51 protein-coding genes and 1 riboswitch (2 of these 52 running past the window's edge) are annotated in these 57,671 nt (G+C 72.6%); of the genes, 9 read left to right on the top strand and 42 right to left on the bottom strand.

Going from position 1 to position 57,671, the window contains the following annotated elements; all coding sequences use genetic code 11:
* From dinB to P3X83_RS29985, 5 genes are all read right to left on the bottom strand, one after another.
* On the bottom strand, positions 1–1,147 hold the 5' portion of the coding sequence (gene dinB, locus P3X83_RS30005; RefSeq protein WP_277308628.1) for a DNA polymerase IV. 92 nt of this gene lie to the left of the window's left edge; 1,147 of the gene's 1,239 nt are visible here — the first part of the coding sequence; its start codon is at positions 1,145–1,147; its stop codon lies off the left edge, out of view.
* A gap of 51 nt (positions 1,148–1,198) precedes the next feature.
* Positions 1,199–1,960: a methyltransferase domain-containing protein gene (locus tag P3X83_RS30000; RefSeq protein WP_277308668.1), complete on the bottom strand. Its 762-nt coding sequence runs from the start codon at positions 1,958–1,960 to the stop codon at positions 1,199–1,201.
* Between the two features lie 91 nt (positions 1,961–2,051).
* On the bottom strand, positions 2,052–2,462 hold the full coding sequence (gene nusB, locus P3X83_RS29995) for a transcription antitermination factor NusB (protein WP_277308627.1): 411 nt from the start codon (positions 2,460–2,462) through the stop codon (positions 2,052–2,054).
* On the bottom strand, positions 2,462–3,022 hold the full coding sequence (gene efp / locus P3X83_RS29990) for an elongation factor P (protein WP_277308626.1): 561 nt from the start codon (positions 3,020–3,022) through the stop codon (positions 2,462–2,464). The genes nusB and efp overlap by 1 nt, the downstream gene beginning before the upstream one ends.
* A gap of 37 nt (positions 3,023–3,059) precedes the next feature.
* Positions 3,060–4,139 carry a Xaa-Pro peptidase family protein gene (locus P3X83_RS29985; protein ID WP_277308625.1) on the bottom strand — a complete coding sequence of 360 codons (1,080 nt, stop codon included), beginning with the start codon at positions 4,137–4,139 and terminating at the stop codon, positions 3,060–3,062.
* 166 nt (positions 4,140–4,305) lie between these two features.
* On the opposite strand from P3X83_RS29985, the gene P3X83_RS29980 reads away from it, so the two are divergent.
* Positions 4,306–6,195, top strand: coding sequence for a glycoside hydrolase family 9 protein (locus P3X83_RS29980; RefSeq protein WP_277308624.1), 1,890 nt, complete (start codon positions 4,306–4,308; stop codon positions 6,193–6,195).
* A gap of 153 nt (positions 6,196–6,348) precedes the next feature.
* On the opposite strand, the gene P3X83_RS29975 is transcribed toward P3X83_RS29980, so the two are convergent.
* Positions 6,349–7,389, bottom strand: a complete 1,041-nt coding sequence (locus P3X83_RS29975) for an LLM class F420-dependent oxidoreductase (protein ID WP_277308623.1) — start codon at positions 7,387–7,389, stop codon at positions 6,349–6,351.
* A 144-nt stretch (positions 7,390–7,533) separates the two neighbouring features.
* Here P3X83_RS29975 and P3X83_RS29970 point away from each other — a divergent pair, with 144 nt between their 5' ends.
* The gene (locus P3X83_RS29970) at positions 7,534–8,448 is read left to right on the top strand and encodes an endonuclease/exonuclease/phosphatase family protein (RefSeq protein ID WP_277308622.1); all 915 of its coding nucleotides are present in this window, start codon (positions 7,534–7,536) and stop codon (positions 8,446–8,448) included.
* On the opposite strand, the gene P3X83_RS29965 is transcribed toward P3X83_RS29970, so the two are convergent.
* The 11 genes from P3X83_RS29965 to P3X83_RS29915 all read right to left on the bottom strand — a co-directional run bounded on the left by P3X83_RS29965 (position 8,424) and on the right by P3X83_RS29915 (position 18,001).
* Complete coding sequence (locus tag P3X83_RS29965) at positions 8,424–9,056, bottom strand: nucleotidyltransferase family protein (protein WP_277308621.1); 633 nt, start codon at positions 9,054–9,056, stop codon at positions 8,424–8,426. The genes P3X83_RS29970 and P3X83_RS29965 overlap by 25 nt on opposite strands.
* The gene (locus tag P3X83_RS29960) at positions 9,049–10,185 is read right to left on the bottom strand and encodes an XdhC family protein (protein WP_277308667.1); all 1,137 of its coding nucleotides are present in this window, start codon (positions 10,183–10,185) and stop codon (positions 9,049–9,051) included. The genes P3X83_RS29965 and P3X83_RS29960 overlap by 8 nt, the downstream gene beginning before the upstream one ends.
* Positions 10,178–11,251: a VWA domain-containing protein gene (locus P3X83_RS29955; protein ID WP_277308620.1), complete on the bottom strand. Its 1,074-nt coding sequence runs from the start codon at positions 11,249–11,251 to the stop codon at positions 10,178–10,180. The genes P3X83_RS29960 and P3X83_RS29955 overlap by 8 nt, the downstream gene beginning before the upstream one ends.
* A 152-nt stretch (positions 11,252–11,403) precedes the next feature.
* Positions 11,404–12,294: a MoxR family ATPase gene (locus P3X83_RS29950; RefSeq protein ID WP_277308619.1), complete on the bottom strand. Its 891-nt coding sequence runs from the start codon at positions 12,292–12,294 to the stop codon at positions 11,404–11,406.
* 109 nt (positions 12,295–12,403) lie between these two features.
* On the bottom strand, positions 12,404–12,856 hold the full coding sequence (locus tag P3X83_RS29945; protein WP_277308618.1) for a PH domain-containing protein: 453 nt from the start codon (positions 12,854–12,856) through the stop codon (positions 12,404–12,406).
* A 185-nt stretch (positions 12,857–13,041) separates the two neighbouring features.
* The gene (gene ribH / locus P3X83_RS29940) at positions 13,042–13,509 is read right to left on the bottom strand and encodes a 6,7-dimethyl-8-ribityllumazine synthase (RefSeq protein WP_277308617.1); all 468 of its coding nucleotides are present in this window, start codon (positions 13,507–13,509) and stop codon (positions 13,042–13,044) included.
* Entirely contained in the window at positions 13,506–14,726 is a 1,221-nt protein-coding gene (locus tag P3X83_RS29935) for a bifunctional 3,4-dihydroxy-2-butanone-4-phosphate synthase/GTP cyclohydrolase II (protein ID WP_277308616.1), read from the bottom strand. Before P3X83_RS29935 ends, ribH begins: the two co-directional genes overlap by 4 nt.
* The gene (locus tag P3X83_RS29930; protein WP_277308615.1) at positions 14,723–15,373 is read right to left on the bottom strand and encodes a nicotinamide mononucleotide transporter family protein; all 651 of its coding nucleotides are present in this window, start codon (positions 15,371–15,373) and stop codon (positions 14,723–14,725) included. The genes P3X83_RS29935 and P3X83_RS29930 overlap by 4 nt, the downstream gene beginning before the upstream one ends.
* Positions 15,370–15,978, bottom strand: coding sequence for a riboflavin synthase (locus tag P3X83_RS29925; protein ID WP_277308614.1), 609 nt, complete (start codon positions 15,976–15,978; stop codon positions 15,370–15,372). Before P3X83_RS29925 ends, P3X83_RS29930 begins: the two co-directional genes overlap by 4 nt.
* A 5-nt stretch (positions 15,979–15,983) precedes the next feature.
* A complete protein-coding gene (gene ribD / locus P3X83_RS29920; protein WP_277308613.1) occupies positions 15,984–17,072 on the bottom strand; it encodes a bifunctional diaminohydroxyphosphoribosylaminopyrimidine deaminase/5-amino-6-(5-phosphoribosylamino)uracil reductase RibD in 1,089 nt (362 codons plus the stop codon).
* A 114-nt stretch (positions 17,073–17,186) separates the two neighbouring features.
* Positions 17,187–17,317: riboswitch (FMN riboswitch) on the bottom strand.
* A gap of 69 nt (positions 17,318–17,386) precedes the next feature.
* Complete coding sequence (locus P3X83_RS29915) at positions 17,387–18,001, bottom strand: response regulator (RefSeq protein WP_277308612.1); 615 nt, start codon at positions 17,999–18,001, stop codon at positions 17,387–17,389.
* 233 nt (positions 18,002–18,234) lie between these two features.
* Between P3X83_RS29915 and P3X83_RS29910 the strand changes: the two genes are divergently transcribed.
* The 6 genes from P3X83_RS29910 to P3X83_RS29885 all read left to right on the top strand — a co-directional run bounded on the left by P3X83_RS29910 (position 18,235) and on the right by P3X83_RS29885 (position 26,673).
* Positions 18,235–20,352: a SpoIIE family protein phosphatase gene (locus P3X83_RS29910; protein ID WP_277308611.1), complete on the top strand. Its 2,118-nt coding sequence runs from the start codon at positions 18,235–18,237 to the stop codon at positions 20,350–20,352.
* A gap of 274 nt (positions 20,353–20,626) precedes the next feature.
* Positions 20,627–21,634, top strand: coding sequence for an ABC transporter permease (locus P3X83_RS29905; RefSeq protein ID WP_277308610.1), 1,008 nt, complete (start codon positions 20,627–20,629; stop codon positions 21,632–21,634).
* A 50-nt stretch (positions 21,635–21,684) separates the two neighbouring features.
* Positions 21,685–23,469: an ABC transporter substrate-binding protein gene (locus P3X83_RS29900; protein ID WP_277308609.1), complete on the top strand. Its 1,785-nt coding sequence runs from the start codon at positions 21,685–21,687 to the stop codon at positions 23,467–23,469.
* A 165-nt stretch (positions 23,470–23,634) separates the two neighbouring features.
* Positions 23,635–24,612 (top strand): ABC transporter permease, encoded by a 978-nt coding sequence (locus P3X83_RS29895; RefSeq protein WP_277308608.1) that lies wholly within the window; start codon positions 23,635–23,637, stop codon positions 24,610–24,612.
* Between the two features lie 10 nt (positions 24,613–24,622).
* Positions 24,623–25,645 (top strand): ABC transporter ATP-binding protein, encoded by a 1,023-nt coding sequence (locus tag P3X83_RS29890; RefSeq protein ID WP_277308607.1) that lies wholly within the window; start codon positions 24,623–24,625, stop codon positions 25,643–25,645.
* Entirely contained in the window at positions 25,642–26,673 is a 1,032-nt protein-coding gene (locus P3X83_RS29885; protein WP_346742760.1) for an oligopeptide/dipeptide ABC transporter ATP-binding protein, read from the top strand. The genes P3X83_RS29890 and P3X83_RS29885 overlap by 4 nt, the downstream gene beginning before the upstream one ends.
* On the opposite strand, the gene rpe is transcribed toward P3X83_RS29885, so the two are convergent.
* From rpe to pyrR, 25 genes are all read right to left on the bottom strand, one after another.
* Positions 26,666–27,331: a ribulose-phosphate 3-epimerase gene (rpe, locus tag P3X83_RS29880; RefSeq protein ID WP_277308606.1), complete on the bottom strand. Its 666-nt coding sequence runs from the start codon at positions 27,329–27,331 to the stop codon at positions 26,666–26,668. The genes P3X83_RS29885 and rpe overlap by 8 nt on opposite strands.
* Before the next feature lie 38 nt (positions 27,332–27,369).
* The gene (locus P3X83_RS29875; protein WP_277308605.1) at positions 27,370–28,353 is read right to left on the bottom strand and encodes a phosphatase PAP2 family protein; all 984 of its coding nucleotides are present in this window, start codon (positions 28,351–28,353) and stop codon (positions 27,370–27,372) included.
* 60 nt (positions 28,354–28,413) lie between these two features.
* Complete coding sequence (locus tag P3X83_RS29870) at positions 28,414–29,007, bottom strand: TetR family transcriptional regulator (protein ID WP_277308604.1); 594 nt, start codon at positions 29,005–29,007, stop codon at positions 28,414–28,416.
* Positions 29,008–29,009: 2 nt separating this feature from the next.
* The gene (locus tag P3X83_RS29865; protein ID WP_277308603.1) at positions 29,010–30,458 is read right to left on the bottom strand and encodes a transcription antitermination factor NusB; all 1,449 of its coding nucleotides are present in this window, start codon (positions 30,456–30,458) and stop codon (positions 29,010–29,012) included.
* A 69-nt stretch (positions 30,459–30,527) separates the two neighbouring features.
* Positions 30,528–31,457 (bottom strand): methionyl-tRNA formyltransferase, encoded by a 930-nt coding sequence (gene fmt, locus P3X83_RS29860; protein WP_277308602.1) that lies wholly within the window; start codon positions 31,455–31,457, stop codon positions 30,528–30,530.
* Between the two features lie 4 nt (positions 31,458–31,461).
* Positions 31,462–32,010, bottom strand: coding sequence for a peptide deformylase (gene def, locus P3X83_RS29855; RefSeq protein ID WP_277308601.1), 549 nt, complete (start codon positions 32,008–32,010; stop codon positions 31,462–31,464).
* 98 nt (positions 32,011–32,108) lie between these two features.
* Positions 32,109–33,566 (bottom strand): hypothetical protein, encoded by a 1,458-nt coding sequence (locus tag P3X83_RS29850; protein ID WP_277308600.1) that lies wholly within the window; start codon positions 33,564–33,566, stop codon positions 32,109–32,111.
* A gap of 38 nt (positions 33,567–33,604) precedes the next feature.
* On the bottom strand, positions 33,605–35,239 hold the full coding sequence (locus tag P3X83_RS29845) for a hypothetical protein (protein ID WP_277308599.1): 1,635 nt from the start codon (positions 35,237–35,239) through the stop codon (positions 33,605–33,607).
* 141 nt (positions 35,240–35,380) lie between these two features.
* A complete protein-coding gene (locus P3X83_RS29840) occupies positions 35,381–37,852 on the bottom strand; it encodes a primosomal protein N' (RefSeq protein ID WP_277308665.1) in 2,472 nt (823 codons plus the stop codon).
* Positions 37,853–38,135: 283 nt separating this feature from the next.
* Entirely contained in the window at positions 38,136–39,719 is a 1,584-nt protein-coding gene (locus P3X83_RS29835; protein ID WP_277308598.1) for a LuxR C-terminal-related transcriptional regulator, read from the bottom strand.
* Positions 39,680–42,049, bottom strand: coding sequence for a LuxR C-terminal-related transcriptional regulator (locus tag P3X83_RS29830; protein ID WP_277308597.1), 2,370 nt, complete (start codon positions 42,047–42,049; stop codon positions 39,680–39,682). Before P3X83_RS29830 ends, P3X83_RS29835 begins: the two co-directional genes overlap by 40 nt.
* 138 nt (positions 42,050–42,187) lie before the next feature.
* Positions 42,188–43,381 (bottom strand): methionine adenosyltransferase, encoded by a 1,194-nt coding sequence (gene metK / locus P3X83_RS29825; RefSeq protein ID WP_277308596.1) that lies wholly within the window; start codon positions 43,379–43,381, stop codon positions 42,188–42,190.
* A gap of 229 nt (positions 43,382–43,610) precedes the next feature.
* On the bottom strand, positions 43,611–43,979 hold the full coding sequence (locus tag P3X83_RS29820) for a hypothetical protein (RefSeq protein WP_277308595.1): 369 nt from the start codon (positions 43,977–43,979) through the stop codon (positions 43,611–43,613).
* Positions 43,980–44,179: 200 nt separating this feature from the next.
* A complete protein-coding gene (coaBC, locus tag P3X83_RS29815) occupies positions 44,180–45,379 on the bottom strand; it encodes a bifunctional phosphopantothenoylcysteine decarboxylase/phosphopantothenate--cysteine ligase CoaBC (RefSeq protein ID WP_277308594.1) in 1,200 nt (399 codons plus the stop codon).
* 10 nt (positions 45,380–45,389) lie between these two features.
* Positions 45,390–45,653 carry a DNA-directed RNA polymerase subunit omega gene (rpoZ, locus tag P3X83_RS29810; protein WP_277308593.1) on the bottom strand — a complete coding sequence of 88 codons (264 nt, stop codon included), beginning with the start codon at positions 45,651–45,653 and terminating at the stop codon, positions 45,390–45,392.
* 29 nt (positions 45,654–45,682) lie between these two features.
* Positions 45,683–46,282, bottom strand: a complete 600-nt coding sequence (gmk, locus tag P3X83_RS29805; RefSeq protein ID WP_277308592.1) for a guanylate kinase — start codon at positions 46,280–46,282, stop codon at positions 45,683–45,685.
* Between the two features lie 126 nt (positions 46,283–46,408).
* Positions 46,409–46,732 carry an integration host factor, actinobacterial type gene (gene mihF, locus P3X83_RS29800; protein WP_277308591.1) on the bottom strand — a complete coding sequence of 108 codons (324 nt, stop codon included), beginning with the start codon at positions 46,730–46,732 and terminating at the stop codon, positions 46,409–46,411.
* Between the two features lie 172 nt (positions 46,733–46,904).
* Positions 46,905–47,606 (bottom strand): orotidine-5'-phosphate decarboxylase, encoded by a 702-nt coding sequence (gene pyrF / locus P3X83_RS29795; protein ID WP_277308590.1) that lies wholly within the window; start codon positions 47,604–47,606, stop codon positions 46,905–46,907.
* Positions 47,603–48,634: a dihydroorotate dehydrogenase gene (locus tag P3X83_RS29790; RefSeq protein ID WP_277308589.1), complete on the bottom strand. Its 1,032-nt coding sequence runs from the start codon at positions 48,632–48,634 to the stop codon at positions 47,603–47,605. Before P3X83_RS29790 ends, pyrF begins: the two co-directional genes overlap by 4 nt.
* Positions 48,624–49,511, bottom strand: coding sequence for a dihydroorotate dehydrogenase electron transfer subunit (locus tag P3X83_RS29785; RefSeq protein ID WP_277308588.1), 888 nt, complete (start codon positions 49,509–49,511; stop codon positions 48,624–48,626). Before P3X83_RS29785 ends, P3X83_RS29790 begins: the two co-directional genes overlap by 11 nt.
* Before the next feature lie 49 nt (positions 49,512–49,560).
* Positions 49,561–52,863, bottom strand: coding sequence for a carbamoyl-phosphate synthase large subunit (gene carB / locus P3X83_RS29780; RefSeq protein ID WP_277308587.1), 3,303 nt, complete (start codon positions 52,861–52,863; stop codon positions 49,561–49,563).
* Positions 52,856–53,971, bottom strand: coding sequence for a glutamine-hydrolyzing carbamoyl-phosphate synthase small subunit (gene carA / locus P3X83_RS29775; protein WP_277308586.1), 1,116 nt, complete (start codon positions 53,969–53,971; stop codon positions 52,856–52,858). The genes carB and carA overlap by 8 nt, the downstream gene beginning before the upstream one ends.
* Positions 53,971–55,269: a dihydroorotase gene (locus tag P3X83_RS29770; RefSeq protein WP_277308585.1), complete on the bottom strand. Its 1,299-nt coding sequence runs from the start codon at positions 55,267–55,269 to the stop codon at positions 53,971–53,973. Before P3X83_RS29770 ends, carA begins: the two co-directional genes overlap by 1 nt.
* Positions 55,266–56,183 carry an aspartate carbamoyltransferase catalytic subunit gene (locus P3X83_RS29765; RefSeq protein ID WP_277308584.1) on the bottom strand — a complete coding sequence of 306 codons (918 nt, stop codon included), beginning with the start codon at positions 56,181–56,183 and terminating at the stop codon, positions 55,266–55,268. The genes P3X83_RS29770 and P3X83_RS29765 overlap by 4 nt, the downstream gene beginning before the upstream one ends.
* Complete coding sequence (gene pyrR / locus P3X83_RS29760; protein WP_277308583.1) at positions 56,180–56,770, bottom strand: bifunctional pyr operon transcriptional regulator/uracil phosphoribosyltransferase PyrR; 591 nt, start codon at positions 56,768–56,770, stop codon at positions 56,180–56,182. The genes P3X83_RS29765 and pyrR overlap by 4 nt, the downstream gene beginning before the upstream one ends.
* Positions 56,771–56,968: 198 nt before the next feature.
* Here pyrR and P3X83_RS29755 point away from each other — a divergent pair, with 198 nt between their 5' ends.
* Positions 56,969–57,671: the 5' portion of an arginine deiminase gene (locus P3X83_RS29755; RefSeq protein ID WP_277308582.1), read on the top strand. It continues 530 nt past the right edge of the window; the window shows 703 of its 1,233 coding nt (coding positions 1–703); its start codon is at positions 56,969–56,971; the stop codon falls past the right edge of the window.

Raw genomic sequence — 57,671 nt, 5'->3', positions numbered from 1 at the left:
GTTCCGCCTCCCTCCAGCCGGACTCTCGTTCTCCAAGGGTAAGCTGACGCGCGGCCGCCTCGGCCGCCAGGAGGTTCTCCATCCGCACTCCGACGAGCCGGAGGCGCACCCGGTCGAGCCCCGCCGCGGCGTACAATCCGCAGGCTGTGACGTAAATCTCCTGCGCGACATCGGTCGCCTCACGCAGCGTGCGGGAGCGTGTGATCGTGGTGAAATCGGCCCGGCGGAGCTTGACGCTCACCGTGCGGCCCACATGACCGCCCGCGCGCAGCCGCGCGGCGACCTTCTCCGACAGGCGCAGCAGCTCGCGCCGGATCGCCTCGGGGTCGTCCACGTCGGCCTGGAAGGTCTCCTCGGCGCCGATGCTCTTGTCGGGGACGTGCGGGGTGACCTCGCGCTCGTCGCGCCCCCAGGCGAGGGCCGCCAGATGACCGCCCGCCGCGTGGCCCAGCTCGCGCCGCAGCGTGGCCACCGGCACCCGGGCCAGGTCGCCGACGGTTCTGATGCCCAGGCGGAGCAGCGCCTCCTCGGTGCGGTCGCCGACCCCCCACAGCGCGCCCACGGGCAGCGGGTGCAGGAACTCGACCACGCCGTCGGCCGGGATCACCAGCATGCCGTCCGGCTTGCACTGGCGGGACGCCAGCTTGGCGACGAATTTACTGCTCGCCACCCCGACCGAGCAGGTGATGCCGAAACGCTCGGCCACCTGGGCGCGGATCAGCGCGGCCACCCCGGCCGGGGAGCCCAGCCTGCGCCGGGCGCCGCCGACGTCGAGGAACGCCTCGTCGGAGGCGATGGGCTCCACCTGGGGGGTGACCGAATGGAAGATCTCCATCACGCCCCTGGACACCTCGGAGTACTTACCGTGGCTGGGCGGGATGATCGTGGCGTGCGGGCACAGGCGCATCGCGCGTGTCATCGGCATCGCCGAGTGCACGCCGTATCTCCTGGCCTCATAGGTGGCGCTGAGCACCACGCCGCGGGCCCCGGCGGCGCCGACGATCACCGGGGTGCCCGTCAGCTCGGGGCGTTCGAGCAGCTCGACGCTCGCGTAGAAGGCGTCCATGTCGACGTGCAGGATGGGGCAGCCGGTGTCGTCGGCCGGCCGGATCGCGGCGACCCTGGGAACCTGCTGCTTCCGGGACACGGCACCATCCTAGGCGAACGGGTGTTCGAGTCTACTCACGCCGTGCCGGGTTCACCCCCGGGTCGCCAGCAGGTGGGTCTGGGTGGCGATCTCGCGCAGCACCGGATGGGCGGCGGCGGCCTCCTCCAGGGCGACCAGGGCCTCGGCGGCGCCGGGCTCGCCGTCCACCAGACGGCTCGGGACCAGGTCGGCGAACACCCGGACGCCGTGCACGTCGCCCACGGTGAACCCGGAGGCGGCGAGCAGGGCGCCCAGCTCCTCACGGGTGAACCGGCGCGGAGTGGGGTCGCGGTCGCCCCAGCGCCCCTGCGTGTCGCCCAGGACCTGCCTGGCCTCGTCGAACCGCCCGGTCAGCGCCCGGTGCAGCGCCGTGGCGACCGGGTTGGCGGCCAGCAGGCTCACCACGCCGCCAGGCCGCAGCAGCCGGGCCACCGCGCGCAGCGCGGCCGACGGATCGTCCACGTACTCCAGCACGCTGTGGCACAGCACCAAATCGGCGGCGCCCTCGGGGAGCAGGTCGCCGAGGTCGGCGGCGTCGCCCTGCAGCGCGCGCACCGCCACGCCCGCCTCGGCCGCGCGGCGCTCCAGCGCGGCCAGCGAGTCGGGGCTCGGATCGACCACGGTGACCGCGTGACCCAGACCGGCCAGCGGTACGGCGAAGCCGCCCGTGCCGCCCCCGGCGTCGATGATGTCGAGCCGTTCCCGCCCGGTGGCCGAGGTCCGCTCCGCCAGCACCGCGCGCAACGCGCCCCACAGCACGGCGGTCCGCGCCGCCGGCGTCGCCGGCTGCCGGGTGACACCATCCGTCCGCAACGTCACAGTCCTCCCTTGACCGCGCCCCCGCACCGGGAACGTCCAGTCAGGCCAGCCTACGCCGGGGAGCGCCCTTCCCGTCGCATCGGGCTCACAGGCTGAGGCTCGGCTTGAGCTCCTTGAACCTGGCCAGGATGCCGTTGATGAACTGCGGAGACTCGTCGGTCGACAGCTCGGAGGCCAGATGGACCCACTCGCTGATCACGACTCCCTCGGGGACGCCGGGCATCCACAGCAGTTCGTAGGACCCGCCGCGCAGCACGTTGCGGTCGACCGCCGGCATGCGGTCCAGGCTCCAGCCCTCGGAGTAGGTCGAGATCAGCTCGTCGATCCGGGCGCGGTGCCGCACCACGCCCTCGACCAGCGTGGCGGTGTACTCGTTGACGGGCGGCTCGGCCCGCTCCAGCCGCTCGGCGAGGATCTTGCCGGGATCCTCACCGCGCAGCTCGGCCTCGAAGAGGATGTCAAGTGCTCGGCGCCGGGCCTTGCCCCGAGCTGTCATCAGGCGCGGCCGAGGTAGTCGCCGGTGCGGGTGTCGACCTTGACCTTCTCGCCGGTGGTGATGAACAGCGGCACCTTGATCTCCGCGCCGGTCTCCAGGGTGGCCGGCTTGGTGCCGCCGGTGGAGCGGTCGCCCTGCAGGCCCGGCTCGGTGTGCGAGACGGTCAGCTCGACGGCGGCGGGCATGTCTACGTAGAGCGCCACGCCCTCGTTGAACGCCACCGTGGCCAGCATGTTCTCCAGCAGGTAGTCGGCGGCCGAGCCGACGGTCGCCCTCGGCACCTGGACCATGTCGTAGGTCTCGGTGTCCATGAACACGAAGTCGTCGCCGTCCGGGTAGGAGTACTGCATCTCACGCTTGTCGACGTTGGCCACTTCCACCTTCACGCCGGCGTTGAAGGTCTTGTCGACGACTTTGCCGGACAGGACGTGCTTGAGCTTGGTGCGCACGAACGCGCCACCCTTACCGGGCTTGACGTGCTGGAACTCCACGACCGTCCACAGCTCGCCGCCGTCCAGCCGAAGCACAATGCCGTTCTTGAGGTCGTTGGTCGTCGCCACTCGCTTGTCTCCTGCGTACGGCTGCCGCCCCCGCTTGTCACAGGATCAGCAGCTCTCTGGTCGTGTGGGTGAGGAGCTCCGGTCGGTCGACGCGTGCCACGAGCGTGTCCTCGATGCGAACCCCGCCCTTGCCGGGAAGGTAAACCCCCGGCTCGACGGTGATCGGAACTCGATCCTCTATCCTACCGGGCTTGCCAGGGCCCAGAAACGGCACCTCGTGGATCTCCAGGCCGACGCCGTGCCCGAGACCGTGGCCGAAGTGCTCGCCCCGCCCTGCCGTTTCGATGACCTCGCGGGCGCTCGCGTCCACGTCGTGGACGGTCGCGCCGGGCTTCACGGCGTCACGTCCCGCGCGCTGCGCGGCGCGCACCAGGTCGTACAGCTCGCGCTGCCAGCCGGCGGGCGCGCCGACGGCGACCGTCCTGGTCATGTCGGCGTGATACCCGGCGTGCAGGGCGCCGAAATCCATGGTGACCAGCTCCCCGGCGGCCACCGGCCGGTCGGTGGGCGTGTGGTGCGGCACGGCGCCGTTCGGACCGGCGGCGACGATCGAGTCGAAGGCGGGCCGGTCGGCGCCCAGCTCCAGCATCCGCCCCTCCAGCATGCGGGCGATCTCGCGCTCGGTGACGCCGGGCCTGATCGCGCCGAGCACGTCGGCGAACGCCTGGTCGGTGATCGCGCAGGCGGTGCGGATCAAGTCGATCTCCTCCTCGTCCTTCACCACCCGCAGGCCCTCCACCAGGCCGGAGACCGGCTCGGGAGCGCCCGCTCCGGCACTCGCCCCCTCCTCGGCGATCCTGAGGAACTCGGCGACCGGCATGTGGTGGCCCTCGACGGCCAGCCGCGCCGGGTCGGCGAGCCGGGCGAGGGCGCCTGAGGTGTCCCGCTCCAGGACGACCCGGATGTCCGCGCAGACCCGCCGTGCGGTCTCGATGTAGCGCAGGTCGGTGGCCAGCGCCGCCGTGCCGTCGGCGTGCAGCAGCAGTGCGGCGTTCGTGCTGACCAGCCCGGTGAGGTAGCGGACGTTGACCGGCTTGGTGACCAGGAGCGCGTCGGCGTTCACCGCCGGGAGCAGCGCTGCCGCGCGCTCGCGTCGTTCGGCATGGTTGGCGGGCATGCGCCGAATGTACGGCACGTCACCCTGGTAGGGGCAGGCACCCTTCCGTACCTGGTATCACGATGGGGGATGACAGGGGGTTTGACCCTGCTCCCCCGGCCCGACTAGCGTCCCCGTGCAGCACAGAGCAGGTATCACACCCCGAGATCGATCCGATGGAGCGCCGATGAGTCGCCGCCTGCCCGCCGTCGCCGCGCTGTCGGCGCTGATGCTGTGCGGCCCGGGGGTCCAGCCGGTGGCCGCGAGGGCGCAGGCCGCGCCCGCCGGGCACCTGCGGGTGAGCCGGGCGGGGTTCGCGCCCGCCGAGTCCAAGCACGCGTATCTGATGACCGGGAAGCCGGGAGCCGGGCCGTTCACCGTCCAGGACCGGAACGGCCGGGTGGTGCTCGCCGGGCGTACCGGCCGTGACCGGGGCGCCTGGAACTCCAGATATCGCCACGTGTACGACCTCGACCTGTCGGGGGTCCGCACGCCCGGCGACTACCTGATCAAGGCGGGCCCGGCCCGGGCACGGTTCCAGGTGGCCCCGGCGCCGGGCGTCCTGCCGGCCGGGCGGATCCTCACGTTCTTCACCGGCCAGCGCGACGGGGCGAACGTCCCCGCGGGGCCGCTCGGCCGCCGTCCCGCCCACTTGCGCGACCGCTCCGCCGCGGTCTACGAATGGCCGCGTTTCGCCGGACGGGAGAGCGACCAGATCAAGGGCGCCCTGCGCCCCGCCGGCGGCCCCCGGGTGGACGTCGAGGGCGGCTGGTTCGACGCGGGCGACTACCTGAAGTTCACCCACATCATGGCGTACGTGGACACGCTGATGTGGGCGGCCAAGCGAGACGGCGGAGCCGCCGCCGACGCGCGGCTGGGCGCGGAGGCCGCGCACGGGCTCGCCTGGCTGGACAAGATGTGGGACGAACGGACCCGCACGCTCTACATCCAGGTGGGCATCGGCGCGGGCGACAAGGCCGGGACCTTCGTCGGCGACCACGACGTCTGGCGGCTCCCCCAGGCCGACGACGCCGACACCGGCGAGGACCGGCGCTTCATCCGCGACCGCCCGGTCTTCCGCGCCGCACCGCCGGGAAAGCCGATCAGCCCGAACCTCGCCGGGCGCACGGCCGCCGCCTTCGCCCTGGCCTCCCAGACCGAGCCGGACCCGGCACGGGCTCGCGACCTGCTCTCCAAGGCCGCCTCGGTGTACGCGTCGGCCCGCACCACGCGGGTGGGACGGCTCGTCACGTCCCTGCCGTACGCGTTCTACCCCGAGAGCGCCTGGCGCGACGACATGGAACTCGGCGCGGCCGAACTGTCCCTCGCCGCGCTGCGCCTCGGCGACCTCCGCGCCGGCGAGTGGCTCGCGCAGGCCGTCCGCTGGTCCGAGGAGTACCGCGAACACGAGTCCGGCGGCGACACCCTCAACCTCTACGACGTCAGCGCCCTGGCCCACGCCGACCTGATCCGCGCCCTCCGCCTCAACGGCCCGTCCCCCTCCTCCCCCGAGGTGGTGCGGGGGCTGGTGGCGGACCTGCGGGGGCAGGTGGAGCGCGGGGCCCGGCGAGCGGCGCGGGATCCGTTCGGGGGCGGGGCGCGGTACGACGACTTCGACGCGGTGCCGCACGCGTTCGGGCTGGCCGCGACGGCGCGGCTCTACCGGGCGGTCACCGGCGACGAGCGGTACGACGGCTTCGCCGGGCGGCAGCGGGACTGGGCGCTGGGAGCCAATCCCTGGGGGGTCTCGTTCGTGGTCGGCGTCGGCGGTGACGGCGAGCGCTGCCCGCACCACCAGGTGGCGAATCTGACCGGGCGCACGGCCGTGGGCGCGGTGGTCAACGGGCCGAACGCCACCGAGCAGTTCGCCGACGGCCTGGATGAGCCCTTCGAGGAGATGAAGCCGTGCCCGGCCTCCGGCGTGGACGCGAACCGGGAGTTCACCGGCCACGGCGCCCGCTACGTGGACGACGTCCGCGCCTGGCAGACATCGGAACCGGCGGCCGATTTCGCCGCCGTGGGACTCTACGCTCTGACCGTAATGTCCAACGATTCACTGACTTTTGAAGATGACTGAAAGTCAAGTGCCCGGTGGGATATGTTGGGCACCGCCCCGGTGGCCGGACCCCGCCCTTCCTCCCTGACGGGTGTGCCGCCGTGGACCCCCGTGCCCCCACGCACGGCGGCCCCCGCCCCCGCACTTCCGGGGGCGGGGTTCCCGGTCGCCGGCTCAGCCGGCCAGTTCCTTCACCCGCTCGATCAGCTTGACCCGCTCGGCGCGGGTGTCGGCGATGGGCGTGACGTTGATCGTGGTGACGCCCGACTCGCGCATCGCCGCGATCCGGTCGCGGACGAACCCCTCGGGGCCGATCAGCGAGATCCTCTCCAGCAGGTCGTCCGGCACCAGCGCGGCGGCCTCGTCCTTCTTGCCCTCCAGGTAGAGGTCCTGGATCCGCTCGGCCTCCCGCTCGTAGCCGTAGCGGCGGGCCAGGTCGTTGTAGAAGTTGCGGCCCCGCGCCCCCATCCCGCCGATGTAGAGGGCCAGCGTCGGCCGCACGAGGTCGCGCAGGCCGGTCACGTCCTCGCCGATCGCGAGCGGGGCCTGCGCCACGACGTCGAGCGTCCCCAGCTCGGGGTCGCGCCGCGCGGCGCCCTCGGCGAGCGACGCCCCCCACACGTCGGCGGCCTTCTCGGGCAGGTAGAAGATCGGCTCCCAGCCCTCGGCCAGTTCGGCGGCCATCGCCACGTTCTTCGGGCCGATCGCGGCCACCACGATCGGGATCCGCGCCCGGAGCGGATGGTTGATCAGCTTGAGCGGCTTGCCGAGCCCGGTGCCCATCCCCTCCGGCAGCGGCAGCGTGTAGTACCGCCCGTCGTACTCCAGGCGCTCGCGCCGCCAGACCTTGCGACAGATCTCGATGACCTCGCGGGTGCGGGCGATCGGGGCGGTGTACGGCACGCCGTGGAACCCCTCGATGACCTGCGGCCCCGAGGTGCCGATGCCCAGCACGAACCTGCCGTCGGACACGGAGTCGAGGCCGGCCGCCGTCATCGCCAGCAGCGCGGGCGTGCGCGTGTAGATCGGCAGGATGCCGGAGGCGATCAACAGCCGTTCGGTCTTGGCGGCGATGTAGCCCATTTGGCTGACGGCGTCGAAGCTGTACGCCTCGGCCACGAAAACGATGTCGAGCCCGGCCCTCTCATGATCCGCGAGTTCTGCCACCGTCTCCTTGAATCCCTTGGAATACCCGAGGGCCATACCGATGCGCATGCCGGCGATCCTCCTGAAGCACAGAATCATGTTCGGTTCTGTGTCAGGGTATCCGTCGTGTGTCGGCCTGACGACGGCAGCACCCACCTCATAGCCTTACCCATTCCGGGTAGAGACGGCGCGGGCCGGGCGGACGGGGAAGGTGTGCTGCTGAAGAGGACGATCATGGTGGTCGCCGGTGTCGTCGCGCTGTTGCTGGGCGGTCACCGGCTGTTCCCGGACCTCGGCGGTGTCATGCCCGTCGTGGAGAGCCTGCTGCCCTGGCTGGGCGCCGCGGTGCCCGTGCTGCTGCTGGCGGCCTGCTGCACCCGCTGCTGGCGGCCCATGGCGGCGTCGCTGGTCCCGGCGGCCGTGTGGGGCGTGATGTTCGGCCCGGCCCTGCTGCGCAGCCCGCCGGGCGGGCCCAGCGACCTTTCCGTCGCGACGCTCAACGTGGGCGCGTCCAACGGCAGGCCCGGCGCGACCGTGCGGGCGGTGGCCGGCGGGCGCGACCTCGTGGGCCTGCAAGAGATGACCCGGCCGGCGCTGCGGAAGGTCAGGGCCGCGCTCGGCGCGGACTACCCGAGCAGCTACACGGTGGGCACGGTCGGGCTGTGGAGCCGCCATCCCATCGCCTCGGCCCGCCCCATCGACGTCGGCCTCGGCTGGGATCGCGGGCTGCGCGCGGTGGTGCGCGCCCCCGGCGGCGACGTGACGGTCTACGTCATGCACCTGGCCTCGGCCAGACCGGGCCACACCGTGCGCCGCGACCAGACCCTCGACGCCGCCAGGCGGCTGGTGGAGGGCGACCGCAGCGAGCACCTGCTGCTCCTCGGCGACCTCAACACCGCGACCACCGACCGGCGGCGCAGCGGCCTGGTCCCCCCGCTGGAGGACGCCCAACTGGAGGCGGGCACCGGCTTCGGCTTCACCTGGCCCGCCGGCTTCCCCATCACCCGCCCCGACCACATCCTCTACCGCGGCCTCGCCGCAACAGAGGCCTCGGTCGAACCCGCCCCCGGCAGCGACCACCGAGCGGCCACCGCAGGCCTACGCTATGACCCGGTGTCCGGCGGCTGAGCGGCGCGCCTGGCCGTGCCGCCGGTGAGGGCGGCGAGGTCTTCGGGGGTGTCGATGTCGGCGGGGTCGGCGATGTCGTCGCAGGGCACGCGGGTCACCAGGGTGGCGTTGGCGCGCAGGTAGCCCCGCGCCCCGGCGTCGCCGGTGGCAGACCGCGCGACGGCGGCCATGTGCTCGCGGGTGATCAGGACGGGGTTGCGGGGCGCGCCGCCGTATGTGGCGACGGCCAGGACGGCTCCCGCCCGCGCCGCCTCGACCAGCCGCGTGACCGCCTCGGGGCCGATCCCGGGCTGGTCGACCAGTGTGATCACGACCCGTCCGGCCTCGGACGGGAGCGCGTCCAGACCGGCCCGCAGCGAGGAGCCCATGCCGGTGCTCCAGTCTGGGTTGTGCACCACGACCGCCCCCTCGACCGGGACCCGCGCCGCGCCCAGCACGACCACCACGGGATGGCACCCGGCCTCCCGCAGCACCCGCACACCCCGATCGACCAGCCGCTCCCCCGCGAACTCGACCCGCGCCTTGGGCACGCCGAGCCGCGAGCCCGCGCCGGCCGCCAGCAGCAGCCCCGCCGTCGGATCGCCGGTCGGCACCGGCCGCTCAGCCATCGCCGTGGGCATCGTGGGCATCGAGGGCATCGAGGGCGTCGCCGTGGATGCGGCCGGTGGTGTCGGTGAGCGGACGGCCAGAGCCGCCCCAGCGGAGTTGGATCAGCTCGGCGGCGATGGCCACCGCGGTCTCCTCCGGGGTGCGGGCGCCGAGGTCGAGGCCGATCGGTGAGCGCAGCCGGGCCAGCTCCGCCTCGGTCATGCCCGCCTCGCGCAGCCGCGTGAGACGGTCTTCGTGGGTGCGGCGCGAGCCCATCGCGCCCACGTACCCGGCGTTGGTGCGCAGGGCCACCTCCAGCAGCGGCACGTCGAACTTGGGGTCGTGGGTCAGCACGCAGATCACCGTTCGCTCGTCGACCGCGACCGTGGTGAGGTAGTCGTGCGGCCACTTCACCACGACCTCGTCGGCCTCGGGGAAGCGCTTGGTGGTGGCGAACACCGGCCGGGCGTCACAGACCACGACGTGGTAGCCGAGGAACTTACCGACCCTGGCCACGGCGGCGGCGAAGTCGATGGCGCCGAAGACGAGCATTCTGGGGGCCGGGGCGAAGGACTGCACGAACACCGACAGGTCGTCGAGCCTGCGCTCGCCCTGCCCGCCGTACCTGCGGACGCCGGTCAGGCCCTGGGCCAGCATGCCCCGGGCGTCGTCGTCGATGGCGGCGTCGAGACGGTCGAGGCCGAGCGACCCGGACGCGCGGCCCGGCCAGATCACCCGGCGGGCGCCCACCCGGCCCGGCCCGGAAAGCACCGTGGCGACGGCCACCGGCTCGCGCGCGGCGATGGACTCGGCGACCGCCCCCAGCTCTGGGTAGGTGTCGCGGGAGACCGGCTCGACCAGGATGTCGATGATGCCGCCACAGGTCAGGCCCACGGAGAAGGCGTCGTCGTCGCTCACGCCGTAGCGGCGCAGCACCGGCTCGCCGGAGGCGGTGACCTCCTCGGCCAGCTCATAGACCGCGCCCTCCACGCAGCCGCCCGAGACGCTGCCGACCGCCTCGCCGCCGAGCACGGCCATCGCCGCACCGGCCGGGCGCGGGGCGCTCCGGAACGTTCCCACCACGGTGGCGAGGCCGAACTTCTGCCCCTCGGACCACCATCTGACTATTTGAGTGAGCACGTCACGCATCCGCGAGCCTTCCTGCGAGTTCCTCATACGCGGCGAGGCTGTGGCCTGCCACGAAGTCGTCCAGATACGGCAGCGCCGCGCGCATCCCCGCGGTGAGCGGTTCGTAGCCCGCGTGCCCCTTGTGCGGATTGACCCAGATCACCCGGTGGGCCAGCCGGGACAGGCGGGCCATCTGGGCGCCCAGCAGCGTCGCGTCGCCGCGTTCCCAGCCGTCGGAGGCGATCACCACGATGGCGCCGCGTCCGTGGTGCGAGGCCAGGAACTCCTTCAGCTCCTCGCCCAACCGGGTGCCGCCGCTCCAGTCGGGGATGGCGGCGGACACCGCGGCCATGGCGAGGCCGGCGTCGCGGTGGCGCATCTCGGCGGTCAGGCGGGTCAGCCGGGTGCCGACGCTGAAGACCTCGGTGGCGCGCGGCTCGGATCGGACCATGGCGTGCGCGAAGCGCAGCAGGGTGTCGGCGTAGGGGGCCATGGAGCCGCTGACGTCGATCAGCAGCGCGACGGCCCGGGGGCGCTCGCGGTGGGCACGGCGGCGCAGCAGCGCGATCTCCCCGCCCCGGCGCAGCGCCTCCCTGACGGTGCGGCGCTCGTCGAGCGCGCCCCGGTGGGAGGGGGCGAACCTGCGGAAGGTCCGGCGGGCGCGGCCGGCGCGCAGCAGCGCGAGCATCCGGTGCACCTCGGCCCGCTCGGCGGCGCTGAGCGCGGCCACGTCGCGCCTGCGCAGGTACTCGGCGTCGGTCGCGGCGACGGCCATCGGCTCGGCCTCGCCCGCCTCGCGGCCCTGGGAGCCGTCGGCGGAGACGGTGTGCCGGGTGATCGTAACGGTCGGCGGGACGGCGGGCGCCCGCCCGGGCCACGCCCCGCCGAAGTAGGCGGCGAAGCACCGGTCGTATCGGGCGAGGTCGTCCGGCGAGGCACAGAGCGTGAGCCGACCGGCCCAGTAGAGGTCGCCCGGCTCGGCCGCCCCAAGGACGGCGGCGGCCCGCACCATGTTCTGCGCCCGCTCATGATCGGCCCCCACCCCGGCCGCCCGCAGAGTCCTGACGAACCCAACGAGCGCCCCCACAACCCGCCCCCCGTCTCCATCGGAGACGCCGCCACCGTGAGAGTGAATGGAGCGGTCACTCATGACCCGCCACCCCGCGCCGATCGGCCGGCCGCCGCCTCCCGGCTCCGAAGGTCGGCGCGCCGGTCGCCGTCGCGGTGCGGACGGTGGGGTCACTCATGGCGCAGGAGTCCGGTGCGAAGGACCGTGGACTGGTCGTCGCGGTGTTTGAGGAGAGCGCCGAGGGTGGCGGCGGCGAGGTCGGGGTCTAGGTCGCGGGCGCCCAGGGTGAGGAGGGCCTCGGCCCAGTCGAGGGTCTCGGCGACGCCGGGGGGCTTGACGAGGTCGGCCGTGCGCAGGCGGCCCGCCGCCGCGGCGACCTGGGCGGCCAGGGCGGGGCCGCAGGCGGGGAGGCGGCGCAGGAGGATGGCGACCTCGCGGTCGTAGGAGGGGTGTTCGAGCCAGTGGTAGAGGCAGCGGCGCTTCAGCGCGTCGTGGACCTCGCGGGTGCGGTTGGAGGTGACGACGACGACCGGTGGGGTCTCGGCGCGGATCGTGCCCAGTTCGGGCACGGAGATCGTGTAGTCGGAGAGGATCTCCAGCAGGAACGCCTCGAACTCGTCGTCGCCCCGGTCGATCTCGTCGACCAGCAGCACACTGGGCTGGGTCTCCAGCGCGGCCAGCAGCGGCCTGGCGATCAGGAAGCGGCGGTCGTAGAGCTCGCCCTCCAGCGCGGCCGGATCGGTGGCCCCTGCCGCCTCGGCGGCCTTGAGGTGCAGGAGCTGGCGCGGGAAGTCCCAGTCGTAGAGGGCCTGGGCGGCGTCGAGGCCCTCGTAGCACTGCAGCCGGATCAGCGGGGCGCCCAGCACGGCCGCGAGGGTCTTCGCCAGCTCGGTCTTGCCGACCCCGGCCTCGCCCTCCAGGAACAGCGGCCTGCGCATCCGCAGCGCCAGGAAGCAGGCGGTGGCCAGGCCCTCGTCGGCGAGGTAGGCGTGGGCGTCGAGGAGTTCGGCGAGCCCGGCGGGGGACTCGATGGCGGAGACGGTGGTGGTCGCGCGCGGCACCTTCTCAGGCTACGCGCGCTCGCGCGGAGCGGGGCGAAGCCCGCCGTACCTGTGGATCTCGGCGCGCTCAAACGCGAAACCCTGTGGACGAACACCTGCAAGTTGCAGATCAGGGCTCTCCGGCCTCGCCGCGCTCGTGGATGAGCGCGGTCAGCTCGGCCACCTGCCGCCGCGCGCGCTCCTTCTCCGACCCCTGGATGCCCATCGCGCCCACGGTGGAGCCGTCCGCGAAGTCGATCTTCGCCCACGGCTCGCCGTCCACGAGCGTGACGTCGAGGACCTCCGGCCAGGTGTAACTGTGCGTGCGCAGCGCGTTGACCAGGGTGACCCCCCTGTCGTCGGCCTCGACGCGGCATCGCCCGAGCAGGTGCAGGACCCCCGCGAACACGCACCCCAGGATGACCATGAACGCCTTGTCCGCGAGACCGAAGGGCGCGGGCAGCGCGATCGCGAGGACCACCGATCCGATGATCGCCGCCGCCGCGAAGCCGTACGCCACCAGCCGCCCTCTGCGCGGCCGCCACGTGACGGGCAGGCTGGGCGGGGTGACGATCTCAGACATCTGCGGCGCTCCGTCGTCGCGGGAAGCCGTCGCACGGGCGCGCGGGCCCGTGCGACGGCAAAGACGCAAGGCAACCTACCGCACACCCTCGGCGGTCTCGCGGATCACCTGGGCTTTCGCGCCGGCCGTGTTCCCCCGCGTGACCTCCGGGCCGGAGCCTCGGCCGTCACGCCGGGCACGGACGCCTATCCGCGCAGGTCACGCAGGATCAGCGCGGTCTCCAGCGCGGCGACGGTCGCCTCGTAGCCCTTGTCCTCCCGGCCGCCCGGCCCGGACCGGTCCGTGGCCTGGTCAAGGTCGTCACAAGTCAGCACCCCGTTGCCGACGGGCGTCTCCTCGTCCAGCGCGATCCTGGTCAGCCCGGAGGTCACCGAGTCGCAGACGTAGTCGAAATGCGCCGTCTCCCCGCGGATCACCGCGCCCAGCGCGACCACCGCGTCGTGGGTGCGCGCGAGGGTCTGGGCGACCACGGGGATCTCCAGCGTGCCCGCCACCCGCACCACCGTGGGGCGCGCGTCGCTGTCGTGCGCCGCCTGCACGGCCCGCTCCACCAGCCGGTCGGTGACCTTCTCGTGCCACCGGGCGGCCACGATGCCCACGCTCAGCCCGCCCGCGCGCACGGCGTGGGCGTCAGGGCGTCCACCGGAACTCATCGGATCTCCATGGGAATGTCGTGGCCGAGGCGGTCGCGCTTGGCCATCAGGTACTTCCTGTTGAACGGCGTGACGGCGGGCGGCATCGGCTCGCGGCCCAGCACCTTGATGCCGTAGCCGTCCATGCCCCGCGTCTTGGCCGGGTTGTTGGTGAGCAGCCGCGCCGACTTCACGCCCAGGTCGGCCAGGATCTGCGCGGCGTTGGAGAACTCCCTGGCGTCCACCGGCAGGCCCAGTTCCACGTTGGCCGAGACGGTGTCGCTCCCGGCGTCCTGCAGGCTGTAGGCGCGGAGCTTGGCCAGCAGGCCGATCCCCCGCCCCTCGTGCCCGCGCAGGTAGACGATGACGCCGCGCCCCTCGGTCGCGATGGCGTCCATGGCGGCGTCGAGCTGCACGCCGCAGTCGCAGCGCAGCGAGCCGAGCACGTCGCCGGTCAGGCACTCCGAATGCGCCCGGACCAGGACGTTCTCGCCTCCGGCCAGGTCGCCGTAGACGAGCGCGAGGTGCTCGCCGCCGTCCAGCGCGCTGGCGTAGCCGTAGGCCCGCCACTCGCCGTGCCGGTTGGGCAGCGCGGTCTCGGCGACCCTGGTCACCATCCGCTCGGTGCGGCGGCGGTGGTCGGCGAGGTCCTCGATGGAGATCAGCGCGAGGTCGTGCTCGTCGGCGAAGGCGCGCAGCTCGGGCAGGCGCTTCATGGTGCCGTCGTCGTTGACCACCTCGCAGATCACCCCGGCGGCGGGCAGGCCCGCCATGACCGCGAGATCGACCGCGGCCTCGGTGTGGCCGCGCCGCGCGAGGACGCCGCCCTCGGTGTAGCGCAGCGGGAAGATGTGCCCGGGGCGGATCAGTTCGTAGGGCTCGGTCGCGGAGTCGCACAGGGTGCGGATGGTCTTGGCCCGGTCGGCCGCCGAGATGCCGGTGGTCACCCCGTCGCGGGCGTCCACGCTGACGGTGTAGGCGGTCCGCATCGGCTCGCGGTTGTCGAGGACCATCTGCGGCAGCCCGAGCCGGTCGAGCTCGGTGCCGCGCATCGGCACGCAGATCACGCCGCTGCCGTACCTGATCGTGAAGGCGACCAGCTCGGGGGTCGCCTTGGCGGCGGCGAAGACGATGTCGCCCTCGTTCTCACGGTTCTCGTCGTCCACGACCACGACGGGACGGCCGTCCCTGATGTCGGCCACCGCCCGCTCGACCCGGTCCAGTTCGATGCCTCTCATGCGCTTACCACCTTGTCCACCGGCGCCGCCGTACCGGCCCGGTACTCCCGCATCCAGGTAATGAATCCCACGGCGACGAGCACGAGGAAGACCCCGTAGACGATGCCGGATACCACCAGTCCGCCGCCGAACGCCAGCGGCACGCCCACCACGTCCACGAGCACCCAGATCCACCAGAAGTCGATCAGGGCCCGTCCTTGGGCGAAGGTCGCCACCGCGCTGCCCACGAAGATGTAGGCGTCCGGCAGCGGGTTCCAAGAGATCTCGAACAGGTTCTCGTTCACCAGGTGGAAGACCAGCGCGACCACGAAGGTGGCGGCGACCATGACGCCGATCAGCGCGGTGCGCTCCCGGGTCGTGCCCGGGCGGACGGCCAGCGTGCGCCGTTCCCGCATGCCGCGTGACCACTTCCACCAGCCGTACACGGCCAGCGCGCCGAACATCACCTGCTTTAGTGCGTTTCCGGTGATGTGGGCGCTGATCGAGGCGGCGAACAGCAGCACCGCCCCGGTGAGCTGGACCGGCCAGGTCCAGATGGTGCGCCGGATGGCCAGCACCACCGTCGCCAGGGCGCACAGGTTGCCCGCCAGGTCGGCCCACACCACGTGCTGGCCGAACAGGTCGAAGCCCGCCGTGGCCCAGGTCATGCCCGGACCTCCGGGCGGTGCGCGACGGTCAGGCTCTCGACGTACTTGGCGATCACGTCGACCTCCAGGTTGACCGGGTCGCCCGGTTCCCGCAGGCCGAGGGTGGTCAGGTCCAGGGTCGTGGGGATGAGCGCGACGGCGAACTCGCCGGGCCCCAGGGCGGCCACGGTTAGGCTCACGCCGTCCACCGCGATCGACCCTTTTTCCACCACATAGCGTGCGATGTCGTCGGGGAGGGAGACGCGGACGTCGTGCCAGTGCTCCCCCGGTTCCCTGGACAGCACCACGCCCGTGCCGTCCACGTGGCCCTGCACGATGTGGCCGCCGAGCCGCGCGTCGGCGCGCACCGCGCGCTCCAGGTTCACCCTGGAGCCCCCGGTGAGCCCGCCCAGCGTGCTGCGCCGCAGGGTCTCGCGCATCACGTCGGCGGTGAACACGTCGCCGTCCAGGCCCGCGACGGTCAGGCAAACGCCGTTGACCGCGATCGACGCCCCGTGGACGGCGTCGCCGGTGACGACCGGCCCGCGTACGGCAAGCCGCGCGGCTTCCCCCCGCGTCTCGACCGCGACCACTTCGCCCAGTTCTTCAATGATTCCGGTGAACATCTCCTTCAGTTCTCCTCACTCGGCGCCGGCCGGGCGACGACCCGCAGGTCGGGCCCGACGGCGGTCACTTCCTCATAGACCAGCCGGTGTGCCCGCCCGATCGTCCGCACCCCGGCCGGGCCGAGGGCGGCGGCACCGGCCCCGAGCAGCGCGGGGGCGAGGTAGCCGACCACGCGGTCGATCAGTCCTTGCTCCATGAAGGAACCCGCGAGCACCGGCCCGCCTTCCAGGAACACGCCGACAATGTCTCTTTTGTGGAGTTCGGTGAGGAGCGCGCGCAGATCGAGGCGCCCTCCGGCCGCGCGCGGCAGCCGTAGCACCTCGGCGTCGCCCAGCGGCCCCGGCGCGGCGTCGGCGGCCACCGCGACCAGCGTGGGAGCGTCGTCCGACAGGACCCTGGCGCCCGGAGGGGTGCGTCCCTCGGAGTCGACGACCACCCGCAGCGGCGGCCCGGACGGGCGCGGCAGCGGGGGACGCGCGGTCAGGAGGGGGTCGTCGGCCAGCACCGTGCCGATCCCGGCGACGACGGCGTCGCTCCTGGCCCGCAGCCGGTGGACATCGGCCCGCGCCTCGGGCGAGGTGATCCATTTGCTGGTGCCGTCGGCGGCGGCCGAGCGGCCGTCGAGCGTGGCGGCGAACTTCCAGGTCACGTGGGGACGGCCGTGGCGGATCCGGACCAGCCACTCGGCGTTCCCGGCCTCGGCCTCGCGCTCCAGCAGCCCGATCTCGACGACCACGCCGTTCGCGCGCAGCCGCGCGGAGCCGCCCGAGGCGACCGGGTTGGGATCGGTGGCGGCCACCACGACCCGGCGCACGCCCGCCCGCAGCAGCGCCAGCGTGCAGGGCCCGGTGCGGCCGGTGTGGTCGCACGGTTCGAGTGAGACGTATGCGGTTCCGCCGCGCGCCCGCGCGCCGGCCTGGGCGAGCCCGGCGACCTCGGCGTGAGGGCCGCCCGCGTGGGCGTGGAAGCCCTCGCCGGCCACCTGCCCTGCGGAGTCGAGGATCACGCACCCGACGACCGGATTGGGACTCGTCGTCCCGAGCCCGCCCGCGGCGAGCTCGATCGCGCGGCGCATGTGAATGAGATCGCTCACCCTCTGCCCTCCTCCTCGCCATCGGCTGACGAGCCGTGGCGGGCCCCGGGGCTTGCTTCGAGGGTGCGCGTGAACACACCTTGGCACGGCGAGCGCGCCAAGGCACGCCGCCGCTCGCGTGCCGCCTCCCATCCGGACTCTCACCGTCGGTCCCGGAATTTCACCAGGTCCACCGGCCGATGGATTCGGCCGGGTCGCGGACTTTCACCGCCGGTTCGGAATTTCACCGACCCCGGAGCACGCTCGCTCTTCCTCCAGTGTGCCATGCGCGCCTAAAGCGCGCGCCAGGGGTGGCCCCCATCTCGACCAGGGCTCTAGCCGGACGGGGTCTCCAGCAGCGCGGCCAGCGAGTTCACCCGCGCGGCCAACTCGCGCAGGGCGAGGTCGTGCCCCCGGCACGGGGTCGCGCCGAACACGCCGAGCTGCCGCTCCACGGCCGTCAGCCGGGCCCCGAACTCCGCGTAACGGCCCGGCTCGCCCTCGCCCACGGCCGCGCGGGCGGCCAGGCGCCGCATCGTGTCGGCCTGCTCGCGCAACTGGCGGTTCTTGCGGTGCAGGTCGATGAACACGCTGACCTTGGCGCGGAGCACCCAAGGGTCGAACGGCTTGCCCAGGAAGTCGGCCGCCCCGGCCGAGTAGCCGCGGTAGGTATGGTCGCGATCGCCCTCCGCACCCGTAAGGAAGATGATCGGGACGTCTTTCGTCTCGTCGAGGCGCTTGATGTGGGCGGCGGTCTCGAAGCCGTCCATCCCGGGCATCAGGACATCGAGCAGCACCACCGCGAACTCACGCCGCAGCATGGCCCGCATCGCCTCCTGACCGCTCCCCGCGCGGACCAGGGGCAGGCCGAGCGGCGTCAGGATGGCCTCCAGCGCCACCAGGTTGGTCTCCTGGTCGTCGACCAGCAAAACCGCCTCCGCGCCCGTCACGCGCGGCCCTCCACCGCGCCGGCGGAGCGCTCTGCGGCCCCGCCGGGGCCGGGCGGCGACGGACGGGCGCGACCCGTGAGACCGACTTGACGAACCTCAGCGGCCGGGGGGCCTGCGGATACCGATGTGGATTTCATGTCGCCATCTCAGTGACTCTTGCGGTACGAATGCTCTCAGCCTGTCACCCTAGGCGTGAGAGGGCAGCCACATCGAGTGACATTTTAGGAGAGGCCGTGAAGATTCCACTCGAATCACGGGCCGCCTTCCCGAATCTGCCCAACACCGCCGCCGCGGCACGCCGCTTCGTCCGGCGGACCCTCGCCGAGTGGGGCCTGTGGGATCCCGTCTCCGCGGAAACCGGGGAGGGCGGCGAGACGCGCGACCCCGACGGCACCGCCGCCGACATCGAGCTGCTCACCAGCGAGCTGGTCACCAACGCCCTGGTCCACGCGGGCACCGGCCTCGACGTGGTGTGCCGCTGCGAGCCCGGCGCCTGGGTGTCGGTCGAGGTCGAGGACCGCCATCCCACACGCACCGTCCCCGACGCGCCGCCCCGGCGCAAGGACCTCGCGCGCGGCCGCGGCGGGCGGGGCCTCGCGCTGACCCGGGTGATCGCCGACGCCTGGGGCGTCACCTACGCCCGTTCCCGCAAGACCGTGTGGTTCCGGATCGACCTGCGCGGGGCCGCCGCCGCCCCGGCTCCGCCCGCCATGATCCCGCCCGCCCCGGCCGAGCGCGAGGAGACCACCGACGCCTGGCAGCGCCGCCTGCGCGACACCCTGGAGGGCGGCGGCCAGGTGACCGACCTGCTCGACCGGGTGGCGCAGGTCGTCTCCGGCATGTTCGGCGGCGACGCGCACATCCTGCTGACCGGCGCCGACGCGGCCCACCTCGACCTCGCGGCCTCCTCCGCCGGGGCGTCCGCGCCGCCCAGGCGGGTGCCGTCCGGCGAGGCGTTCCAGCGGCCAGGGGCCGTGGTGCTCGACCCGCCGGGGGTGCGCGCCTTCGGCGGCTCGGCACGCAGCGCGGTCGTCGCGCCGCTGCTCACCGGCGGCCGGACGGCGGGCGCCCTGGTCCTCGTCTCCGCCCGCGAGGAGGCGTTCGGCGAGCCCGCCGCGCGCGCCCTGGAGCCCGTCGCCGACCGGGTGGCCGCGACCCTGGAGCGCGCCTGGCTCGCCGAGGCCGAGCGCGCCCACCGGGGCGGCCTGTCCTTCCTGGCCGAGGCCAGCGACCTGCTGTCCGGCATCCTCGACGAGCGGCTCATCGCCGCCCTGACCGCCCAGCTCCTGGTGCCGAGGGTGGCCCCGTGGTCGGCGGTCTACCTGACCGGCCCGGAGGGCGCCCGGCTGGCCCACGTCTGCCACGCCGACGAGCGGCGCGTGGACGACGTGCGAAGGCTGCTGCCCGCCGGGGCGCTGCCCGCGGGAGCCGTCCCCGGCATGGCGCTGAGCCTGCCGATCCGGGTCGGCCCCGAGCTGGTCGGCCTGCTGTTACTCGGCGGCGGGCGCGCCCCGGACAGCGGCGTCGTCCGCCTGGCCGAAGACCTCTGCCGCAGGGTCGGGCGGGCCGTGCACATCGCCCGCCGCTACACCCGGGAGGCGGCGATCTCCAGCATGCTGCAGCGCAGCCTGATGCCCGCCAGAGACGCCACGATCCCCGGCGTCGAGTGCGCCATCGTCTACGAGCCCGCGGGCCCGGACAGCAGCGTCGGCGGCGACTTCTACGACGTGCACCAGGCCGGGCAGGGCGCGTGGCGGTTCGCGCTGGGCGACGCCTGCGGCCACGGCCCGGAGGCCGCAGGGGTCACCGGCATGGCCCGCACCACCCTGCGGCTGCTCGCCAGGGAGGGCTACGGCATCGCCGCCACGCTGGGCAGGCTCAACCGCGCCCTGCTGGACGACGACGGCGACCGCGACCAGTTCCTCAGCCTGGTGTACGGCGAGCTGCGCCCCGCCGCGGGCGGCGGGGTGTCGTGCACCATCGCCTGCGCGGGCCACCCGCCGCCGCTGCGCATGCTCGCAGACGGCAACGTCAGCCGCATCGCCACCCAGCAGATCCTCGTCGGCATCACCGAGACCCCGGGGTTCTTCGCCGAGTCCTTCCTGCTGCGCCCCGGCGACACGCTGGTCTGCGCGACCGACGGCGTGACCGAGCGCAGGCACGGCGGGCGCCAGCTCGACGATGACGACGGCCTGGCGATCCTGCTGTCGCACTGCCGCAGGCTGGGCGCCCGGGAGATCGCCGAGCGGCTGCGCGACGCCACGCACGCGTTCTCCCCCGACGCACCGATCGACGACATCGCGCTGCTGGTGCTGCAGCCGCCGCACACGCCGCGGCCCGGCGGAGCGTGACCGGAAAATACCCCGGACGATTTGTCATTGACGTGTCATGACCGTGTCACAAATCCGTGAATAACCGCTTGCAGCCTTGTTTTAGTGTGCCTCACAGCGGCGGCCCAGGTCAACGAATATGTGACTACAAGCAGCTATACTCTTTACAACGAAATTAAGGAAGCGGAGCATTTTTCCGATTAGCCGTTGATTTTTCGCGGTCGCGCTTGCGATGGTTTCCGGTAGCCGGGATTCGTACCGTTCCCCGGCATCCGACCTGGGAGTCCGCGCGACGATGACCATGCCCGCACCGGCCATGCCCGAGGCGACCGCCGAGCCCACCGGGCGTCCGGCCGACCCGACGACCGCCGGCCGTTCGCCCGGTCAGCTCATGTGGCTGCGGTTCCGCCGCGACCGCGCCGGGGTGATCTCCGCGTTCGTGGTGCTGTTCTTCTTCCTCGTCGCGCTCACCGCGCCACTGATATCGGCGCTATATGGAAAGGACCCCTACGCCCAGTACGGCCAGGATCGGGAGGGCCTGCTCAACGAGTACGGTTACCCGTTGTTGCCGAATGGTGGCATCAGCTCGGAATTCTGGTTCGGCCTGGAACCCGGCCTCGGCCGCGACGTTTTCATGCTGCTGGTCTACGGAATCCGGACCTCGCTGCTCATCGCCGGCGCCGCCACCCTGCTGACCACGCTGATCGGCGTGGTGGTGGGCCTGGTCGCGGGTTACGCCGGCGGTAAGACCGACTATCTGATCGGGCGCGGAATCGACATCCTGCTCTCGTTCCCCTCGGTCCTGTTCTTCATCGCGTTCATGCCGGTGATCGAGACGGTGTTCGTCTCACCGAACGAGGAGACCCCGGTCTGGCTGCGCGCCGTCTCGCTGATCAGTGTGCTCACCCTGTTCGGCTGGGCGACGATCGCGCGCCTGCTGCGGGGACAGGTGCTCTCCCTGCGCGAACGGGAGTTCGTGGAGGCCGCTCGGGTGACCGGGGCGTCCCCGGCGCGGATCGTGTTCAAAGAGCTGCTCCCCAACCTCTGGACGCCGATCATCATCCAGGCGACCCTGCTGCTCCCGGCCTTCGTGACGGCCGAGGCGGGGCTGTCCTTCCTGGGCGTCGGCATCGTCGAGCCGACCCCTGACTGGGGCCGCCTGATCCAGCGGGGCGCCGAGGTGTACCGCGACGACATCACGTTCCTGATCTTCCCGGGCCTGTCCCTGGTGATCTTCGTGCTCGCCTTCAACCTGCTCGGCGACTCCGTCCGGGACGCGCTCGACCCCAAGACGCGCCGGTGACCCGAGCCGTACGACCTGATCGACAAGACCTCCCGGTAAGGAAGGAAGAGATGAGATATTCCCGCAAGCGGGCGTCCTCGGCCATCGCGACGCTGGCCGCCGGCGCGCTGGCGCTGTCCGCGTGCGCCCAGGGGGGCGGGGGCGGCGGTCCCGCCAAGTCGGCCGCTTCGCCGAGCAAGTCCCAGGACGCCCAGGCGATCAGCAAGATCAGCGTGGGCACCGCACAGGACTCCACCGGCCCGGCGGCCCCGGAGCCCGGCGCGGTCAAGGGCGGCACGGTCAACATGATCGACCGTGACGACTTCTCACATCTGGACCCGGCGCGGATCTGGCTGAACTACAACGCCATGGCGTCCAAGCTGTTCACCCGGCAGCTCACCGAGTACAAGATCGCCACGGACGGCGGCATCAAGCTGGTCGGTGACCTGGCGACCGACTCGGGGACCACCGAGGACGGCGGCAAGACCTGGAAGTTCACCCTGAAGGACAACCTGAAGTGGCAGGACGGGTCGCCGATCACCAGCGCCGACATCAAGCACACCTTCGAGCGGATCTACGCGCCGTTCACGCCCGAGGGCCCGGCGTACGCCGAGGAGTGGCTGCTGCCCGAGGGCAAGAAGTACACCGGCCCGTATGACGGCGAGCACCTGGACACCATCGAGGCGGTGGACGACAAGACGATCGTCTTCCACCTGAACTCCGTCCACCCGGACTTCAACTTCACCGTGGCGATGACAGGCTACGGCGCCGTGCCCAAGGAGCAGGACACCAAGGAGAAGTACGACAAGCAGCCGTTCTCCTCCGGCCCCTACAAGATCGTCAGCCACATCACCGACAAGTCCATGGACCTGGAGCGCAACGAGCACTGGGACCCGGCCACCGATCCGATCAGGAACGCCTACCCGGACAAGTGGCACATGGAGTTCGGGGTGCAGCAACTGCAGTCCACCGACCGCTTCATCGCGGACAACGGCCCGGACAAGAACACGATGACCTTCCACAACCCGGTGGCCACCGAGCGTATCCAGCAGGTGCTCGCGGACCCGGAGGTCATGAAGCGCAGCATGCAGGGGCTGACGCCGTTCACCACGTTCTACAACATCAACACCACCCGGGTGAAGGACGTCAAGGTCCGCCAGGCGATCATCACGGCGTTCCCGATGCAGCAGGTCCGCCAATTGCAGGGTGGTGAGCTGGGCCTGGGTAAGTACGCCAGCACGATCATCAGCCCGACCGTGCTCGGCCACGAGCCCTTCGACCTGTACGGCCAGCTCACCAAGCCGCAGGGCGACCCCGAGAAGGCCAAGAAGCTGCTGGCCGAGGCCGGGCAGGCCAACCCGACCGTCGTCTACGCCTACAACCAGACGCCGGCTCAGGAGAAGATCTCGGTGGCGATCAAGACCGGGCTGGAGAAGGCCGGTTTCAAGGTGGTCGCCAAGCCGCTTAACGCCGCCACCTACTACGACGCCATCGGCAAGGTGGACAACCCTTACGACGTGTACTGGGGCGGCTGGGCGACGGACTGGCCGACCGGCTCGACCGCGATCTCGCTGACCTACGACGGCCGGAAGATCGCCGACCAGCAGGTCAACTACTCCCACCTCAACGACCCCGAGGTGAACGCGGCCATCGACAAGGCCAACGCGATCGCCGACCCCGCCGAGGCGGGCAAGGCCTGGGCCGCGCTGGACAAGATGATCATGGAGCGGGCCCCGATCGTGCCCGAGAGCTACAAGGCGTACTTCGGGATCTTCGGCTCGGGCCTGGGCGGCGTGCGGTTCGACCCGATCCAGGGCCAGCAGTCCCCGACCAACGTCTACGTCAAGCAGCCGTGACCGTTCACGCGGCGGCGGCGCGCTTCCCGTCCGCCGCGTGAACCCTTCCACACCCGGTGGGCGGGCGGCCCGCCCACCGGGTGAACCGGGCGCCCGCGCCCGTCCCGCGAGAACCCCACGCCCGGCGGGCGGAGCCCTCCGCCGCACGGGCCCACCGGAGACTCCATGTACCGATTCCTGATCCGCCGGATCCTCGGCGCAGCGGTGATCCTGCTGATCATCAGCGCCGTCACCTACTTCCTGTTCTTCGCGATTCCCAGGGACCCCGCCGCGTTCGCGTGCGGCCGGATCTGCACGCCGGAGAACCTCGCGCTGGTCCGGCGCAATCTGGGCATCGACGAACCGGTCTTCCTGCAGTACTGGCACTGGCTGGTCGGCGTCTTCGTGGGCCGCGACCTGACGTACGGCCGCTGCGACGCGCCGTGCCTGGGCTACTCGTTCGTCAACCAGCAGCCCATCTTCGAGGCCCTGGTGGACCGCTTCCCCACCACGCTGTCGCTCACCTTCGGCGCGGCCGTCGTCTTCCTGGCCTTCGGCGTCGGGATGGGCATGATCGCCGCCGCCCGGCAGGGCACCGCGGCCGACAAGATCGCCAGCTCGGCGTCGCTGATCGGCGCCTCGATGCAGATCTACTTCGTCGGCGTGCTGGCCACCTGGATCCTGGTGGACCAGCTCCAGATCATCGAGCGCCCCACCTACACCCCGCTGACCGAGAACCCGTTCCAGTGGTTCAGCGGGCTGCTGCTGCCCTGGCTGGTGCTGTCGATCATCTTCACCGCCAACTACACCAGGATGACCCGGTCGTCCATGGTGGAGCAGCTCGGCGAGGACTACGTGCGCACCGCGCGGGCCAAGGGCATGGCGGCCAGGACGGTGTTCCTGCGCTTCGCCTGGCGCGGCGCGATGGGGCCGGTGATCACCATCTTCGGCGTCGACCTGGGCACGCTGCTCGGCGGCGCGATCATCACCGAGCAGACCTTCAGCCTGCACGGCGTCGGCGAGCTGTCCATCAAGGCCGTGATCAACCAGGACCTGCCCATGCTGCTCGGCGTGGTGCTGGTGGCGGCGACGGCCATCGTGCTGTTCAACATCGTCGTGGACGCCGCCTACGCCTTCATCGACCCCCGCGTCCGGCTTAACTAGGAGCCCTGCGTTGACTGCCCCGTTTCTGTCGGTCCGCGACCTGACCATCGACTTCTCCACCGAGGACGGCCTCGTCCACGCGGTCGACGGGCTCTCCTTCGACGTGGAGAAGGGCACCACCCTGGGGATCGTCGGCGAGTCCGGATCCGGCAAGTCGGTGACCAACCTGGCCATCCTCGGCCTGCACAACCCGGCGTTCACCAGCATCAGCGGCGAGATCCTGCTGGAGGGCAGGGAGCTGATCGGCGCGAACCGGCACGAGCTGGAACGGCTGCGCGGCAACAAGATCGCGATGATCTTCCAGGACCCGCTCACCTCGCTCTCGCCGTACCACACCGTCGGGCGGCAGATCGCCGAGACGTACGCCAAGCACACCGGGGCGGGCCGCGCGGCGGCGCGGGCGCGGGCCGTGGAGATGCTGGGCCGGGTGGGCATCCCGCAGCCCGCCAGACGCGTGGACGACTTCCCGCACCAGTTCTCCGGCGGCATGCGGCAGCGCGTTATGATCGCCATGGCCCTGGTCTGCGACCCCGACCTGCTGATCGCCGACGAGCCGACCACCGCGCTCGACGTGACCGTGCAGGCCCAGATCCTCGACCTGCTGCGCGACCTGCAGGAGCAGACCGGCACCTCGATCATCATGATCACCCACGACCTCGGGGTGGTCGCCTCCGCCGCGCACGAGATCCTGGTGATGTACGCGGGCCGGGCGGTCGAGCGGGGCACCGTCCGGGAGGTCCTGGGCTCCCCCCGGCATCCCTACACCTGGGGGCTGCTGTCGTCGCTGCCACGGCTGCGCTCGCCGGTGGACGTACCGCTGGTGCCCGTGCGCGGCACGCCGCCCAGCCTGATCAACGTGCCGCCCGGCTGCCCCTTCCACCCCCGCTGCGACCACGTCGCCCTGGCGGGCCCCGAACTGTGCCGGCACGAACGCCCCGAGCTGTCCCCCCACCGCGGCCACGGCGACGCCTGCTACCTGACCCCGGCCCAGAAGAGCGACATCTTCCTCCACAAGGTCAAGGAACACCTGTGACGGACACACTGCTGGAGATCTCCGGCCTGACCAAGCACTTCCCCGTGATGGGAGGACTCCTGGTGCGGCGGCAGGTCGCCGCGGTCCACGCGGTGGACGGCGTGGACCTGACCGTGCGCGCCGGGGAGAGCCTGGGCCTGGTCGGCGAGTCCGGGTGCGGCAAGTCCACCACCGGACGGCTCGCCGCGCGCCTGCTGGAGCCCACCTCGGGCACCATCAGGTACCGGGGCAGGGACATCACCCACGCCGGGCGGCGCGAGCTGCGGCCGATCCGGTCGGAGATCCAGATGATCTTCCAGGACCCCTACTCCTCGCTCAACCCCCGGCACACGGTGGGCGGGATCATCCGGGGCCCGATGGAGATCAACGGCATCGACCCTCCCGGCGGGCGCGACCGCAGGGTGCGCGAGCTGCTGGAGATCGTCGGGCTGAACCCCGAGCACTACAACCGGTTCCCGCACGAGTTCTCCGGCGGTCAGCGGCAGCGTATCGGGGTGGCCCGCGCACTGGCCCTGCAGCCCAGGCTGATCATCGCCGACGAGCCGGTGTCGGCGCTGGACGTCTCGATCCAGGCGCAGGTGGTCAATCTGCTCCAGCGGCTGCAGCGGGAGCTGGGCATCGCGTTCCTGTTCATCGCGCACGACCTCGCGGTGGTGCGGCATTTCTCCGAGCGGGTCGCGGTGATGTACCTCGGGAAGATCGTCGAGATCGGCGACCGGGAGTCTCTGTATGAGCGGCCCCGCCACCCGTACACGCACGCGCTGCTGTCGGCCGTGCCGGAGGCGGAGCTGGACGCGCCGCCGAGGGAGCGGATCAGGCTGGCCGGGGACGTGCCGTCGCCGATCGACCCGCCGTCCGGCTGCCGGTTCCGCACCCGCTGCTGGAAGGCCCAGGACAGGTGCGCCACGGAGGAGCCGCCGCTGACGCGGGTGGAAGGCGGCGGCGAGGAGCACCTCACCGCCTGCCACTTCCCAGAACGGCCCTTTACGCGGGGCGAGGACGTGGTGCTGGACCCGGCGCTCAGCTAGCGGACGCGCCCTCGGCCAGGGACCGCAGCGCGTCCACGGCTTTGGCCGGGTCGTCGGCCCCGTAGACGGCGCTGCCCGCCACGAAGACGTCGGCCCCCGCCTCGGCGCAGCGCTCGATGGTCTCCGCGGACACCCCGCCGTCCACCTGGAGCCACACCTGGCCGCCGTGCGCCGCGATCAGGTCGCGCGACCTGCGGACCTTGGGCAGCACCACGTCGAGGAAGCGCTGCCCGCCGAAGCCGGGCTCGACCGTCATCAGCAGCAGCATGTCGATCTCGCCGAGCAGGTCTTCGTACGGCTCGACGGCGGTGGCCGGGTTGAGCGCCAGCCCCGCGCGCGCACCCGCCGAGCGGATCTGGCGGAGCGTGCGCACCGGGGCCTTGGCGGCCTCGATGTGCACCGTCACGCTGCCCGCCCCGGCCTCGGCGTAGGCGGGGGCCCAGCGGTCCGGGTCCTCGATCATGAGGTGGCAGTCGATCGGGGTGGAGGTGGCCTTGAGCAGGGACTCCACCACGGGCAGGCCCAGGGTGAGGTTGGGCACGAAGTGATTGTCCATCACGTCGACGTGTAGCCAGTCCGCGTTGGACACGGCGGCGGCCTCGTCGGCGAGCCGGGAGAAGTCGGCGGACAGGATGCTGGGCGAGATCTGTACGGCCATGATGGCCGAAAGTCTATTGGCCCCGGAGGACCACCCGGCTACGGGGCCCGCCGCCCGCTCGTGGCACGCGCCTGCACCAGCCCGAGCCGGGCGAACGCCAGCGGCGCGCCGAGCACGGCCCACGCCGCCACGACGGTGTAGCGGAGCACCCCCGCCGCCATCGAGTCGCCGAGCCCCCCGCACAGCGCCCACAGCGCGACCGCGCCCGCCATGCCGAGCAGCCAGCGCAGCACCCGCACGCCCACCCCGCCGGAGGCGGAGAACCAGCCCAGCTCGCGCATCACCGACGCCCCGGCCAGGGTGCCGAACAGCGCCCCGGACATGACGATGACCCGGTCGAGCCCGGCGGGGTCGCGGGCGCCGCCCCCGCTCCAGGCGGATGGCAGCGACCAACCCTGCCAGAGGGCGTCGGCCAGCACTCCCAGGACCAGCAGGGCGGCGGCCACGACCGCCGACAGCAGGATCTGGGCGGGCAGCGGCAGCAGGCGCCAGCGGTCGGCCAGGCGGTCGCCGTACCGCAGGTACAGGACCAGCAGCAGCGCGCCGATCAGCGCCCCGGCGACCACGTCGGAGATGAAGTGGAGGCCCAGGTAGACGCGGGAGAAGGAGATCAGGGCGGCCACCACGCCCGCCGCCCACCACACCGCAGGGCGGCGGACCAGCGAGGCGAACGCCCCGCAGGCCAGCACCGAGGTCTGCGCGTGCCCGGACGGCAGGCCGAAGGACCCCTCCCCCGACCCGACCCACACCCGCGCGTCGATCCACGCCGGGCGCGGGGCGTGGAAGACCAGTTTGGCCACCGCGTTCAACCCGGCCGAGAGCAGCACCAGCACGGCGAGCCTGATGCCCATCCGCGGGCTGACGCACCAGTACAGCGTGGCCAGCAGGGCCAGCACCGCGCCGTCGGTGCCGACCGCGGAGGCCGCCCACATGATCGGCGCGAGCCAGCCGGGCAGCTCCTGCACCGCGAGGATCGGCCCGATCTCGGCCCGGTGCAGCTCGTCGAACAGGTCCACGCCCATCCGACCACCGTACCCACGCAGGATGAGAACGGGGCCGGTGGGAAAGCATGGCTCGCGGGCTCAGGCCGTCCGGTAGGGCGCGAGCAGCGTCGTCAGGTCGCGGCGCATGGCGGCGGCCAGGGTGGTGCGCCGGGTCGTCGCCCAGGTGATCTGGGTGCCGTTGCGCAGCGAGTTGACCGCCGCGGCCAGCGCGTCGACGTCGGCGACCACCAGGAAGCCGCCCGCGACCGCCTCGGCGATGAACGAGGCGAGCTCGGCGCGGACGGCGTCGTCGAACTCGGCCAGCAGCCCGCGGAACTCGTCGTCGGCCAGCTCCAGGTTGAGGAACGCCAGGTGGTTGGCGAACTCGGCGGGCGGCAGGCCGGCGCCCGCGCCGTCGATCACCGCGCCGATCAGCCCCTCGACCGGGTCGGCCGCCGCCTCGAAGACCTCGCGCATGCGCCTGGCCGGCATGCCGTGCTCACGGCCGTGGCGCAGGAACGCCAGCAGCAGCCCCCGTTTGGTGCCGTGCCGCCGCACCAGCATGCCCGTGGAGACACCCGCCTCCGCCGCGACGTCGGCGAGCGTCAGCCGGGCGGGGCCGACCCTGCCGATGGCCACGGCCAGCGCCGCCATCAGGCGCTCGTCGCTGATGCTCCTGGGGCGCCCCGGCATGCTCAGCCCGGGTCGCGGCGGCGCAACAGGGCCAGGAACATCGCGTCGGTGCCGTGCCGGTGCGGCCAGAACCGGGCGTACGGCCCGTCGCCGAGGCCGGTGACCTCCGGCAGGAACGACGGGGCCGCGAGCGGCTCGGCGTCGTCTCTGCCCGCGAGGACGGTCTCCACCACGTCGCGCGTCTCGGCCAGGTGCGGCGAGCAGGTGACGTAGGCCACCACGCCGCCCGGGCGGACCGAGTCGAGGGCCGAGGCGAGCAGCTCGCGTTGCAGGTCGACCAGCTCCGGCAGGCTCTCGGGCGCCCGCCGCCAGCGAGCCTCCGGCCGCCGCCGCAGCGCGCCCAGCCCCGTGCAGGGGGCGTCCAGCAGCACCCGGTCGAACGCACCCGGCCGCCAGGAGGGCCGCGTGCCGTCGGCGACGATCACCCCGGCCTCCCGAACGGCCTGCCGGGCCAGGCGGGCCCGGTGCGGCTGCGCGTCGGCGGCCACCAGCCGCCCGCCGGAACCGGCGGCGAGGGCGTCGAGCAGCCCGGCCTTGCCGCCGGGGCCCGCGCACATGTCGAGCCAGCGCCCATCGGAGCCGGTGACCGGCACACGCGTCAGCGCCAGCGCGACGAGCTGGCTGGCCTCGTCCTGGACGGCGGCGCGCCCCTCGGCGACCGCCGGGATCGAGGCGGGGTCGCCCTCCGGCAGGTAGGCGCCGTAGGGGGAGTAGACGGCGGGCTCGGCACCGTGATCGGCCAGTTCCTCCACCGTCGCCCGGCCGGGCCTGGCGACCAGCGTGACCCTGGGCCGCTCGTTGTCGGCCCGCAGCAGCGCCCCGGTCTCCTCCCAGACGGCGTCGTCCCACTTCTCTGCGGCCTCGCCCGCTTCGAGCGCGTCGCGCAGTGCGGAGACGATCCACCGGGGATGGCTGTGGGAGACCGCCAGGTGCCCCACCGGATCGTCGTCGCGGCCGGGGGCGACGATCTCCAGCCACTCCGGGAGCGTGCGGGTGGACACCTTGCGGAGCACCGCGTTGGCGTAGCGGGACGGCCCGGCCCCGACGCGCAGGCGCACGAGGTCGACCGTCGTGCCCACGGCGGCGTGCGGGGGAACGCGGGTGCGCAGCAACTGGTGGACGCCGATCCGGACGGCGTCGAGCAGCGGCGGGTCGATCTCCTCGGGCGGCCGGTCGCTGCAGGCCGCGATGATCTCGTCGTAGGCGCCGAGGCCGCGCAGCGTACCGTAGGCCAGCTCGGTGGCCAGCGCGGCGTCGCGCCCGGCCAGGCCGCGGTCGTGGAGCAGGCGTGGCATCATCAGGTTCGCGTAGGCGTCGCGTTCGTCGACGGCGCGCAGCACGTCGTAGGCGGCGTTGCGGGCCTCGTCACGGACCGGTCTGCCCGGCCCCGACGGCCTTCGCGGCCGGCCCGCCCCGCCGTCGCGTCCTCGCCGGCCCCCTCGCTGCGCCATTCCCGTCCTTACCCGACCACCGTTGCCCGCGGTGCCGCTGTTCGAAAGTACCGCTGCCTGAAAGTGCCGCTACTTGAAGTGATCGTCGCCCGTGACGCGGACGCCCCTGGCCCACTCGGCGGCCGTCATCGGGCGCTTGCCCTGCGGCTGGACCTCGCTCAGCTCCACCGCGTGCCCGGCGGTCCCCACGACCACCCGGGACTTCGTGGCCAGGATCTCGCCGGGACCCAGCCCGGCGACGTCGGGGGCCGCGCCGACCGGGCCGAGCTTGACCCGCGCGCCCCGGAACTCGGTCCAGGCGCCCGGCGCGGGCGTGCAGGCGCGCACCAGGCGATCGACGCGGAAGGCAGGGGCGGACCAGTCGACCCGCGCGTCCTCCACGCTGATCTTAGGGGCGTAGGAGACCCCCTCGGCCGGCTGCGGGCGGGCGTGCACGGTGCCGTCCTCGATGCCGTCGAGGGTGGCGAGCAGCAGCTCGGCCCCCGAGACGGCGAGGCGGCCCAGCAGCTCGCCGCTGGTGTCGGACGGCCTGACCTCCTCGGTCACCACCCCGAACACCGGGCCCGCGTCGAGCTCCTTGACGATCTGGAAGGTGGCCGCGCCGGTGATCTCGTCACCGCTGAGCACCGAGTGCTGCACCGGAGCCGCCCCGCGCCAGGCGGGCAGCAGCGAGAAGTGCAGGTTGACCCACCCCAGGCGGGGCACGTCGAGCGCCGACTGCGGCAGCAGCGCGCCGTAGGCCACGACCGGGCAGCAGTCGGGCGCGATCGCGCGCAGCCGGTCGAGGAACTCCGGGTCGCCCGCCTTGGCCGGGCGCAGCACAGGGACGCCCGCCTCCTCGGCCACCTCGGCGACCGGGCTGGGATGGACCCTGCGGCCCCGGCCCGACGGGGCGTCGGGGCGGGTGACGACCGCCGCGACCTCGTGCCGGGAGGACCCCAGTACGGCGCGCAGCGACGGTACGGCGGTTTCCGGGGTGCCCGCGAAGACCAGGCGCACGGCCCTACAGCGCCTTACCGTGCATGGGGTGCGGGGACAGCTTCACCGCGGGCGGGGCCATGCCGCTCCACTCGGCCTCGCGGACGGCCTTCATCGCCTGCTTGCGGGTGGCGGCGTCCATCCGGTCGATGAACAGCACGCCGTCGAGGTGGTCGGTCTCGTGCTGGAAGCAGCGGGCCATCAGGTCGGTGCCCTCAAGTGTCACCGGGTCACCGTACATGTTGAAGCCCTTGGCCACGGCGCGGATCGCGCGCGGGGTCGGGAACGACAGCCCGGGGAAGGACAGGCAGCCCTCCTCGCCCTCCTCGTCGAGCTCGCCGCCCAGATCGAGGTCGGGGTTGATCACGTGGCCGAGCTGCTCGTCCACGTAGTAGGTGAAGACCCGCAGGCTCACGCCGATCTGGGGGGCCGCCAGGCCCGCGCCGGGCGCGTCCATCATCGTGTCGGTGAGGTCCTTGACGAGCTTGCGCAGCTCCTTGTCGAAGTCCACCACCGGGTCCGCCGGGGTGCGCAGCACCGGGTCGGGGAACAGGCGGATCGGCTGGATAGCCAACGGGCCACTCCGTTTCACGTCACACGATCGGGATCTGCCCAGTCTACGGCGGGCCGCCCACCACCCGGGCGTAACGCTTCAGGCCCCCGCCGGGACGGTCAGCCGATCGCCTGGGACCGCGCCCGCATCGCCGACTTGCGGGCCGCCTTGGCGATCTCCTCGTCGGGGTGGTGCGCGGCCAGCATGTCGAGCGCGGCCACCGCGTCGGGGTGGTCGACGCCCGGCATCTCCTCCACCAGCCGGGCCAGCTCCTCCTGGGAGGTGAGAGCGTCGAAGCCCGCCATCTCCTCGGGGCCGCCGTCGATGTAGAGCAGCGACGCGAGCGTGTCGACCGCGATCCAGTTGCCGTCGGCGGGGCTCAGCGCGGGCGCGGGCAGGTCGCGGACGTGCAGCCAGGAGGCCGCGTAACGCCACATGACCGGGTGGTCGAGCGCGGCCCGGAAGGGGGCCTCCGCCTCGGGGCCCAGCTCCTCCAGGACGGTCACCGCGGTGGCCCGCCGGCCGGGTGTGCCCTGCGCGGCGACGCCGATCAGCTCGTGCGCGGCCTCGTGCGCCGTGCGGCGCTCCAGCCACACCGCGACCGCGCTCGGCGCGCCCTCGCCCGCGACCAGCGCCTCGACCAGGTCGAGCGCGGTGAGGTCGGCGAACACCGCGACCTCCTCGACGGTGGGCGCGTCGTGGCCCTCGCGCAGGAGGTCCTGACGCACCGCCCACAGGCCGAGCGGGGTGAGGCGGTGCCGGGCGCCCGCGGTCTCCTCCAGCAGCCCGCAGTAGGCCAGCAGGCCGAGCGCGCGGGCCAGCTCCTCCGGCAGCTCGGCGTTCAGGCGGCGCATGTCGGCGGGCCGCGCCTCGCAGGCCACCTCGTGCGACTGCAGGATGCCCTTGACCAGGGTGGCCTGTGCGATGCCCGCGCTCACGGAGTACATCGTGGCGAGCATCTCGGCCAGGTGGTCGTCCACGACGGCCGAGCCGGTCAGGCCGTCGTCGGCGCGGTCGAGGACGTCCATCACCACGCCGTCCCAGAAGTCGAGCGTGGCGGTGTCGGTGAGCGGCCCCGGCTCGGCCAGCGTGCCGGTGATCCGCACCAGGCCGGTGTTGACCGCGACCACCCAGAGCAGGTGGACCAGCGGCACCTCGCGCGCCGAGACCGCCGTGCCGAGGGTCTCGGCGGGGACCGGCAGCCCCAGCTCGGCGACGGCCGCCCTGGCGTCGGCGAGCGTCAGCAGGCGCTCGCCGGTCAGCTCCCTTGAGCCGGTCCACGCGGCGAGCGCGCGGGCGTCGGCGACCAGCGGCACCGCCGGGACGGCGGCGGCCAGTTCGGCGTCGGGCAGCAGCACGACCGGCGGGAAGCTGAGCACCTCGGAGTCGCAGTCCGGGCAGGAGCACCCCACGGCACCCGCGCCCGCGCCCTCGTCACCGGCGTCCGCCAGGCCGTCGGCCTCGGCCGCGTGCTCCATGCCGCTGAGGTCGGGCAGCCCGCCCAGGCCCAGGTCCGCGGCGGCGCCGCGCAACTCGGCGAGATCGACGACGTTTCCCTTGTTCGCGCTCTTTGCCACTCACGAAACTTACTGCACACCGGCCACAGCGGAGTACGTCATCCGATGGATCGGGACCTGGCTTTGAACGCCGCCTTGCGCGCCACCTTGGCAACCGTGTCGTCCGTCAGGGCCCTGCCGAGCAGGTCGAGGACCTCGACGACGTCGGGGTGGTCCACCCGCCACATCTCCTCGATCATGTGCGCGGGCGGGCCTGAGGCGGCGATGTTGGCGGCGAACTCGTCGAGGTCGTCACCGGCCCCCGGCATCGCCAGGGCCAGCATGTCCACGCTCATCCACAGCAGCTCCTCCTGGGTGAGCGCCGGGGCGGGCAGGCCGCGCGAGGTGAGCCAGTGGATCGCGTGCGGGCGCAGCTCCGGATCGGCCAGATGCTCGCGCACGGCGGGCTCGGCCTCCGCCCCGAGCCGGTCCACGATCGTGACGGCGAGACCGCGCGCCACCGCGGGCTTGCCCCCGGCGGCCGCCAGCAGGTCCGCCGCCGCGCTCTGCGGCGTGCGATTGGCCACCCAGCGGGCGATGTCGTGCTCGGCCAGCTCGGCGGGCACCCCGCTGAGCAGCGCGTCGATCAGGTCGTGCGCGCCCGCCCCGGCGAGGTCGGGGGCCTCCGGGGCGTCCATGCCGAGATCGCGGTAAAGCTCCCGCATCCCCCACACGCCGAGTGGCGTCAGCATCAGCAGGCCGCCGCCGACGGACTCGACGAGACCGCAGTAGGCCAGCCGTTCCACCGCGTGGCCGAGGCCGGTCGAGCCCTCCTCGTCGGCCTCCGGCCCGGCGTCGCCCAGGTGGTCGGCGACCACCTGGGGCATGACGGGGGCCTGGACCCGGTAGAGCATGTCGCACAGGTCGAACAGCTTCTCGTCGAGCGCGGGCCTGCCGGTGACAGAGCCGGAGGTCGCCTTCTCGACCAGGAACTCGACCGTGCCCGCCCAGTGGTCGAGCAGGTCGTCGTCGTCGCGCCGGGACGGCGGCGCGAACGCGTCGCCAGGCGTCGCCGACGCCCGCGCGACCTCCACCACACCGGTGTAGACGGCCAGCCCCCACAGCAGCGCGGGCTCGGGCACCGCCAGCTCGGCGCGGGCGCGCGCGGCGTCCTTGACCCGCAGCGTGCCCCTGACCGTGGGCACCCGGCCGCCCGCGAGCATCCAGTCGGCCAGGCGGTGGACGTCGGCCAGGAGGGGGACCTCCCGGGCCGCCTCGGCCAGGCGGGCGCGGGAGACCAGCCGTACGGCGGGCAGCGGCGAGCAGCCCGCGCACTCGCAGAACTCGTCGAGGGATTCGGTGGCGTCCTCGGCGGCCCGCCGCTCGGACGTGAGGGTCACGGGAGCGGGGTCGTCGAGCGCCTCGGGGCCGATGGCGCTGAAGATGCTCTTGGCCATGCCGTAGCGGGAGGTGTCGGCCAGGGCGGCGGGCATCTCCGGCTCGATGCGGTCGAGCGTGGCGCGCATCCGCACCGCCGTGGCCCCGGTGACGTGCGCCGCCGACTGCAGGAAGTCGACCAGCGTGCGGGCGGCGGCCAGGGTCTCGCGAGCACTCTCCGGCGGCGCGATCACCTTGCGCGGATAGATGGACAGCAGCAGCTCTTCGAACGTCTCGGTGGCGAAGTCGCCGAGACGCCTGACCTCCAGATAGTCGCTGGCGTAGTCGCAGAGCAGCCGCACTTCGTCAACGTCCACGTCGACGCCGTGCGCGCGCCCCCAAACGCGCAGATCGTCGATGGCTCTATTCACCCATTCGATCGACACAGGGAGAAACTAACGGCTTACTGAGGGCGCGGCGAATCGGGGCGTTTGGCGATACGCCGGAAAAGCCACGGACTAGATCCCTTCCATCGGATCGACACATACCCGGACGACATCCGCCGCCTTCCGCGCCGAACGCGCCCCCGCCGCCGCTTTCAGCGCCACCGCCAGCGCGGTTCCGCCGCCCCGGTGCACCCTGATCAGCGCGCGTTCCCTGGCGGTTTCCCCGGCCGCCGCTCGGCGTGGCGCCTCCACGGGGACCGGGCCGAGCACCTGCGCCCCCGGCGGCAGGGCCACCTCGCCCAGCATCTCCCTGACGGCCGCCGGGACGCCGGTCAGCGACGCCAGGCGTACCGCCGGGGGGAAAGCGAGTTCTATCCGCTCGGACAGCTCCCGCTCGGCGTGGGTGACCGGGTCCCAGCGCAGCAGCGCCTGCACGGCGGGCAGCGCGGTGTCGGCCAGCACGACCAGCTCGCCGCCGGGGCGGAGCAGCGCCGCCGCGTTCATCCAGCGGCGCATGGTCTCCTCGGCCGCTCGGAGGTCGGGGCGGCCGAGCAGCGCCCAGCCGTCCAGCAGGACCCCGGCCGCGTAGCCTCCGGCGGCGACGGGCTCGGCGCCGGGGGTGGCCACCACGAGCGCCCGGCCGGGGCCGACGCGGGCCAGCACGCCATCACGGCCGGACGTGCGGACGGTCACCTGGGGGAAGGCCCTGCCCAGTTCCTCGGCGGTGCGCCGGGCTCCGACCACCGCCGCCCGCACGCGCCCGGAGCCGCAGGTGGGGCAGCGCCACTCGCCCGCGATCCGGCCGCACCAGTGGCAGTACGGCATGGCGTGGCCGCCGCGCAGCGCCAGCGGGCCGCCGCAGCGGGGCCCGCCGGGCCCAGCGGGCTCCTGGACGCACCGGGCGGCGGCGCGGCACCCCTGGCAGGCCAGCACCGGCAGATAGCCCCGGCGCGGCACCTGGACGAGCACTGGGCCGCGTTCCAGCCCGGCCCGCAGGGCGCGCCAGGCGATGGTGGGCAGCCGGGCCGCGCGCGCCGCCTCATCGCGCGCCAGCTCGGCGTCCTCGCCCGCCGGGCGCACCCGGGGGGCGCGCGCCCGGACCGTGGCGCGGGAGGCCACGATCGGACGCGCCCAGCCCTCGCCCACCAGGCGCGTGGCCTCGGCCGTACGGGCGTATCCGCCGATCAGCAGGGCCGCGCCGGTCTGGTGGGCGCGCAGCGCCAGGACCTCCCTGGCGTGGCAGTACGGCGCCAGCGGCTCCGACAGCAGGTCGTCACCGTCGTCCCAGACCACGGCGAGGCCGAGGTCTGGGACGGGGGCGAAGACGGCGGCCCTGGTACCCGCCACGACGCGGGCCTCACCGCGCAGCACCCGCAGCCACCTCCGGTACCGCTCGGCGGGGCCGAGGTCGGCGGTCAGCGCGACATGCCTGCCGGGGCCCAGGACGGCGCTCAGCGCCTCATCGGCGAGCGCCACGTCCTTGCCGTCGGGGACGACGACCAGCGTCCCCCTGCCCGCCGTCAGGGCCGCACGGGCCGCCACCGCCACGGCCACGGCCCACTCCGGCACCCCATACGGCCGCCCCTCCCACTCCCCCGGCAAAGCCGACCACACCGCCCGAGGCGCCCGCCCATCCACCAACGCCCCCAAAAACGCCCGCCCCGCCGGATAAGCCCCCCAAACCTCATCCCCCACCCCCTCGGAGGAGGGAGACCCGGCGGCAGCGGAACCGCCGGAGGAAGGGGCCGGGTTCGCACCACGGGCCCCCCTCGAAGACGGTGCCTCAAAGGCAGCGGTCACACCGGAGTGCCACGAAGCCCCCGCCGCCACAACCCCTCGGCGCACCGCCCCACCGGGAGACCCCGAAGGCATCGCCAGGCCGGACGAAGCGCCCGCAGACGGGGGCCGAGGAGGGCCTGAGGGCGGCACGGGGGCGTCCCACTCGGGAGAATCGGCCGCGCTCACTTCGCCGGAACCCTCCGAAGACGAGGACCCGGGTGACGTCCAGGACGTCACCGGGTCGGACGCATCGCCGGAGGGGGCGGACCCGTGCGCGTCGGCAGAGTCGCCCGAGGGTGGGGTTACCCCCGGATGGGGCGAGGCGTCGGGGGAATCCCCCTCGGAGGGGGGGACGCCGTGGGGTTCGGCTTCTACGCGGGCGTGGCGAGGGGGGATGGCGAGGCGGAGGACGTCGGCGCGGGTGCCGGCGTAGCGGTCGGCTACGGCGCGGGCGAGGGCGGCGATCTCGGAGGTGAGGACGGGCTCTGGGGAGATCACGCGTTCCAGGGGGGTGAGCCTGCCGGTGTGGCCGCTGTGCTCGGTGCGCTCCAGCAGGAACCCGTCGATCAGTTTGCCCGCGAAGCGGACGCGGACCCGGCAGCCGGGAACCGCCTTGTCGTGCAGGGAGGCCGGCACCAGGTAGTCGAACTCACGGTCGAGGTGCGGCAGCGGGTTGTCCACGATGACCCGGGCGACCGGGGCCTGCGGCGCCGGTTCCGGCGCTCCCTTGGCGGGCTCGCGGCCCGCCCCCCCACCAGGTGTCACGCGCGGCGCGGGCGCGGCGATCAGCTCGCCCTGCTCTCCTCTGCCGGCCGGTGCGCCGCTCCCCTTGCTCACGCACCTGTCCTACCAGACCCGCCGCACCGGGAAGTGTTTTGGCCAGTGGGTGCCGCCCGGAACTGGAGCGATCCACCCTAGTTTCCTCAGGCGGCGGGGGACCCCTCCCGCTCGGCGCCTGAGCGCTGCGGAAACACATTGGCACATCTCGTCACCCACTGGCCTCACATAGTGTTGTGGCCCGGGAGAAATCGCACATCCGGAAAAGTGCCTAGGCGTCGGCCCATTGTGTGCGTTCGGCGAACCAGGCGGCCACCTGGGTGCGCGAAGCGAGCCCGCCCTTGGCGAGGATGTTCCGGACGTGCGCGTCCACAGTACGCTTAGCGATCAAGAGCCGCACGGCGATCTGCGGATTGGACAGGCCCTCCGCGATCAGCTCGGCGACCTCCAGCTCGCGCGGCGTCAGCGTGCCCGTCACCGGACGCCCGATGCGCACCGGCGCCGCCGCCACCGGCTGCGGCGCGCAGGCCAGCGAGGTCGTCGCCGACCCCGGATAGGCGCGGCTCCAGCGCTCCACGGCGAACCTGTGATCGACGACGGTACGGCCCACCGGACCGAAACTCGGGTCGAGGAAGAAGCGCCGGTAGGTCTCCAGCATCCGGTAGCGCGGCTGCCCGCCGAGGTCGTCGGAGCGCAGCAGGATCGAGCGGTCGACCAGTTCGTCCAGCGCCTGCCCACTGACCAGGACCCCCTCGCGGGTCACCGCCCGCCGGGCCGTGTCCAGGCCGAAGCCGCCCTCGATGACGGCCAGCGCCTCCCAGAGCTGCCGCTGGTCGGGCCGGCACAGCTCGTGGCTCCACGCGATCGCGCCGCGCAGGTCGCGGTGGCGCGGCGAGGCGGTGTAGGCGCCCCAGCCGGGCATGGTGGTCATGTCGTCGAGGCGTTCGAGCAGCTCGCCGATGGACAGCGAGCGGGTGCGCGCGGCGGCCAGCTCGATCGCCAGCGGCAGGCCGTCCAGGCAGGTGCAGACCTGCGTCACGGTGCTCAGCACGCCGGGCGTCAGGGAGAAGTCGGGATCGACGGCCACCGCCCGCTCGGCGAACAGCGCCACCGAAGGGCAGGAGGGGTCGGGACGCGCGAGGTCGGTGAGCGGGAGCGGGTCGAGGCGCAGCACCCGCTCGCCGGCCAGCCCGAGCGGGCTGCGGCCGGTGGCCAGCACGCACACCCGGGGAGCCTGCGCGAGCAGTTCCTCGATCAGCGGCGCGACCTCGCCGAGCAGGTGCTCGCAGGTGTCGAGCAGGATCAGCGCCCGGCGGTCGCGCAGCGCCCGCGCGACGATGTCGTGGCCCTCGCGCTCCCACCACCCGGGTTCGTCGTGCTCGTGGTGCTCCAGGTCGCGGCGCGCGGCCTCCTCGCGGTCGGCCCTGCGGCCGGTGCGGCCGTCGTGCGGGACGTGCGGCGCCCAGCCCGCGGGCGATCGGCCCTCGGGGCCGTCACGGCGCTCTCTGGCCGGACGGCGGTCGCCCCAGTCGCGCGCCGAGCGGCCCGGCCGCCCCTCGCGCTCCGCGAGGCCCAGCGCCTCGGCGATCGCCGTCACTGGGCCGGGCCCGCCGGTTGGACGCACGTGCGCGGGCACGATCGGGGACAGCTCGACGTGCCACAGCCCGTCGGGGAAGCGTCTGCGCAGGCCGTCGGCGACGCGCAGCGCGAGGCGGCTCTTGCCGACCCCTGCCGGTCCGGTGACCGTCACCAGCCGCCCGCCCGCGAACATCCGGCTCGCGGTGCTCAGTTCACCGGTACGCCCGATGAAACTCGTCATTTCCGCTGGGAGATTGCCGTGCCGTCGCTCGGCCATCCTCCACCTCCTTCCCGGTGCCTGATCGCCCAGGCGGCGATCTGGCTGCGCGAGGAGAAGTCGAGCTTCGCCAAAATGTGCTCGACGTGGGTGTCAATGGTCCTGCGCCCGACCACGAGCCGCTGCGCGATCTCCTTGTTGGTCAGGCCGTCCGCCACGAGGTCGGCGACCTCCAGCTCTCTCGGGGAGAGCGGCGCGGCGCGGTCGCGGGGGGCGGCCACCTGGACGCCCGCCGACTCGTCGAGCGCGTAGGCGATCGCCTCGTCCATGGACATCGCGCTGCCCTCCGCCGCGGCCTCCTCGTACTCGGCGGGCGGGATGGCGCGGCGCAGGCGCTCCTCGCAGCGGGCGTGCTCGGCCAGGAAGTGCGGGGAGCCGTACAGCGGGCGGCGCACCTGGCGCCACTGCCCGTGCGCGGCGTGCAGCAGGCGGGTGACCCAGACCGGGTCCTCCTGGCCGGTGGCCAGCCAGGCGACCAGTTCCAGGCACAGCGACGCGCCGCTGGCGTCGTGCAGCCGCCGCTGGGTGCGCAGCGCGCTCCTGGCCAGCGCCAGCGCCCCCGGCAGCTCGCCGGTGGCCCGCAGCACCAGGCTGAGCCCGAGGTCGGCCCAGGAGCGCGCCCACGACTGGCCGGACTCCTCGCACTCGCGCTTGCACTCACGTAACACCTCGGCCGCCTCGTCGATGCGGTCGAGCCACAGGCGGGTGATGCCCAGTTCCACCATGGCGGCCAGCACCAGCAGGTCGGACTGGCCGTTGTGCAGCAGGCCGATGGCCTCGGTGAGGTTGGCGTCGGCCGCGGCGAGGTCGCCCTCGGCGTAGGCGAGCGTGCCGCGCATCTTGACCAGGTGGGTGCGCGAGAGCGGGTCGTCGAGGTGCTGGACCACCTCGGCGCACTCCTCCAGGGTCTCGCGCGAGGAGCGCAGGTCGCCCTGGGCCACCATGGCGTAGGCCAGCAGCAGCAGGAGCTGCACGCGGGTGACGCCGTCGAGCCGGGCCACCCCGACGAACCACTCCATGTAGTGGCGGCCCTCACGGCCCATGCCGCAGGCGATCCACAGGAAGGTCAGCGAGATCACCAGCCGGACGCCCTCGGCGGTCTCTGCCGGGTCGGCCGCGCAGAACTCCAGCGCGGCCCGCAGGTTGGGCCATTCGGCGCGGACCTGCTTCCACTCCTCGGCCTGGTCGCCGCGCGGCGGCACGGCCGAGGCGGCCACGGCCAGCTCGGCGTAGTGGTCGCGGTGGCGGGCCAGCAGCGCCCGCCGCTGGTCGGGGCCGGGCATCTGGTCGGCGCCGAACTCGCGCAGGCTGTCGGGCATCCGGTACGTCGTGCGGCCGGGCCCCTTCGAGCACACCAGGATCGACTTGGCGACCAGGCCGTCGATGGCCGGGTAGATCGCGTGCGCGGGCAGGCCGTCCTGGGCGCAGACGGCCTCGGCCGCCGGCAGGTCGAACCGGCCGGGGAAGATCGAGAGCCCGGTCCAGAGCAGGCGTTCCTCGGCGGTGCACAGCCCGTGGCTCCAGGCGATGGCGGCCTGCATGGTGCGGTGCCGCGGATCACCGGCGGAGGCGTCCTCCTCGGCCAGCCAGAAGCGCTCGTCGAGCAGGGTGAGGATGCGCTCGACCGGCAGCGAGCGGGCGCGAACGGCGGCCAGTTCCAGCGCGAGCGGGATGCCGCCCAGGCGGCGGCACAGCTCGGCGACGGCCGGGGCGTTCTGCTCGGTCAGCTCGAAACCGGGATCGACGGTGGCCACGCGGTCGCGGAACAGCACCACGGACTCGCAGTCGGCCAGTTCCTCCAGGCTGGCGGCCTGGCCGGGCTCGGGCACCGCCATCGGCCTGATCACCAGGCAGTGCTCGCCGGGGGCGCCCAGCGGCTGCCTGCTGGTGGCCAGCACACGCAGCCCGCGCGCGGCGGCCAGTAGCCCGCCGACCAGGCGCGAGCAGGACTCGACCAGGTGCTCGCAGGTGTCGAGGACCAGCAGGAGCTGCCGGTCGGCGAGGTAACGGGCGAGCATGTCGGCGGAGGAGGACGCCGACTGGTCGGGGATCTCAAGTTCACGAGCGATGACCTGGGCCAGCCGCTCGGGGTCGGCCAGGCTCGACAACTCGACGAACAGGACGCCGTCGGCGAAGGCCCGCCGCATGCTCTCTGCGGCCTTCAGCGCCACTCGGGTCTTGCCCACCCCGGCGATCCCGGTCAGAGTGACCAGACGGGACCTTTCCAGGGTGCGCCGGATGTCGGCGGTCTCCCGCCGACGGCCGACGAAGCTCGTCAGGTCGGCGGGCAGGTCCGGCCGCCCACTCGACATCATGCGCAGGTCACCCACTCCCCGAAGATCTGCGATTTACAATCCTGGAGCGCTGGGCGCGAGATGTCCAGGCGTGCTCGCACTTCCGCCCCGCTCCTCTGGCCTGTGAGGAAGGCGGGGCGGAAGGGAGTAAGTCCGTGGCCGCGAAGGTGCGGCTCAGGCGCCCGCTGCCGCGCGCAGGGCGTCGGCGCGGTCGGTGCGCTCCCACGAGAAGTTGGGCTCCTCGCGGCCGAAGTGGCCATAGGCGGCGGTCTGGGAGTAGATGGGACGGAGCAGGTCGAGGTCGCGGATGATCGCGGCCGGGCGCAGGTCGAAGACCTCCAGCACGGCCTTCTGGATGCGGTCGACCGGGACGCTCTCGGTGCCGAACGTCTCGATGAACACGCCCACCGGCTGGGCCTTGCCGATGGCGTAGGCGACCTGCACCTCGGCGCGGTCGGCCAGCCCGGCGGCCACGACGTTCTTGGCCACCCAGCGCATCGCGTAGGCGGCGGAACGGTCGACCTTGGACGGGTCCTTGCCGGAGAACGCGCCGCCGCCGTGGCGGGACATGCCTCCGTAGGTGTCCACGATGATCTTGCGGCCGGTCAGCCCGGCGTCGCCCATCGGGCCGCCGATCTCGAAGCGGCCGGTGGGGTTGACCAGGAGCTTGTAGCCGTCGCTCGGCAGGTCGATCCCGGCGAGCACGGGGTCGACCACGTGCTCCTTGATGTCGGGGCCGAGCATCTCCTTGAGGTCGATCTCCGCCGCGTGCTGGGTGGACACCACCACGGTGTCGAGCCGCACGGGGACGACGCCGTCGTACTCGACGGTGACCTGGGTCTTGCCGTCGGGGCGCAGGTAGGGAACGGTGCCCGACTTGCGGACCTCGGACAGGCGGCGGGCCAGGCGGTGCGCGAGCATGATCGGCAACGGCATCAGCTCGGGGGTCTCGCGGCAGGCGAAGCCGAACATGAGGCCCTGGTCGCCCGCGCCCTGGCGGTCGATGTCGTCGAGGCCGAGGCCCTCGCGGTTCTCGTAGGCGTCGTCGACGCCCTGGGCGATGTCGGGCGACTGCGCGCCGATCGACACCGAAACGCCGCACGAGGCGCCGTCGAAGCCCTTGTGCGAGGCGTCGTAGCCGATCTCCAGGATCTTCTCGCGGATCAGGGCGGGGATGTCGACATAGGTTTCCGTCGTCACCTCGCCGGCGACGTGAACCTGGCCGGTGGTGATCATCGTCTCGACGGCGACGCGGCTGGTGGCGTCGTCCTTGAGCATGGCGTCGAGGATCGCGTCACTGATCTGGTCGGCGATCTTGTCCGGATGGCCCTCGGTGACCGACTCGGAGGTGAAGAGGCGACGGGACAACTGAGTGGCTCCTATGCAGCGGCTGCTGACGACTGGCGCGACATGCGGGGGCACACCGCGGATGCTTCGCCGCAGTCTAGCCCGACCCGAGGTCGCGCGGCGAAACCCGGATCAAACCCGGCGCGGCCGTATACGGTCACGTCGCGTGGGTGAGCACCCGGTCGCCTTCGATACTACGGCCTCAGGGGCGTCAAGCGGGCTCGCGAGATCATCGGCACTGATATGGGGCTCATAGGTCGGGTAATGGGTCGGCCGGGAGGCTCTCGGGGGCGAATACCTCGGCGTCGGCCGCGCACACCACGGGGATGTACTCCTCCTCGATCTCCAGCGCCATCCCGCCCAGATTGATCACGGGCCCGAGCGAGTGGTCCACCGGGCCCAGGCGGGTGCGGCGGGGATGCGCGGCGTAGACCGCGACGGGCTGCTCCCTGCTGAACATCCGGGTGGAGATCACCAGGACCGAGGTGTCGGTGACGGCCACCAGGAAGTGCGCCACGCCGGGCGAACCGGCCGACAGTGCGGGGAAGATGTAACGGATTGCCTCTCCCGGGCGCAGCAGCGCCCTGCAGCGCGCGCGAACCGTGCCGCTCACCGGCATCTTCAGCCTCCTCCACGCCCTCAAGGCGACCTCGGACGCCCATGACGGCCGTGCGCGCGGCCGTGCGACGGGCGGACCCCTGCGGCGAGTATCCGTCCGCTCCCCGCGCGCCGCAATGGCCGTGTCGACTTGTGTCGACTGTGTCGACTGTACGGCCCTCATATCGGGAACCAGGCGGGCGGCACGCACCGCGGGGCGTTTCAGGACAGGCGGGCGGAGACCAGGTCCCAGACGGTGCCGGCGAGCGCCTCCTTGGGGCCCCTGGGGATCTCCACCTGCTCGCCGTCGGCGGCCAGGACGACGGCCGCGTTGTCCGGGGTGCCGAACGCCAGACCGGCGCCGACCTGGTTGACCACCAGCAGGTCGCAGCCCTTGCGGGCCAGCTTGGCGCGGCCGTTGGCGAGCACGTCGTCGGTCTCGGCGGCGAAGCCGACGATGACCACGCCGGGCTTGAGCAGGCCGTCGCGCCGCCGCTCCCCCAGTTCCGCGAGGATGTCGGGGTTCTTCACCAGATGAATGGGATCGGGCTCGCGCGCGGTCTTTTTGATCTTGGAGTCGCCGGACACGGAGGGGCGGAAGTCGGCAACCGCCGCCGCCATGACCACCGCGTCGGCGGCGTCGGCCGCGGTGACCACGGCCTCCCGCAGCTCCCTGGCCGACTCGACGCGCACCACCTCGGCCCCTGCGGGGTCGGGCAGGGCGACGTTGGCGGCCACCAGGGTGACGCGCGCGCCCCTGGCCAGCGCCGTGCGGGCCAGGGCGTATCCCTGCAGGCCCGAGGAGCGGTTGCCGATGAAGCGGACCGGGTCGATCGCCTCGCGGGTACCGCCCGCCGACACGACGATGTGGCGGCCCGCCAGGTCGGTGGTACGGCCGGCCAGCACCCGCGCGCACAACTCGAAGATCTCGGTGGGCTCCGGAAGCCGGCCGCGGCCGCTGTCGGCGCCGGTCAGCCTGCCCACGGCGGGATCGATGACCAGCGACCCGCGCTCGCGCAGGGTCGCGACGTTGGCGCGGGTGGCCGGGTGCTCCCACATCTCGGTGTGCATGGCGGGCGCGAAGACGACCGGGCACCTGGCCGTGAGCAGCGTGTTGGTGAGCAGGTCGGAGGCGAGGCCGTGGGCGGCCTTGGCCAGCACGTCGGCGGTGGCCGGGGCGACGACCACGAGGTCGGCCTCCTGGCCGATGCGGACGTGCGGCACCTCGTGCACGCCGTCCCACACCTCGGCGGAGACGGGATTGCCCGACAGGGCCGCCCAGGTCGGCTCGCCGACGAAGCGCAGGGCCTCGCGAGTGGGCACCACCCGGACGGCATGGCCCGACTCGGTGAACAGGCGGAGCAGCTCACACGCCTTGTAGGCGGCGATGCCGCCGCTCACGCCCAGAACGACTTGGGACACCCGGGCGACTTCAGCCCTCGATCGGGTCGGACGTGAGCAGGTTCTCGCTGACCTCGCGCAGCGCGATGGACAGCGGCTTCTCCTGGGCGTGGGTCTCGACCAGGGGGCCCACGTACTCCAGCAGACCCTCGCCGAGCTGGGAGTAGTAGGCGTTGATCTGGCGCGCCCGCTTGGCGCCCATGATCACGAGGCTGTACTTGCTGTCGACCACGTCGAGAAGCTGGTCGATCGGCGGGTTGGTGATGCCTTCGGCAACCGGGGCAGTGCCTGCCACGTTGATGGACCTCTCGTCTGGGTGAGCTGCTACGCGCTCATCAAGGCTATCAGGCGGTGGCACACGTCCTGGACCGTCGTGTTGACGAGGGTCACGTCGAACTCCTTTTCGGCGGCCATCTCCACCCTGCCCGCCTCAAGGCGTCTCGCGATGACGTCTTCCGGCTCGGTGCCGCGCCCGCGAAGGCGCTTCTCCAGCTCCTGCCAGGTCGGTGGCGCCAGGAACACCAGCAGCGCCTCCGGCATGGACTCGCGGACCTGCCTGGCGCCCTGGAGGTCGATCTCCAGGACGGTGGGAACGCCCGCCTCCAGGCGGGAAATGACGGGACCGCGCGGCGTGCCGTACCGGTTGCCGGCGAACTCCGCCCATTCGAGCAGCTCGCCACCGGCGACCAGGCGGTCGAACTCGGCGTCGTCGGCGAAGAAGTACTCGACCCCGTGCGTCTCGCCCGGCCTGGGCTCGCGCGTCGTCACCGAGACCGACAGCCACACCTCGGGGTGCGCCCGCCGGAGCTCGGCGACGACCGTGGACTTGCCGACACCGGACGGCCCGGACAGGACCGTCAGGCGCCTTCCACGGCCCCGCGACGGAAGGCCCCCGGAAAGCCCGGGGTCTTCCCTGGAGGGCATGGAGCCACCTGCACGCGCCTCCGCGCCACCCGAATCGGCGGCGCGGTGGGCCCGGGCGTTTCCGGGCCAGGACGTACCGGTCACTCCATACCCCCCCGAAACTAATTCCTCAAGACTCTTCCGAGATCAGCTCTCGGAAGCGCCGAACTCGCGCTCCAGCGAAGCCCGCTGGTTCGCGCCGAGCCCCCGCACGCGGCGGGACTCGGCGATACCGAGCCGCTCCATGAGCTGCTTGGCACGGACCTTGCCCACACCAGGGAGCGACTCCAACAGCGCCGACACCTTCATCTTGCCGATGACGTCGTCGGTCTGACCATCCTTCAGCACCTCAGCCAGAGAAACCGCGCCGTGCTTGAGCCGGTTCTTGACCTCGGCACGCTCCTTGCGGGCCTTCGCAGCCTTCTCAAGGGCTGCGGCGCGCTGCTCGGGGGTCAGGGGAGGAAGAGCCACGCCGGGTCACCTCGAATTTCTGTCGATGTACTCGGACGGGAAGGGAAACTAGCTGGTCATTGACCTTCAAGCAACGTCAAGGGGCGTTTCGGTGCTCACAAAATCTCGTTCATGACTCTCCGTGACAGAGAAATAGCGCTTTGTCTATCAAAAGGCCCTCACCACCGCGATTTCAGGGGGTCGTGATCGTGCGCCTCAGCGCAGCCGCTATGGTTGCCGCAGCGGCACCGGGATCGGCGGATCCGGTGATGGGCCTTCCGATCACGAGAAGGTCCGCGCCGTCGGCGAGCGCCTGCTCGGGCGTCGCCACGCGCGCCTGGTCCTGAGTGTCGGCTCCGGCGGGCCGCACGCCCGGCGTGATCAGCGTGATGTCCGGCCCGACCTCGGCCCGGACGGCGGCGACCTCGCGCGGCGAGCAGACCAGAGCCCGTGCGCCCGCGCCGACCGCCAGCACCGAAAGCCGGCGCACCGCGTCGACCGGGGGCCCGTTCACCCCGACGCGTTCGAGATCGGCGTCGGACAGCGAGGTCAGCAGCGTCACGGCCGCGATCCGGGTGTTGGGCGCGGCCTCGCTCGCGGCGCGGATCATCGCCGGTCCGCCCGTGGCGTGGACGGTGAGGATCGTAGGACGCAGCCTGGCGACGGCCCTGGCCGCCCCCGCGACGGTGTTGGGGATGTCGTGGAGCTTCAGGTCCAGGAAGACGTTCACGCCGCTGGCGCCGCGCACGGAGGCGATCACGTCGGGGCCGTAGCGCAGGTAGAGTTCGAGGCCCACCTTGACCGTGGTCACGTGCGGGGTCACCAGGGCCGCCCAGCGGGCCGCGGTCTCCAGGTCGGGCGCGTCCAGGGCGACGGCGATGGGTGCGGACGTCAAAGCGAACTCTCCTCCATATCGGTTCCGCCGGTGCCGGGCGCGAAGCCGGGTGCGCCGGGTTCCGGCAGCACGTCCGGGCGCGGGCGCGCGCCGCCTCCCGGCGGGTGGTGATGGGCCAGGCCGACGGCGTCGGCCAGGCGCTGGAAGCCGCGTGCGGACAGCAGCTCCTCCAGCTCGCGCAGGATGCGCAGGCAGGCGTAGGGGTCGTGGAACAGGGCGGTGCCGACGCCGACCACGCAGGCGCCCGCGAGGATCAGCTCGAAGGCGTCTCTGCCGGTGAGCACGCCGCCGACGCCCAAGATCGGCACGCCGGGCAGCGCGGCGTAGACCTGCCACACGCAGCGCACCGCCAGCGGGCGCACGGCGGGCCCCGACAGGCCGCCGGTCACCGCGGCCAGCGAGGGGCGCAGCGTCTCGGTGTCGATGCTCATCGCGAGCGGGGTGTTGATCATGGACAGGGCGTCGGCCCCGCCGTCCACGCACGCGCGGGCGACGGCGACGATGTCGGCCACGTCCGGCGAGAGCTTGGCGATCACCGGTACGTCGTAGCGCATCAGGGCGCGGACCGAGGAGATCACCTCGGCCGCGGCGGCGGGGTCTCTGGAGAACACCTTGCCGCGGTCCTCGATGTTGGGGCAGGCGAGGTTGACCTCCACGCCGGTCACGCCCGGGGCGTCGGTGAGGCGCCGCGCGAGCGCGCCGTACTCGTTGACGGTCCCCCCGCCGATGGAGACCACCGTGCGCACGCCCCTGTGGGCCAGCCAGGGCAGTTCGCGGTCCAGGAAGGCATCGATGCCCGGGCCCTGCAGTCCGACGGCGTTGAGGAGCCCTGAGGGCGTCTCGGCCATGCGGGGCGTGGGGCGCCCGGCGCGGGGGGCCATCGTGATCGAGCGGGTCACCAGCGCGCCGATGCGGTTCAGGTCGAAGAACTGGGCGAGCTCCCGCCCGGAGGAGGCGCAGCCCGCCGCGGTGGTGATGGGATTGGCCAGCTCCACATGCGCCAGGTAAGTCCGCATATCAACTGACATTTCTGGGACTGCCACCTCCGCCAGGCCCCGTGGGCGACACCGGCGCCGACGGAGCGCCCGGCGCCCCCGCCGCGTCGAACGGGATCGTCCCGACGTCTTCGAAGCGCACCCTCTCACCCCTGAAGACCGGTCCGTCCGCGCACGCGCGGACCATCCGGGTGATCCCGTCGTCTCCGATGACCGGCAGCACGCAGGTCATGCACACGCCGAACCCGCACGCCATGGCCTCCTCCACGGACACCTGCACGGGTATGTCGAACTCGATCGCGACCGCGGTGACCCCGCGCAGCGTCTCCATCGGGCCGCACGCGTAGACGACGTCCGCCCGGGCGTCCGCGATGACACCGGGCAGCACATCGGTCACCCTGCCGCGCATGCCGAGCGAGCCGTCCTCGGTCGTGAGGGTGGTGGTCTCGCCCATCCGGCGGGCCCGCAGCGCGCCGAAGACGCGCTCGGCCGAGCCCGCGCCGATCACGAAGTCGACGCGGCACCGGCGCCGCTGCAACGCGTCGGCGAGCCCGAAGAGCGTCGCCGAGCCGTAGTCGTCGCCGACCAGCACGCACGTGACCGGGTCGCGCGGCAGCGGGAACGGACGGCCGAGCGGCCCGACCACGTCGATCGTGTCACGCGCCCGGCGCCGGGCCAGCCACGCGGTGCCGGGGCCGCGCACGGCGAAGACCAGCTCCACCGTGCCCCCGTAGTCGGGTTTGACGTCGTGGACCGAGAAGGCACGCCGGGTGAGCATGGCGGAGTGGGGACCGCCCACGGCCACGGCCACGAAGTGGCCGGGCCGCAGGCTCTCGGCGATGCCCGGCGCCACCACCGTCAGGGCATGGTAGGCGTCGACCCGGCGCGTGGTCAGCACCGTGCCGGTCACCTGAACCGGGGTCGCAGCCGTCTCCCATCACCTCCGCGGCAGGGCGCGGTCAGCCTCGTAGCGCTCGCGCGTGCTCCTGCAGGGACCGTACGCCCACATCGCCCCTAACGACGGCTTGGACGCCCTGAACCGCCGCGGCGAGTCCCTGTACGGTCGTGATGCAGGGGATGCCGCGCAGCACCGCTGCGGTGCGGATCTCGTAGCCGTCCAGGCGCGGCCCCGACTGCCCGGGGCTCCCGAAGGGCGTGTTCACGATGAGATCCACCTGACCGTCCAGAACGAGCCCCACGATCGTCGGCTCGCCGTCCGGGCCCGTTCCCTCACTGTGCTTGCGCACGATCTTGGCATGGACGCCGTTGCGGCGCAGCACCTCCGCGGTGCCCTCGGTGGCGAGGATCTCGAAGCCGAGGTCGGCGAGCGCCTTGACCGGGAAGATCATCGCCCGCTTGTCGCGGTTGGCCACCGAGACGAACGCGCGGCCCTTGGTGGGCAGCGAGCCGTAGGCGGCGGCCTGCGACTTGGCGAAGGCCGTGCCGAAGACGGAGTCGATGCCCATCACCTCGCCCGTGGAGCGCATCTCCGGGCCCAGCACGATGTCGACGCCGTCGTTGACGCCGTGGATGAACCGGTTGAAGGGCAGCACCGCCTCCTTGACCGCCACCGGGGCGTCGAGCGGCAGCGTGCCGCCGTCGCCGGTGGCGGGCAGCATGCCCTCGGCGCGCAGCTCGGCGACGGTCGCGCCCATCATCACCCGGGCCGCAGCCTTGGCCAGCGGCACCGCCGTCGCCTTGGACACGAACGGCACCGTACGGCTGGCGCGCGGGTTCGCCTCCAGCACGTGCAGCACCCCCGAGGAGATCGCGTACTGCACGTTGAGCAGCCCGCGCACCCCCACTCCCCTGGCGATCGCCTCGGTGGCCTCGCGGATGCGCCGGATGTCGGCGGACCCCAGCGTGATCGGCGGCAGGGCGCACGCCGAGTCGCCGGAGTGGATGCCGGCCTCCTCGATGTGCTCCATGACGCCGCCGAGGTATAGGTCGTCGCCGTCGAACAGGGCGTCCACGTCGATCTCGATGGACTCGTCGAGGAACCTGTCGATCAGCACCGGGTGCTCGCCGACCGCCTTGGACATGTAGGCCGTCAGCGTCTCCTCGTCGTAGACGATGGCCATGCCCGCGCCGCCCAGCACGTAGGACGGCCTGACCAGCACCGGGTAGCCGATCTCCTCGGCGATCGCCCTGGCCTCGTCGGTGGTCAGCGCGGTGCCGTGCCTGGGCGCGGGCAGGTTCGCCTCGGCCAGCACCTGGCCGAACGCGCCGCGCTCCTCTGCCAGGTGGATCGACTCGGGGGTGGTGCCGACCACGGGCACCCCGGCGTCCTTGAGGGCCTGGGCCAGGCCGAGCGGGGTCTGCCCGCCGAGCTGCACGATGACGCCCGCCACGGGCCCGCTCTGCTGCTCGGCGTGGACGACCTCCAGGACGTCTTCGAGGGTCAGCGGCTCGAAGTAGAGGCGGTCGGAGGTGTCGTAGTCGGTGGAGACGGTCTCGGGGTTGCAGTTGACCATGACCGTCTCGAACCCGGTCCGCGACAGCTCGAAAGAGGCGTGGACGCAGGCATAGTCGAACTCGATGCCCTGGCCGATGCGGTTGGGCCCGCTGCCCAGGATGATGACCTTCGGGCGCTCGCCCGCGGGGACCTCGTCCTCCTCGTCGTAGGTCGAGTAGAGGTAGGGGGTGCGGGCGGCGAACTCGGCGGCGCAGGTGTCGACCGTGTTGTAGACCGGCCGCAGGCCGAGGGCGTGGCGCAGGTCTCGCACCCTGGCCTCGTCCATGCCACGGATCTCGGCGATCTGGGCGTCGCTGAAGCCGAGCCGCTTGGCGTCGAGGATCTCCGACGCGGTGAGGTCGGACGCCTCCCCGATGGCCACGGCGGTCTCATGGATCAGCAGGAGCTGGTCGAGGAACCACGGGTCGATGGCGGTCGCCTCGTGGATCTGGTCGAGGGTGGCCCCGGCGCGGATGGCGCGCATCACGGTGCCCAGCCGTCCGTCGTGCGGCGTGCTCGCGGCCTCCAGGAGCTCTGGGACGGCTCCGGGGTCGCCCGCCCAGGTGAACGGCGCCCCCTTCTTCTCCAGCGAGCGCAGCGCCTTCTGGAGGGCCTCGGGGAAGGATCTGCCGATCGCCATCGCCTCGCCGACGGACTTCATGTGCGTGGTGAGGGTGGCGTCGGCGCCGTCGAACTTCTCGAACGCGAAGCGCGGCACCTTCACCACCACGTAGTCGAGCGTGGGCTCGAAGGAGGCCGGGGTCTCCTTGGTGATGTCGTTGGGGATCTCGTCGAGGGTGTAGCCGAGCGCCAGCTTGGCGGCGATCTTGGCGATCGGGAAGCCGGTCGCCTTGGAGGCCAGCGCGCTGGAGCGGGACACCCTCGGGTTCATCTCGATCACGATCATGCGGCCGGTGCCCGGGTGGACGGCGAACTGGATGTTGCAGCCCCCGGTGTCGACGCCGACCTCGCGGATCACCGCGATGGCCACGTCGCGCATGTTCTGGTACTCGCGGTCGGTGAGGGTCATGGCGGGCGCGACGGTGATGCTGTCGCCGGTGTGCACGCCCATCGGGTCGAGGTTCTCGATGGAGCACACGATGACGACGTTGTCGTTGCGGTCGCGCATGACCTCCAGCTCGTACTCCTTCCAGCCGAGGATCGACTCCTCAAGGAGCACCTCGGTGGTCGGCGAGGCGTCGAGGCCCGCGCCCGCGATGCGGCGCAGCTCGGTCTCGTCGTGGGCGAACCCGGAGCCGGCGCCGCCCATGGTGAAGCTGGGCCGCACCACGACGGGGTAGCCCAGCTCGTCCGCGGCGGCCAGGCATTCCGCCATCGTGTGGCAGATCGCGCTGCGCGCCGACTCGGCGTTCAGCCCGTGCTCGGCGGCCACCTTGGCGACGATCTCCTTGAACCGCTCGCGGTTCTCCCCCGCCTGGATCGCGTCGACGTCGGCGCCGATCAGCTCGACGTCATAGCGCTCCAGCACCCCGGCCTCGTGCAGCGAGATCGCGGTGTTCAGCGCGGTCTGGCCGCCCAGCGTGGGCAGCAGGGCGTCGGGGCGCTCCTTGGCGATGATCTTCTCGACGATGTCGGGAGTGATCGGCTCGACGTAGGTGGCGTCGGCGAACTCGGGGTCCGTCATGATCGTCGCGGGGTTGCTGTTGACGAGGATCACGCGGAAGCCCTCGGCGCGCAGCACGCGGCACGCCTGGGTGCCTGAGTAGTCGAACTCGCAGGCCTGCCCGATCACGATCGGCCCGGAGCCGATGACCATGATCGATGAAATGTCCGTGCGCTTAGGCACCCTGCTTCGCCCCCATCATCTCGCAGAACTCGTCGAACAGGCCCGCCGCGTCGTGCGGCCCCGCCGCCGCCTCGGGGTGGTACTGGACGCTGAAGGCCGGGCGGTCGAGCAGGCGTAGCCCCTCGACGCAGTCGTCGTTGAGGTTGACGTGGCTGACCTCCGCCCTGCCGTACGGCGTGTCGAACGGGCCGTCCAGCGGGGCGCGTACGGCGAAGCCGTGGTTGTGCGCGGAGATGTCGACCTTGCCGGTCCGCCGGTCCTGGACGGGCTGGTTGACGCCGCGGTGGCCGTAGCGGAGCTTGTAGGTGCCCAGCCCGAGCGCGCGGCCGAAGAGCTGGTTGCCGAAGCAGATGCCGAAGAACGGCACGCCCGCGCCGAGTACCCCGCGCAGGGCCTCGACCTGGGCGTCGGCGGCGGCCGGGTCGCCGGGGCCGTTGGAGAAGAACACGCCGTCGGGCCGCCGGGCGAGGATCTCCTCGGCCGTGGTCGACGCCGGCAGCACATGCACCTCGCAGCCCCGCTCGGCCATCCGCTGCGGGGTCATCGCCTTGATGCCGAGATCGACGGCCGCGACGGTGAACCGCCGCTCCCCGACCGCCGGCACCACGTACGGCTCGCGCGTGGACACCTCGGCGGCGAGGTCGGCCCCCACCATTCCCGGCGACCGGCGCACCCGCTCGACCAGCTCGTCCACGGGCGCGTCGGCGTGCTCGCCGGAGAAGATCCCGGCCCGCATGGCCCCGCGCTCGCGCAGGTGGCGGGTGAGCGCCCGGGTGCCGGGCATCGCGATGCCGACGACCCCCTGCCCCGCCAGGTACTCGCCGAGGCCGCTCGTGGCCCGCCAGTTGGAGTGGACGCGGGCGGGCTCGCGCACGACGTATCCGGCGACCCAGACCCGGGAGGACTCGGGGTCCTCCTCGTTGACGCCGGTGTTGCCGATGTGCGGCGAGGTCATCGCCACGATCTGGCGGTGGTAGGACGGGTCGGTGAGGGTCTCCTGGTAGCCGGTCATGCCGGTGTTGAAGACCATCTCGCCGAACGTCTCCCCCCGCGCGCCGTACGGCGCGCCGCGGAAGACCCGCCCGTCTTCGAGAACGAGGATGGCCATCAGACCAGCTTCCCTTCCATGACGGTCGGCCTGCCCCGGAGCAGCGTGGCGACCACGCGGCCGGGCAGGGACATGCCTTCGTAGGGGGTGTTTCGGCTCTTCGACGCGAAGCCGTGCGGGTCCACGGCGGCGCGCGGTGCGGGGTCGTACAGGGTGATGTTGGCCGGTGAGCCCGCCTCCAGGGGCGTCCCGTGGCCGCTCAGCCGCCCGATGCGGGCGGGCCGCGCCGACATCCGGTCGGCGACCTGCGCCCAGTCGAGCAGCCCGGTCTCGATCATGGCCTCCTGGACCACCGGCAGCGCGGTCTCCAGGCCGATCATGCCCATGGCCGCCGCCGCCCACTCGGTCTCCTTGTCCTCGACCGGGTGCGGCGCGTGGTCGGTGGCCACGCAGTCGATGGTGCCGTCGGCGAGCGCGGCCCGCAGCGCGAGGACGTCGTCGCGGGTGCGCAGCGGCGGGTTGACCTTGTAGATCGGGTTGTAGGAGCCGAGCGGGGAGGTCTCCACCAGGTCGTCGGTGAGCAGCAGGTGGTGGGGGGTCACCTCGGCGGTGATGTTCCAGCCCTTGGACTTGGCCCAGCGGATGATCTCCACGGACCCGGCGGTGGAGACGTGGCAGACGTGCAGCCGGGAGCCGACGTGGGCGGCGAGCAGGCAGTCGCGGGCGATGATCGCCTCCTCGGCGACGGCGGGCCAGCCGCCCAGGCCGAGGCGTCCGGAGACGGCGCCCTCGTTCATCTGCGCGCCGGCGGTGAGGCGGGGCTCCTGGGCGTGCTGGGCGATCACGCCGTCGAACGCCTTGACGTATTCCAGCGCGCGGCGCATCAGCACCGCGTCGGAGACGCACTTGCCGTCGTCGGAGAAGACCCGGACGCCCGCGGCGGACTCGGCCATCGCGCCCAGCTCGGCCAGGCGCTCGCCGTCCAGGCCGACGGTCACCGCGCCCACGGGGCGCACGTCGCAGTATCCGGCCTCCTGGCCCAGCCGCCAGACCTGCTCCACGACCCCGGCGGTGTCGGCGACCGGCGAGGTGTTGGCCATCGCGTGGACGGCGGTGAAGCCGCCCAGCGCGGCCGAGCGGGTGCCGGAGGCGACGGTCTCGGCGTCTTCGCGGCCCGGCTCGCGCAGGTGGGTGTGCAGGTCGACCAGGCCGGGCAGCGCGATCAGGCCGTCGGCCTCGATCACGGTGATCTCCGGGCCGTCGGCCCGTGGAGCGCCCACCTCGGCGATCACGCCGTCGCGTACCAGGATGTCGGCGGGCTCGCCGCCCAGCACGCGAGCGTTCTTGATCAGGATCACTGGGTCTCTCCCCCGAGCAGCAGGTACAGGACGGCCATGCGGATGGTCACGCCGTTGGCGACCTGCTCGACGATCGTCGAGCGGGCGGAGTCGGCGACCTCGGCGGCGATCTCCATGCCCCGGTTCATCGGCCCCGGGTGCATCACGATCGCGTCTTCCGGCATCCGGGCCAGGCGGTCGCGGTCGAGGCCGTAGCGGCGGCTGTACTCGCGCGCGCTCGGGAAGAAGGCGTCGTTCATCCGCTCCTTCTGCACCCGCAGCATCATGACGGCGTCGGACTTCGGCAGCACCGAGTCGAGGTCGTAGGAGACCTCGCAGGGCCAGGACTCGACGGTGACCGGCAGCAGCGTCGGCGGGGCCACCAGCGTGACCTCCGCGCCGAGGGTGTGCAGCAGCAGCACGTTGGAGCGGGCGACCCGGCTGTGCAGCACGTCGCCGACGATGGCGATCCTGCGGCCGTCCAGGACGCCCAGCCTGCGGCGCATGGTGAAGGCGTCGAGCAGCGCCTGGGTGGGGTGCTCGTGGGTGCCGTCGCCCGCGTTGACGACGCTGCCGTCGACCCACGCGGCCAGGCGGTGCGGGGCGCCGGAGGCGCTGTGCCTGATGACCACCGCGTCGGCGCCCATGGCCTGGAGGGTCAGCGCGGTGTCCTTCAGGCTCTCGCCCTTGGACACGCTCGACCCCTTGGCCGAAAAGTTGATCACGTCGGCGGACAGCCGCTTGGCCGCCGCCTCGAACGAGATGCGGGTGCGGGTGGAGTCCTCGAAGAACAGGTTGACCACGGTGCGGCCGCGCAGCGTGGGCAGCTTCTTGATGGAGCGTTCCGAGACCCTGCTCAGCTCGTCGGCGGTGTCGAGGATGAGCAGGGCGTCGTCCCTGCCGAGGTCGGCGGCCGAGATCAGATGCCGGTTCACCGCTCGCTCCCATCGTCCTGGCGGGCCTGCCCGCCCTCTTCCGGCTTGATCAGCACGACGGCGTCACGCCCGTCGATCTCCTCCAGGTAGACCTTGACCTGCTCGCTCTTGGCGGTGGGCAGGTTCTTGCCGACGTAGTCGGCGCGGATCGGCAGCTCCCGGTGCCCCCGGTCGACCAGGGTGGCGAGCTGCACCGCGCGCGGGCGGCCGACGTCGCCGAGCGCGTCGAGTGCGGCGCGGACCGTGCGGCCGGAGAACAGCACGTCGTCCACCAGCACCACGGTCTTGTCGTCGATGCCGTCGGGCGGCAGTTCGGTGCGGCCGAGCGGGCGCGCGGGGCGCATCCGCAGGTCGTCGCGGTACATGGTGATGTCGATGTATCCAACGGGGACCTTGAGGCCCTCGAAGCGGGCGATGCGGTCGCCCAGACGGCGCGCGAGCGTGGCGCCCCTCGTGGGGATGCCGATCAGGACGACGCTTCCCGCTCCCTTCGTGCGCTCGATGATCTCGTGCGCGATGCGGGTCAGCGCCCGTTGGATGTCCGGCCCCTCAAGGACCGCCCTGGTGGTGTGCCAGGCTTCGGACATGCGAAAATCACCGCCTTTCCCGCCTCACAGGACGGGTCTTAAAGGTTGCGTGGCGAATTCACCCTAGCAGCCCCTACTGAGCGGACCATCGCCCCCCTCACGCCCCCTACCAGCAAATATGCCCAAAAGCCCGGCCAGATCAGCGTTTGACGTCCCGCTTCGGCGGGGACGGTGTGTACGGCGCTAAGGGGGAGAGCGATGAGCTTTCACGTCGATTCCGAGGTGGGCCGGCTGCACCGGGTGCTCGTGCACAAACCCGAGCTCGCGCTGAAGCGGCTCACACCGTCCAACATGCACAGCATGCTGTTCGACGACGTCCTTTGGGTGCAGCGCGCCCTGGAGGAGCACGAGGAGTGGCAGCGCACCCTGAGCGAGCGGGGCATCGAGGTTCACCTGCTGGCCGACCTGCTGCGCGAGACGGTCGAGATCCCCGAGGCGCGCAAGCACATCCTGGACAAGGTGGTGGACGAGCGGTGGTTCGGCCCGCTGGCCACCGACGCCATCCGCAACACCCTCGACTCGCTCGACTCCGCGACCCTCCAGACCCACCTGACCGGCGGCATCACCAAGCGCGAGATCATGGATCGCGACTGCGCCCCCAAGAGCCTGGCCTTCCACACCCTGGCGATGGACGACTTCATCCTCCAGCCGCTGCCCAACGCGATGTTCACCCGCGACAACTCCTGCTGGATCTACGACGGCGTCTCGATCAACGCCATGCGGATGAAGGCGCGCAAGAACGAGACGGTCAACATGGAGGCCATCTACCGCTGGCACCCGATGTTCGCCTCCCAATACGAGACCCGCTTCAAGGTGTGGTGCCCGGGCACGGCGATGGCCCCGGCCACCATCGAGGGCGGCGACGTGCTGGTCATCGGGCGCGGGGCGGTGCTCATCGGGA

Origin of the sequence: Spongiactinospora sp. TRM90649 (genome assembly GCF_029382225.1) — a bacterium.
Lineage (GTDB): Bacteria > Actinomycetota > Actinomycetes > Streptosporangiales > Streptosporangiaceae > Spongiactinospora.
The sequence above is the reverse complement of the archived record's forward strand: the minus strand, read 5'-3'. Positions and strand labels throughout refer to the sequence as shown.

Bases quoted from the DNA above. Each gene is read 5' to 3' on its own strand.
- nusB (WP_277308627.1), bottom strand. From the start codon at position 2,462: ATGACAGCTCGGGGCAAGGCCCGGCGCCGAGCACTTGACATCCTCTTC.
- P3X83_RS29985 (WP_277308625.1), bottom strand. From the start codon at position 4,139: ATGCCCGCCAACCATGCCGAACGACGCGAGCGCGCGGCAGCGCTGCTC.
- P3X83_RS29980 (WP_277308624.1), top strand. From the start codon at position 4,306: ATGAGTCGCCGCCTGCCCGCCGTCGCCGCGCTGTCGGCGCTGATGCTG.
- P3X83_RS29975 (WP_277308623.1), bottom strand. From the start codon at position 7,389: ATGCGCATCGGTATGGCCCTCGGGTATTCCAAGGGATTCAAGGAGACG.
- P3X83_RS29965 (WP_277308621.1), bottom strand. From the start codon at position 9,056: ATGGCTGAGCGGCCGGTGCCGACCGGCGATCCGACGGCGGGGCTGCTG.
- P3X83_RS29960 (WP_277308667.1), bottom strand. From the start codon at position 10,185: ATGCGTGACGTGCTCACTCAAATAGTCAGATGGTGGTCCGAGGGGCAG.
- P3X83_RS29945 (WP_277308618.1), bottom strand. From the start codon at position 12,856: ATGTCTGAGATCGTCACCCCGCCCAGCCTGCCCGTCACGTGGCGGCCG.
- ribH (WP_277308617.1), bottom strand. From the start codon at position 13,509: ATGAGTTCCGGTGGACGCCCTGACGCCCACGCCGTGCGCGCGGGCGGG.
- P3X83_RS29935 (WP_277308616.1), bottom strand. From the start codon at position 14,726: ATGAGAGGCATCGAACTGGACCGGGTCGAGCGGGCGGTGGCCGACATC.
- P3X83_RS29930 (WP_277308615.1), bottom strand. From the start codon at position 15,373: ATGACCTGGGCCACGGCGGGCTTCGACCTGTTCGGCCAGCACGTGGTG.
- P3X83_RS29925 (WP_277308614.1), bottom strand. From the start codon at position 15,978: ATGTTCACCGGAATCATTGAAGAACTGGGCGAAGTGGTCGCGGTCGAG.
- P3X83_RS29905 (WP_277308610.1), top strand. From the start codon at position 20,627: ATGACCATGCCCGCACCGGCCATGCCCGAGGCGACCGCCGAGCCCACC.
- P3X83_RS29900 (WP_277308609.1), top strand. From the start codon at position 21,685: ATGAGATATTCCCGCAAGCGGGCGTCCTCGGCCATCGCGACGCTGGCC.
- P3X83_RS29895 (WP_277308608.1), top strand. From the start codon at position 23,635: ATGTACCGATTCCTGATCCGCCGGATCCTCGGCGCAGCGGTGATCCTG.
- rpe (WP_277308606.1), bottom strand. From the start codon at position 27,331: ATGGCCGTACAGATCTCGCCCAGCATCCTGTCCGCCGACTTCTCCCGG.
- P3X83_RS29875 (WP_277308605.1), bottom strand. From the start codon at position 28,353: ATGGGCGTGGACCTGTTCGACGAGCTGCACCGGGCCGAGATCGGGCCG.
- P3X83_RS29870 (WP_277308604.1), bottom strand. From the start codon at position 29,007: ATGCCGGGGCGCCCCAGGAGCATCAGCGACGAGCGCCTGATGGCGGCG.
- P3X83_RS29865 (WP_277308603.1), bottom strand. From the start codon at position 30,458: ATGGCGCAGCGAGGGGGCCGGCGAGGACGCGACGGCGGGGCGGGCCGG.
- P3X83_RS29835 (WP_277308598.1), bottom strand. From the start codon at position 39,719: ATGGCCGAGCGACGGCACGGCAATCTCCCAGCGGAAATGACGAGTTTC.
- P3X83_RS29820 (WP_277308595.1), bottom strand. From the start codon at position 43,979: ATGCCGGTGAGCGGCACGGTTCGCGCGCGCTGCAGGGCGCTGCTGCGC.
- gmk (WP_277308592.1), bottom strand. From the start codon at position 46,282: ATGCCCTCCAGGGAAGACCCCGGGCTTTCCGGGGGCCTTCCGTCGCGG.
- P3X83_RS29790 (WP_277308589.1), bottom strand. From the start codon at position 48,634: ATGTCAGTTGATATGCGGACTTACCTGGCGCATGTGGAGCTGGCCAAT.
- carA (WP_277308586.1), bottom strand. From the start codon at position 53,971: ATGGCCATCCTCGTTCTCGAAGACGGGCGGGTCTTCCGCGGCGCGCCG.
- pyrR (WP_277308583.1), bottom strand. From the start codon at position 56,770: ATGTCCGAAGCCTGGCACACCACCAGGGCGGTCCTTGAGGGGCCGGAC.